The sequence below is a fragment of the Cytobacillus sp. FSL K6-0265 genome, from assembly GCF_038003465.1.
In the GTDB taxonomy this organism is placed as follows: Bacteria; Bacillota; Bacilli; order Bacillales; family Cytobacillaceae; genus Cytobacillus; species Cytobacillus stercorigallinarum.
Map to the genome: position 1 here is coordinate 1,438,405 of NZ_JBBOPE010000001.1, position 57,127 is coordinate 1,495,531.

Here is a 57,127-nt window from a genome sequence, read left to right on the forward strand (position 1 = left end):
AGCGCCCACTAGCCTATGTGGTATTACATGAACAGTATAAAGGGAAAGTAACAGTTGAAGAAGTGCTCCAGCCATTAAGCGCACAATTTGCAAAATGGTGGATTCCCGATGATGTCATCTTCATTAATGAAATTCCAAAAACATCTGTAGGGAAATTTTTAAAACGCGATTTACGAGAAAAATATCAAATGGATAAAATTAATCAGTAATTATTTTTAATATGAGGCGACATTCATTTTTCTATTAAAAAACTTAATTATATTTGGAAAATAAAAAATATTTTATTTATAATAGAGGTATCCAAACTTAAGGAGGAAAATGAATGACGCTTGATTTTGATACAAAGACCGTTAATTATTCGATTGAGGGAAGAGTAGCACAAGTGGAAATGAACCGCCCAGAGTCATTAAATGCACTTAATGTGGAAATGATTCATGAACTTGGTGCTGTAATGAAAGAGTTAAGTAATTTAGAGGAAATAGATATCGTTGTTTTGAAAGGGGCGGGTAGAGCATTCTCTTCAGGTGGTGACATTAAAACGATGCTGATGGAAGCGAATGAAAGCGATTTCCCTGCTGTAATGGATGCGATTAATGAGTTAGTTGTTACATTATATAGTATGCCTAAAATCACCATTAGCGCAATAAAAGGTGCAGCTGCAGGACTCGGGTTGAGTTTAGCTTTAGCTACGGATTTCATTTATGCTCATAAGGATAGTAAATTAGCGATGAACTTTATTGGCATAGGGTTAATCCCGGATGGTGGTTCCCACTTTTTCCTTGAAAGTAAGTTAGGACCCGACCAAGCTAAGCATCTCATTTGGGAGGGGAAACCGATGAACGCTGAAGAAGCATTGAAGAGAAGACTTGTTCATGAAGTCGTAGGTGATGATCTTGATGAAGCAATTAATAAAAAAGTGTACCATCTGAGTCATCTTCCAATCCTTGCAATGATTAAAACAAAAAAAATACTGACAGATAAGAATCGCCCATTACTATTAAAATTATTAGAGCTCGAAAAAAGTGGTCAAGCACAAATGAGGAAAACTGCTGATCATAAAGAAGGCATAAACGCTTTTATTGAGAAAAGACAGCCTCGATTCACAGGGAAATAAAAGGAATGAAAGACACGCATGTTTTTATCAGAAACATGCGTGTCTTTATTTGACTTCGTGGTGTATAGTAAAAGTCTAGCGGTGAAATAATATAAGCTTTCCTGCTGGTGATGAACAACGATGGGTTTTCTCTTCTAATCCTTTTTCTTTCAGCAGGTTTTCACCCGCCACCTTTGCTTCTTGATCATTCGCTGATTCGAATGATTCATCAAGAATTTTTTCACCGGTTGGTTCGAAAGCCGTTAATTTATAAGTTTTCATTATAATGACTCCTTGTAATGTAGTTGAATATTCCGATATTTAATTATATTTTGGCATAATTCCATCAATCTTGCAAAAAGAAACATACTTATTTGATGAAACTTTTATAGTTTTAGACCGTAAATGAATGAAAGGGAGGGACAAAGTTATATGTCTTTAAAATTAGAAAATGTAACGAAGAAGTTTGGCCAATTTACGGCAGTAGACGATATATCTATCGAAATACCTGAAAAGGAAATGTTCGGTTTTTTAGGAGCGAATGGTGCTGGAAAGACGACTACTTTTCGAATGATTTTAGGATTAATTGATGCAACGAAAGGAAACATCACTTGGCAAGGCAAACCCATTAATTATTCAGTGAGTGGTCAAATTGGTTATTTACCTGAAGAGCGAGGATTATATCCTAAATTACAAGTGAAAGAGCAACTTGTTTACTTAGCACGGTTAAGAGGGATGGATAAACAAGCTGCCTTGAAGGAATTAGACAACTGGCTTGAGCGCTTTAAAGTACCTGATTACAAAACAAAGAAAGTAGAGGAACTATCAAAAGGGAATCAACAAAAGATTCAATTTATATCTAGTATTTTACATAAACCTAAACTATTGATTCTTGATGAACCGTTTAGCGGATTAGATCCAGTAAATGTAGAACTGCTAAAAGAAGCGGTTGTAGACTTAAAAAATAGTGGGACTTCAATCGTATTTTCTTCTCACCGCATGGAACATGTCGAAGAGTTATGTGAGCATCTTTGTATCATGCAAAAAGGTAAGCCTGTTGTCCATGGTGAGTTGAAGGAAATTAAGCGTTCTTATGGAAAGAAATCATTAATCATTCATGGTGATTTTTCTATGAGTTTTTTGCAAGACCATCCTGCTGTGAAGAAATTTAAAATGACAACAGAAGGGGTGCATCTGCAAATTGAAAATGAATGGGCAGCGGACGATATTTTAAAGGATATCGTTGGCAAAGGGTTTATTCGTAAATTTATGCTTGAAGAACCATCTTTAAATGATATTTTTATTGAAAAGGCAGGTGCTTCTTATGAATAATTTTTGGACAATTCTATGGCATACGTATTGGACCAAAATAAAAACAAGGTCTTTTCTAATCACAACAATCATTACGGCACTTTTATTCGTGCTGTTAGCCAATATTACAACTATTATTGATACTTTTTCTAATGAAGAAACACCAAAAGTGGCAGTGATAGATGAAACAAACAGCTCCATCGATGCAATAGAACGTATAGAGGCATATACATCGGAGGAAGTTATCTTAGAAAGTGTACAACAGTCAGAAGCTGAAGTGGAAGAGAAGGTAATATCGGGGGAATTTATAGGTGCACTTTACTTAACTTCTAACGGTGATGATCCCATTAGCGGTGAATATAAATCTTTGAGTATAGCTGACACCACTATTTCTAGCTTATTGCAAACAGCTTTGCAGCAAATAAAGACGGAATTAACTGCAGAGAGTATAAATTTATCACCAGAGCAATTGCAGACATTGTATGCGCCTGTATCGTTCGAGACGACTGCGCTTGAGGAAAATGCGAAATCTGAAGAAGAATTAAGTCAGGCAAGAGGTCTTGTTTATGTGGTATTATTCTTAATTTATTTTGCTGTTATCATGTATGCGAGTATGATTGCCAATGAAGTGGCAACTGAGAAATCATCTAGAATCATGGAAATTCTTATTTCAAGTACCCCACCTGTTCAGCAAATGTTTGCTAAGATACTTGGGATTGCTCTATTGAGTGTGACTCAAATGCTTATTCTAGGTTCCATTGGTTTCCTTGCTTTAAGAGAAAGCATGTCTAAGCTTGAAGGTGGCTGGTTCGAAGCATTTGGGTTCAGCAACTTATCTATTGGGATATTGGTGTACGCTGCTATCTTTTTCTTATTAGGTTATTTTTTATATGCGACGTTAGCCGCTTTTCTTGGGTCATTAGTTAGCCGGATTGAAGATGTTCAACAAATGATTATGCCAATGACGATGTTAGTCATTGTCGGCTTTTTACTCTCCATGTATGGTCTATCTGATCCAGATACAACTTTCATTACTATAGCCTCTTATATTCCTTTTTTTACGCCAATGCTGATGTTCTTAAGAGTAGGAATGCTTTCATTGCCAGTATGGGAACCGATATTAGGCATGGTCGTGCTTATTGTGACGACAATTATATTGGCGATATTCGGTGCACGTGTATATCGTGGCGGTGTCTTAATGTATGGTCGTTCCACTTCGTATAAAGATATTAAAAAAGCGATTCAATTAACGAAGAAAGAAAAATAAGTAGTTATTAACATTCGAGCTTCTCATACTTGTGTATGAAGAAGCTTTTTTAGGAAAAAAAGAATCGATGAAAGGTAGTAGCGGCCATATTAAATTTATTAAAATCATGATAAACCTAATCTAAGGGCACTGGTAATGTTTCTTGTTGGTACGTAAGCAACTTTTTTCCCTTTTTAATTGAAAAGTGGCAGAAGTAAAATAAATCAATGACAAATGTAACTATTTGCCTTTGGCCTTTCTTGACATACTTACACTAACAAAGGTGAAAGGGTGTGAGAGGATGATAGCCTCACTAAATGGGATTGTGAAACGTTATGATTCGAAACTCGTGTTGGATTACATTGATTTAGAAATAAATGAGGGCCAAATTATTGGTTTACTTGGTCCTAATGGAGCGGGGAAATCAACCTTAATTAGATGTCTCACAGGAATGGAGACAGTTAATCAAGGGAATGTTACGTTATTTGGGGATGGAAAGAAACCATTTCAAAATAAAAATAAAGAGAAAATTGGTTTAGTTACGCAGGAAATATCAATTTTTCCAGAATTGACAGCAAAGGAGAATGCGAACTTTTTTGCCGGGGTTTACGGCTTAAAGGGGGAGGAAAGAAAAAGAAGGGTCGCAGAAGCATTAGCGTTTGTTGGATTAGCGGAGCAAACAAAGGGAAAGGCACAAAATTTTTCTGGGGGAATGCAAAGGCGACTGAATATCGCATGTTCCCTTGTTCATAATCCTAAGTTATTAATTATGGATGAGCCGACCGTAGGCATTGACACGCAATCTCGAAACCATATTTTGCAGGCTGTAAAGCAATTACAAAGTAAAGGAACGACCATTCTATATACAACGCATTATATGGAAGAGGTTGAAGCGATTGCATCAGAGGTCGTGATATTAGATAAAGGGCAAATCATTACAAAAGGAACCGTTCAAGAGTTGATTCAAAACATTCAGCATGAAGAGAAAATTAAGGTAGAAGTTAGTCATCCTGAAGAGGTCTCTTTAGCGAATATTCAAGCGCTGCCAGATGTAAAACAAGTGATCAAAGATGGGAATCAAATTTTGATTGTAACTTCGGCCAATTCCGGACATCTTGATCGTATTTTAACGATTATAAAAGAAGACTCTGGCGTTGTCGGCATTAATGTAGAAAAACCGAATTTAGAGGATGTTTTTTTAACTTTGACCGGAAGAACTTTGAGGGATGGAGGCAGTGTATGATGCGTGTCTTACGAACAATTCCTTATACATTGATTCGAATGAGCCGAGATTATATTACGCTACTGTTGCTCTTAGTTGTTCCGATTATACTTATTACCATTTTTTATTTCGTATTAGGTGATATGAAAAATCAATACGGTGATCTGGCGTTCTATGATACAGCACAGTTAATGACACTCGTGTTTCAATTGTTCGGCGGTTCAATCGTGATTGCCTATATTCAAGATGATTTATTTTCAGCAAGGCGGCAACGTATATTGGTGGCACCGATGAGTCTACCACTTTATGCTCTCTCAATCTCCTTATGTGGCATGTTTTTCTCCATTTTTCTAGGCTTTTTGTTAGTGCTATTTACAGGAGTGGGGTTAAATGTAGAGTGGGGGAATGTGTTCTGGGTCATGTATATCATTGCCTTATTGGCAGTACTATCAAGCCTTGTAAGTTTAATTCTTATTTTTTCTGTGAAAAATATTAAATTAGCAGAACGTTTAAGTGATGTGTATGGAATTGGTTGCGTCGTGCTGGCAGGGTTGTTTTTTCCAATTCCTGATTATCCGGTTATTACATTCATTAATGAGTACCTTAATCCATTATTGTTAGCTGCTAATGCCATTAGCTATGCGCAAAGTAATTTGTTTTCTGATGCTTATATTTATATGTTTCGATTAGGAATCGGAATTGTCATTACTTTTATAATCGTGTATGTCCTAGGTAGGAGGAAGATTTAAATGACTGTTTTTCATTATGTACTGAAGAGAAGTATAGCGAATAAAACAAGTTTGCTGATTCTATTTCTCTTCCCAGTTGTTGCGATCTTTCTACCATCAGGCGAATATTGGCCACATCTTCCATACGGATATCAATATTTTGGTATTTTTATTTTATTTATTAGTTTGAAGCTCTCCGGATTAATTTTAGAAGATAGGATGAGAGGAATTGCCAAAAAGTTATCAATTGCCCCCATCAGTCATTTTAGTTATCTAGCACAAAATTTGCTAGCCTATTTTCTAATTTTAGTCTTACAATGTCTTATTTTAGTCTATGGTGGCGTATTTTTTGGGAAAGAACTTTATCAGCCTTTTTGGTTGCTCATTTTATTTTTGACATTTAGTATGGCATCGATTGCTTTTGCGCTAATGTGGATTTCTTTTTTTCGTAATAAAGAAATATCCATGTTAATTTTTATGTCGATGATCAGTGTAATTGCTTTAATCGGTGGGGTCTTGATTCCCATTGAATTATTACCAGAAGTTTTACAAAAAGTAGCGATTACATTGCCGACTTTTTGGCTAGCTTGGGGAATAGATTGGATTATTTTTGGTGGCGAAGTGAAGGAGTTTCTGCTTGTGAATGGAATGCTTATTTTATATATGTTTTTATTTTTAATAATTGGAAGTGTGAAAAAATTGCATTGATAGGTGAGGAGAGATGTGCATATGAGAGTGTACGAGCGATATTTTAGATTTGTGATATTTTGGCGAATAGCACAATTACTTATCTTAGCACATCTTTGGCTCCTAAGTACTACTGACTTTGAGGGAATTGTTTTTATCCTGCTTTTGCTAATAGTTATGAGCATACGTATAAGGTTTTCCATAACTAAATGGAGTTTTCTTATTGAATTAATCCTCTGTATAGCTTTTATTCCGTACTTTCCGTTTGCCTTATACGGTTTAGCCATTGCTATTTTCGAAGCAGCAATAGTGGGGAAATGGTGGTTGTTTTTCCCAATAACGATTTTAATGATTGTTTCTCATCCCCTTGATCTCACTTTGATTTGGTATAGTTTTCTCACAGTAATAGTGGGAAACTTCACTTATCATTCAATGAAAGAACGTAAGCAACTAGAAAAGACATTAGACATGGAAAGAAAGGAAAAGTATGAGCTTGAACGGATCAAAATGGAGCTTTTAGACGCTTATTTTGAGGTGGAAAAGGCAGCGGAACTGAAGGAAAGAAATCGGATTTCAAGAGAACTCCATGACCACCTAGGACATGATTTAACAGGTGCACTTCTAGCTATTCAAGCATATGAACAAGTAGATAATGAAAAACAAGCACACGGCCTCCTGGAACAGGTGAAAATCAGGCTTTCGAGGAGTACTACGAGATTAAGAAATACAGTGCATAATCTTACACCTGTTACTTATATAGGTGTAGAGAGGTTGCAAAGAATCGTAGCAGATGCAGAGCCATTGTTTGTAGAATTTAAATATAATGGAAATGTTGATAATGTATCGTCGCAATCTTGGATGATGTTGGAAGCCTGTCTTAAGGAAGCTATTACAAATGTAAGTAAATATAGTAATGCGACGAAAACGGAAGTTGAACTTGATGTTACTGAAACACTTGTAAGGTTAAAAATTCATGATAACGGCACCGTTACAAAAAAATCAGTGAATGGCAGTGGAATAAGAAGTTTACAATTAAGGGCAAGAACGTTAAAAGGAAGCTTAACAATTGATCGTCAAAATGGGTATTTGCTTGTATGTGTCTTACCTTTACAGAGAAGGAGGGAGTAGCTATGGATATATTAATTGTGGATGATGATTGCTTAATCTGTCAGAGCTTACAATTACTTCTCGATAAAGAGGAAGATATTACAGTTGTTGGTGTGGTTGAAAATGGACGTGAAGCGATTTCTTTTTGTGAGAAAATTCAACCAGACCTTATTCTAATGGATATTCAAATGCCAGTATTGAATGGAATTGAAAGTACAAAGATGATAAAAAGAAACTGGCCACATATTAAAATAATGATGCTGACAACCTTTCAAGATAAAATGAATATTCGACTGGCTTTAAAAGCAGGTGCTGAGGGCTACATCATAAAATCTAGTGCGATCAAAGATATGGCCAAACAAATCCGTGCAATCGAATCCAATTCGATGGTCCTTACTCCGGAAGTGCTTGATAAACTTGTACATCAAAATCAGTCGGCTGAGTTCTTGGAGTTAACCGAACGGGAAAAAGACGTGATGGAACTTGTGGTGGAAGGGTTATCAAATAAAGAAATAGCGAAGCAGCTTTATTTAAGTGAAGGGACCGTGCGTAATGTTCTTTCGATTGTCCTTGATAAATTGGAGCTGCGCGATCGTACACAACTCGCCATTTACTATTGGCAACGGCAAAAATAAGTTGTTTAAAGCAATTAGAGGAAGTATCTAAACATAAACCAGGAGATTGAACTGCACCCCAATTGTTAGACACAATTTAACAACTGGAGGTGCAGTTTTTCTTATGTAATTAAGAGCCGAATATTTTTATTTAAGCATTAAGTTACTATATAGCAATTTATAAATGAGTAAACAAGAGATTGCGCTCATTCGTCTGTTCCTTGTGCGTATTTTGAATTTTACCCATCGATTGGTAAGAACGTGCATTCGTATTTGTTTTGCGTTAAAATAAAAGAAAAATGTAAGAGGGATCAAAATGGAGCCTATCAAATTTATTCATGCTGCAGATTTACATTTAGACAGCCCAATGGTTGGATTAAAAGATTTACCTGACTTCATATTTGAGCGGTTAAAGGAAAGTACATTCCGTTCATTTATGAAGCTTATTGATGTTGCAATAAGTGAGAAAGTTGATTTTGTGATTATAGCGGGAGATTTATACGATGCAAGTGATCGGAGTATAAAGGCACAAAACATCTTGCGAGAACAAATGTTACGGTTACATAAGGCTGGAATTCGTGCATTTATCGTACATGGTAACCATGATCATCTAGGTGGAGAGTGGATTAAATTAACGATGCCAGAGAATGTATTTATGTTTGGCGAAACACCAGAAGTAACTAGATTTCAAAAAAAGGATACGATTATTCATCTTTATGGCTTTAGTTATCCAGAACGACATGTCCATGAAAGAATCGTTCGGCTTTATCAAAAAGAAGAAGCAGCTGGTTATCATATTGGCATTTTACATGGGAACTTGGAGGGGTTAACAGAACATGGCAACTATGCACCGTTTACCATTTCTGACTTAATAGAAAAACAATTTGATTATTGGGCCCTTGGTCACATACATAAAAGAGCAGAAATCAATACAGTACCACCAATTATTTACCCAGGGAATATACAAGGACGACATAAAAAGGAAACAGGTATAAAAGGTTGTTATTTAATCGAATTACAGGAGCATATTTGCGAAAAGCAATTTATTGAGACAAATGACGTGATTTGGGAGGAAGTGATCCTTGATTGTCGTCCATTCAATTCTTTCGAGGTTTTATTATCAAATTGTACCAAATTGTTAGAATCAAAAAGAAGAGAAGGCAAAGCCATTATACTTAAATTAGAATTACAACACTTAACTATGAGTGAAATGGAAGAAAAGGCCATTCGGTCAGGTGAATTAATAGAATTTCTCCAAGAAACGGAACGAATGCACCAATCCTTCGTTTGGGTAAATGAGTTAAAAGTGAAAAAGGAGTTAGTGTGGGATGAGGAAAGTTTACGAAATCAGTCACCTTTTTATAAAGAAATGTTCGATCTTGCAAATGAAGAAATAGTACTGAAAGCATTATCCCCATTGTATAGACATAAGCAAGCAAGTCGATGGATCGATGAATTATCAGCAACAGATCAGAATGAAATTGTTGCAGATGCAAAACAATTGTTACTTGAACTATTAGTGGAGGGGGTGAATGAATGAAGCTTAAAGGGATGGAGATCTATGGGTACGGAAAATGGGAAAATATCAAAATTGAAAAGTTAAACGATTTTCATTGTTTTTACGGGCAAAACGAAGCGGGTAAATCAACACTAATGTCTTTTATTCATAGTATGTTATTTGGTTTTCCTTCTAAAAAAGGAAATGAAAGAAATTATAAACCTAAGAATAGTAGTCAATATGGTGGCAAACTGATTGTCACTTTACCAGATGGTCAAGAAGCCACGATTGAGAGAGTAAAGGAAAGAACGCCTGATGAAGTGAATGTCGTGCTCAGTTCTGGAAGAAGCGGAGGTTACGCTTTATTAGAGGAATTGCTTCAAGGAATGGATCAATCATTATACCGAGCGATCTTTTCTTTTGATCTGTTTGATATTCAAAATGTGCAATCTTTTAGTAAAGAAGATTTAGGGCATTTTTTATTTTCTTCTGCAGTAGTTGGTACAGATGGCATCTTAAAGGCGGAACAATATTTGCAAAAGCAACTAGATCTGCGCTTTAAGCCATCTGGAACAAAGCCGGTTTTAAACAACGGTTTAAAAGAACTAAAAAAAGCATATGAAGATCTAAAGAAAGCAGAAAAAACGAATAGCCTTTATAAAGAACGAACAGAGAAAAAAGAAGAATTAATTAGTAGCAACGAACAACTTGAAGAAGAAGTCGAACAGTTAGAAGAGTTGCTCAGTTCTTTAAAGAAGTGGTTAACAGTTGAGGAAGTATATATTCATTATTTAAGTTTACTAACTGAAGAAAGGCAATTAGACGTAGATGATTTTCCAATAGATGGGTTAAAGCGATTAGATACTCTTCAACAGAAAAAGGAAGTATTAGAAGACCAAAGAAATGAACTAATCACGAAAAGAAATAACCTTGAGAAAAAATTACTAAATGCAGACTTACAGAAGGAAATACTTGAAAATAGAGCGGAAATCGAAGCGGTTTGCGAACGGAATACTGTTAGAGAAAATCAAGTACAAACGAAGAAAGAATTGCAACTCGAAATAAAAGCTTTGGAAGAAGAATTGCAGCATATGTCAGATAAGCTACATATGCACATATCAGAAGAAGAGATTTTATCTTTTGATACGAGTATGTTTCAAAAAGAGCTTATCACAAATGTAACGAAGAAGAAGTCGAGGTTGACGGATAAAAAAGTGCAGTTGGATGAGGAGTCGGAGACTGTAAGAACTGAATTATCTAATTTAGAAAATAAAATAAATGAAAAAAGAAAGCAGTTACTATCAAAGGAAGAGAGAACAAACATTGTTAACAAAATCACTACATTTGAGCAAAAGGAAAGTCATCATCAGAGATTAAATGAAATCGATGTCAAAATACAATTGCTCACAGAGAAATTTAAACAAGCAATAGCTAAGGATAAGAAATCCAAAAAAATAGAATATATGAAGCTGAGTTCACTATTCTTATTATTCATTTTCATCGGTTTATGGGGGTTTTTAGAAGATTCATTCCTTACTCAAGCGTTAGCGATTGGGGGGATTTGTCTCACCTTTATTAGTTCATTTTTCAAACAGAAGGCAGGCTATTCCGATGGAATAAAAGAAGAATTAGATTATTTAAGTCAACAGAAGGTGGAATTAGAAAGGAAAGAGCCCATCGCTGCTAAAGAGCAGGTAGATAATTGGAAGCAGCAAATTGAAAGAAATAAGCAACAAGAAGCAGAAGTTGCCGAATACGCTCATCGATTAGATTATGTTAATAGTCAGTATGAAAAAATCATTGCCGCATATGAAGTGTGGGAAGATGAGATGAGGGAAGTAAATAGTAAGATAGATCGCATAGCAGAGCCATATAAATTAAATAAAGCAACTATGAAAAATCAATTACTTGATGCCTTTTTATTGATTGAAGAGATGAAGAGCACAATCAGAAAAAAGAAGGTAAAGAAAACGAAATTAGATACCTTGAGCCAATCTATTATTAATATAGAGGAGAAACTCACTCATTATTTCTCCTTATTAACTATAGAACCACGCTCATATGCTGATGGCGTGATTCAGCTAAAAGAGGTGATCGATAAAGAAAGAAACAAACTTGCAAACTTTGAAAAAAATAAGGAAATAAAAGAATCGATTCAATCAGATATAACAATTATAGAGGAGAAAATAGCAAATAGAGATAATGATATTCAATCGTTACTAAAAGAAGCAGATGTGCCTTCAATCGTTTCTTTTAAAGAAAAAGGGATGGCGGCTCAAAGAAAGCAAGCCATTAAAGAAGAGCTACGTACGGAAAAATTAAAATTAAATATGACAAACTTATCTAAAGAGAAGTTAAATAAATATGTTGAATCAAGACCGACAGAAGAACAAATAAAAGAATACCAAATAAGCATTGATACGAAGAAAGAAAAAATAACTAAGCAACAAGAAATATTACATCATCTTTCTTATGAAATTAAACAATTAGAAGAAGGCGGGATTTATGCTGACTTATTGCACAAATACAAACAATTAAAAGCCGAGTGGAATGAGCTTGCTAAGGAATGGGCTGTGTATGCAACCGCAAAAAGCTTGTTATCTGAAACGGTGAACACCTTTAAAGAAGAAGAATTCCCAAAAATATTAAAAAAAGCTGAGGGGTATTTTTCTGATTTAACCTTAGGGCAATATAAGCGGATTCTTTATGATAGTGACAAAAACCAATTATTATTAGAGCATAAGGAAGGGATGTTTTTTGAGCCGAGATCATTAAGTCAATCAACCGCTGAGCAACTTTATATTAGTTTACGATTGAGCTTGGCAGAAATTGTGTTCTCTCGTTATCAGCTCCCTTTTATCATTGATGATGGATTTGTGAACTTTGATCATAAAAGGGTGGAAGAAGTGATGCGAGTATTAAGAGGTAAAGAACAGCAGGTTATTTTCTTTACTTGCCATAAAGGGATGTTGCAAAGCTTTAACCGGGATGAAGTAATTGATTTAAGTGAACTACAAACAGCAACAAGTTTTTAAAAATGAAGGCGGTAAGTGAGATATGGTATACTTTTACTTAAAGGTAAGACGTAGAGGAGGCAGGTATAACGATGACCAAAGGGATCGCGTATTATGATATTGGGGAACAGGTTGAATTGTTCTTATTAATAAAAAATGCTACAAAAGGGATGGCAAGTAACGGCAAACCTTTTTTAACTATTATTTTTCAAGATAAAAGCGGGGATATCGAAGCAAAACTTTGGGATGTTTCCGAACAGGATGAAAATAATTATGTGCCAGAAACGATTGTCAAAGTGGCGGGAGATATCTTAAATTATCGTGGACGACAGCAGCTGCGGATAAGACAAATTCGTCCTTCAAACGACAATGATACGGTAAAGTTAGCGGACTTTTTAGAGACAGCTCCTATTGACGCTGAAGAAATGATGGGGAAAGTCACACAATACATTTTTGAAATGAAAAACCCTAATATCCAAAGAATCACTAGACATTTATTAAAGAAATATCAAGCTGAGTTTCTGGAATATCCTGCAGCCACTAAAAATCATCATGAATTTGTCTCAGGATTAGCTTATCATGTTGTTTCAATGTTAGACCTTGCTAAAGCGATTGCAAATCTTTACCCTAGTTTGGATAAGGATTTATTATATGCGGGCATCATTCTCCATGATTTAGGTAAAGTAACAGAGCTATCTGGTCCTATATCCACAACTTATACAGTAAAGGGAAACTTACTCGGTCATATTTCCATCATGGTTAGTGAGATTGAAACAGCGGCTGAGGAGCTATCAATTCAAGGAGAAGAGGTCGTTATTTTACAGCATATTGTTCTGTCTCACCATGGTAAGGCAGAATGGGGAAGTCCGAAACCGCCTTTAATTAAAGAAGCGGAAATCATTCATTATATTGATAATTTAGATGCGAAAATGAATATGCTTGACCGGTCATTAGCTAGAGTCAAACCAGGTGAATACACTGAAAGAGTCTTTGCGTTAGATAATCGGGCATTTTATAAGCCGACCTTTCATGAATAAATGAGAAATAGCAAGTATGTGAAGTGTAAGAATGTCACATAACTTGCTTTTTTTTGTAGTTTAAATATTCGGTTGTATATGTATTAATCAAGCCAATGGAAATGAGAGTAAGGTGAGCAAAATTGTATGTTTGTTTAGTCTAGTTTTTTTAATTTTTTTGCATATTTTAGGACAAGCAGACATATTTTCTACTAAGAGAGTAAGGAGGAGTCCAATGGTACCTATATGGCTATACTTTGTGATTGCCGGTATTTTCATTAGCGCATTTATGGCGATTAAGACAGGTAGGGATGAAAGAAAGGCAGAAAATGTTCAAATTGAGCAAGAAGGTGAAGTTTATATGCAAAGGCTAGAATCCGCAAGGGATGAAAAACGAGAACAATATGAAAGACAAGGCTAACAAAGATCGAACTATAAATATAAAAAGAATAAACATATGCATGTTCTAATGGATTTTAAGACCAAAGAAAAGACCTGGTATGTCAAATAACCAGGTCTTTTGTGTTATTTTTCATCTTTTGCTTCGGAATCATCTGTTTCTGCTTCAGGTGCTTTGAATAACTCTTTAAAATCACTATCTTTTACTTCCACACCTGAATTCTCTAATTCCCTTTGCATTGCGTCTTGAATAATCGTACTATCGACTTTCGCTACTTTAACTTGGTATTCAATTTCTTCTTTCATATCTTCATATGATTCTTTTTCTTTTTTGTCAGTTACTTGAATGATATGGAAACCATGTTGTGATTCAACAGGGTCACTAATTTCATCTACTTTTAATGCATAGGCAGCTTCTTCAAATTCTGCAACCATCTGTCCAGCTCCAAACCAACCTAAATCGCCACCATTGGCAGCAGATGCTGTATCAGTTGAATATTCTTCTGCCACTTTAGAAAAGTCTTCGCCATCATCTAATTTCTTTTTCGCTTCTTCAGCTGTTTCTTTATCCGCTACAAGAATATGACGCGCTTGAATTTCTGGCTTATAATTCTCATAATATTCCTTCATTTCTTCTTCGGTAGCTTCAACATCTTTAATTGCCGCTTTTTCTTGCATTAGACCTGTTCTTAGCATTTCTTTTAGGTCTTCTTCACTTTCCATACCGTATTGGGCAAGTGCTAATTGGAAGTTAGAGCCTAATTGTTCTTTCATTGTATCTACTTGTTCATTAAGTTCGTCCTCGGAAACCTCATAATTTTCAGAAAGGACTTTCTCATAAACGAGTTCTTGCAGAACTTGTTCACCATATTGCTCTTTCAAGGCTTGATAAAAGTCTTCTTGTGTAATATTTCCGTTTCCTGTTTCGACTACTACTTCAGAATCTCCTGAACTACAAGCGCTTAAAACTAATACACCTGTGGCAACAGAAAGGGATAAAATCCATTTTTTCATGTTGAACACTCCCACGTTTATTGTTGTATATACACAGTAAATACTATAACACAAATCATTTCCTTAACAAAAATATTTACTACAAAAATAGGTTTATTTAAGAAAATTTTGGGTATTAGACTAACCATTCTGGAGAGTACAACATAGGATATAAAGAAATTGAAAATGATATTTCGTCCAGAGAAGTTTTTAGAAAATATAAAAAGACGAGATACGCGCCTATTCGCACGACAGAGTGTTTGAATAGTATGTGGTAACAACCTAATAAGGGAGGTGTTATCATGGGTGGAGGATTTGGATACGGCGGAGGCTTCGCTTTAATTGTTGTTCTTTTCATTCTATTAGTCATCGTAGGTGCTGCTTGGTTATAAAAAATAGCGTTATAAGACAATAAAAAAAGACCTTATAACGTACGATAGAAGGGAGGAAGATCCATGTCACACGGCGGTGGAGGATTTGGATACGGTGGAGGTTTCGCTTTACTCGTTGTCCTTTTCATTTTATTAGTTATTATTGGAGCTTCTTGGGTTTACTAATTCATACCTCAAGCTTTTCCATACAGAGAAAAAAGCGGCGAAAATCGGCCGCTTTTTTTACATTTATTTTAAGTAAATGCAATTTCAACAAAGGAAGAAATAAGCAATATCGTAATTAAAACATTAATTGTTCGATATACTTTAGGTTGTTTCTCCTCTGGAATTTCCTTTTGTAAACATAAGGAAAAAGTAAGTCTGTTAATATTATATAGGATAAATACAGCAAAAATAATGAAAATGGAGATCATCGATGATTCCCTCCCCTTGTCAATCGTAGTCTATTGTTTTACAATATCAAAAATAATCATAAAAAGATAGTATAAAAGGTTGGAAGAATAGATTTTATCTAGTTTCCTCGATTTGTATTAATATATTGAGTCCATCTTCATTCTCTTCAATATATGAATATTTTGGTGTATTCATTACGATTTTTATATAGATTAGATCTCTGCATGATAATCCGATATGCAAAGATAAAAGAATAATGAAAAACGCTCCATATTGTTGAAATGATAACATGAATAAAAACAGTGTTATATTAATAAATAAAATTGGTGCGATCAAAGCAGTTAGATACATAGATTTAGGTACGGGTTCATTGACTTTTAATTGGATCATAGGTACCCATTTTCCTCGTAATTCCAATGATTTCTTTATATTTTTATTTACCGGCATTAATGGAATATAATGAATTAATTTATGGATAGGATACAACCCAATTAGAATGAGGGTAAAGATACTTAAACTTTCTGTATTAATTACTGTATCAGGAAACAAATAATTCATTGGTAAATAGGTGATAATAAAGACAGTAAATGCCAGTATAGCAGACATGAAGTCTAACCATAATTGTCCATACTGCTTGTTAACATTTATCTCCTTTACACAGCTCATAAACAAAATAATCCCTCGCAGTTCAGCGCTCATGTTTTAAATTCAAACACTACTTTACTCTCCTCTTTAAGAAAAATCAATACCATTTTTTCGATAAAAAAATGATTTGTGTATTTCAACATCAAAGGGAAGAGATGTAAGGGTTTTCATTATTATTACACAATGAACAATAAATAATTTCCTTTTATGCCAAAATAAAAAAGCGGAGAAGTTTGTTAATAATTCCGCTTTTATCTTACAAGATTAAACTAATTCTTTTGTGTATTCTTTTTTCTTTGATAGTTTACCATCTTTTTCCTCGAATTCGTTATCAATATTAGAAAATGACTTTTCGAATATTTCCATAAAATCATCTCCGTAAATGTTGCGGATAATGGCCATCACTTCAATGATTTCTGGGAATTTTCCATATAACTCTTTTAAAGGCATCGCTCCTGAATAAATAGAATTTTTATCTGGATGATATGTTTCCATTAATTCTAGAAAAACGCTTTCACCTTTATCAGTTAATTTAATGTAAGTGTTCCTTTTATCACTTTCTCTTTTTGAAAATTCAAGATACCCTCTTTCTTCAAGCTTTTTAGAAAAATTAAATGCGGTAGATACATGCATTACGCCAAACTTCGCAACATCAGATATGGATGCGCCATTTAAATGATAAGCAATCCATAAAATATGGTGTTCATTGATATTTAAGTCATATGGTTTAATCCATTGTTGCCAGTCTTTTTCAATAGATTTCCATAATGCTTTACTCAATTGAGCAACCCTTTGGCTGAAAAGCATGGCTTCCTTGATTGAGAAATTCGTTTCTGACATTTCGCTTCACCTACTTTTTTATTATTGTATATTTATTATGCCAATAAAGCAAAAATTAATAAAGATATAAATTTGCATAATTTTTAGATTTTGTTTCTTGTTTTTAGAGAGTAATACTTCTGTTAGCATTTGGCATAATCGTAAGCAAACCATTTTTATAACATAATATATTAGATTTCTTTTTTAAAATAAGAAATCCTTCTTTTTTTCTAAAATAAATAGAAAAAAGAAGGATTGTAAAATAGAAGGGGAATTACTCTTTGTTCATTGGTTTGGCATCTTTTAATGTTTGTTCTAATTCAGCAATAGATTTTTCAATATTTGCGATTTCTTGTTGTAAGTTTTGTTGATGAGGAAGAATTTCACTTTTCCATTGTTTAATGGAAGATGATACGTCTTCGGTTAAGGTGGAAAGAGCTATTTTTCCTTCTTCACCTACATGGACGATCTGATTCTTAATATCAGTCAATTGTTTACCTAATTCTTTTATTTGAATAGAAGCTGATTTTGATTGTACAGTAATATATTTTCGGGTATCTTTACCGGAAGCAGGTGCAGTAAAGAGTGTAGCTGCAGCAGCTGCTACCCCGCCAACGACAAAACCTAAAAAAAGTGATTTCGCTTTCAATCTAAACTCTCCTTTCCATAATAATGTCTACGTCTATCATACATGAATCCAGTAAAAAGAGCATCTTTTAATCCTTATATACCACGCTTTCAAGCTTTATTAAACATAAAAAAACCACCTGCAATTACAAGCAGGTGGGGAAGCTCTATAAATGAATCGTACGTTCATTTAATTTAGTACGTTTATTAATAGATTTTGTTATTGGGAATAGAATCGCCATTAAAATTGCATTTAATATTACGGCTGGTAAGACGCTTGCTGCAAATAGCGCGATAAACGCACCTGGTAGACCAACAATGATATAAGCAGATGTTAAAAATATAAATCCGGATACAAGTGTGCCAATCGCTGTTAAGACAATAGCGACAATTGATTTAGCGCTGATATTTTTTAACAGTGACAGCAGACCATAAAATATAAAGGCAGTGATCAGCTTATCAATAATATTAGGAATTTGTCCTCCTGGAAACCCTGTGGTTAAGGCTGAAAGAATACCACTTACAAGTCCAATAAGAGCAACGCTTTTGATGTCAGTAAATAATAAAATGCCTAAGAACATCATGACTAACATCATGTCAGGCTTTACACCCATAATAATTGGCGGAGTTATGGCATGTAGTACAACACCCATTCCTGCCAATAGGGCAAGGGCCACAATATTTTTACTCTTCATTTTCTCATCTCTCCTCAAGGCTCATCTCTTTTAAGCTATATTCTCCTACAATGCACTCATTGCTTGCAGCGAGAACTTTTGTATATTATAACATCACAAATATCATATGAACATATCTATTTTATGGTTAATATTTTTCTTTGAAGTTCTTCATAAATGATACTAAAGCTTCTACATGTTCTAATGGAACAGCATTATAAATAGAAGCTCTACAACCACCAACAGAGCGATGCCCATTTAATCCAACAAATCCTGCTTGACTCGCTTCTTCAAGGAATTTTGCAGAAAGATCTTCGCTTTTTAAGTTAAAAGTCACATTCATATGAGAACGGCTATTCTCATCGGCATGCCCTATATAAAAACCATTACTATTATCAATCATATTGTATAAAAGGGAAGACTTCTCTTCATTTCTCTTACGAATGGCTTCGATCCCACCATTTTCTTCTACCCATTCTAAAACTAGAGAGAGAAGGTAAATGGCTAGTGTTGGAGGTGTGTTGTATAAAGAGTTGTTTTTTGCATACGTGTCATAGCTTAACATCGTAGGTAGTGCAGGTTGACTTTGAATGAGTTCTTTACGAATAATAACTACTGTTACCCCAGAAGGTCCTAAATTTTTCTGCGCTCCTGCATAGATTAGATCGAATTGCTCTATTTGCAGTGGGCGGGACAAAATATCGCTTGACATATCTGCAATAAGCGGGACTTGTGTATTTGGAAATTGGTGCCACTGTGTGCCAAAGATCGTATTATTGCTCGTTAGATGGAGATAAGCAGCATCATCTGACAAATTGATTTCCTCTAGCTCAGGAATGCGATGATAGCCCGTTTCCTTCGTTGAAGCAGCAATATGGGTTGAACCCAACTTTTTGGCTTCTTTTAATGCTTTATCTGACCATGAACCAGTAAGGATATAGTTTGCGGTCTGATCTTGTTTTAATAAATTCATCGGAATCATAGAAAATTGTAAACTCGCTCCACCTTGTAGAAAAAGAACTTCATAATCATCTGGGATGGATAGGATGTTTCTTAATGAGGCAATAGCTTTGTTATGTACTTTTTCATAGTCTTTACTTCTATGGCTTAACTCCATTAAAGCCATACCTGTTCCATTAAAATCTAGCCAAGATTCTTTTGCTTTTTCTAGGACAGCAAATGGCAAAGTCGCTGGCCCTGCATTAAAGTTAAATGCTCGTTTCATGCTTTTCCCTCCATCATTCACAATGTTGTACTATATCGCTGTAGCGAAATAAAGATATCATTATGTTATCAAAAAAAACATATTTGTACAGGCTTAATTAAAAAGATTGCGAATTTTTTTAGAAATAGTTTAAGTCAGGATTCTTTCGCGAAGAGGAGGGTTACAAAGGAAAATGAGATTGAGAGGGGAAAAAGAAATATTTATTGGTGTAGAAACATCTATATGGAAGGTTAGCAGGAATACTTGTAAATGGGTTGTATCAGACACAGATTTTTCTGTGCCTGATACAACCTTTATGATAAATGACTGTGGATTTGCTGTGACATCTTTTGTAGGTCTTCAGGCGTATATTCTGAAGTATGTGTTTTCCAGACGACACCTAAACCATCACCTTGACCATATCTAGGAATAAGGTGCATATGATAATGAAAAACCGTTTGGCCAGCAATTTCACCATTGTTATTAATCGTGTTTAATCCATCAGGCTGGAACTCTTCTTTAAGCGCCCGGCTAATGGCTGGAACTGCTTCAAATACGTGGCGGGCTGTTTCTTCATCTAATTCAAAAATATTTTCTTTATGTACCTTTGGAATGATCAATGTATGTCCTTTTGTTACTTGACTGATATCTAGAAATGCAACGACATGCTCATTTTCATACACTTTCGCTGAGGGAATTTCCCCGGCTACAATTTTACAAAAGATGCAATCACTCATATCTTTTCATCTCCCTTATGTTCGAATTGACCATATTTTATCATAAATTAAGAAAAATCATAAATAAAAGAAGCAGGATTCAATAAGAATCCTGCCGAAATTGAAGGGGAATGCTTCTTGGGCTTCTACTCTTGGAAATACTCTTTAACAAACACCTCATTTGAAAGTTTTGTTAAAATGCATTGAAGAACTACCATCACAAATTACGTGTAATTGGTATCTTTAATAAACACCTCATTTAAAATGATGATTTAAACCACTTTCGGTAAAGCGATTTAAATGTTTAAAAAAAGCTCAATGCGTTTTCATTACATTTGTGCAATAAAAACATCTCCTTTAATAGTTGCATTTGAAGCTACAATCGATTTGAAAGATAATTGTCTGCCGTAGACACCTCATTCAATTTCATTCATTGAAATAATGAATGTTGATTTGTGTTCCCCTTCATAAATTATAATCCCCGTAAAACGAATAGATATGCATCACCTGAAAAAATAGTTGTTTTCTTTACAATATGGTTTTAATTTACTTACAATAAGAATAACTTTTTACAAGGAAGGTCGATCAAATGACGTTATTAAATATTCAAGAGGTAACAGGTGGTTATACGAGAAATCCCGTTTTAAAGGGTATTTCCTTTGATGTCAAACCAAATGAAATCGTGGGATTAATCGGCTTAAATGGTGCAGGTAAAAGCACAACAATAAAGCATGTTATTGGACTAATGGAGCCACAAAAAGGCGAGATAACGATTAATGGAAAATCATTCTTAAGTAACAAAGATGCTTATCGTAGACAATATACATTTATTCCAGAAACACCGATTTTGTATGATGAATTAACTTTAGATGAACATTTAGAAATGACGGCAATGGCTTATGGACTTGAACGTGAAATCTTAAAGGAAAGAAAAGCACAGTTACTAAAAGAATTTAGAATGGAAAAGCGCTTAAAGTGGTTTCCTGCTCATTTCTCTAAAGGAATGAAACAAAAAGTAATGATTATGTGTGCTTTCCTTGTACAACCTTCCTTATATATTGTAGATGAACCTTTTGTTGGGCTTGATCCACTCGGTATACAATCATTATTGGATTTAATGGAGAAAATGAAAAATAGCGGTGCAGGTATCCTTATGTCCACGCACATATTAGCAACGGCAGAAAGGTATTGTGATCGCTTTGTGATCATTCATGAAGGTGAAATTAGAGCGAAGGGCACATTAGAAGAGCTAAGGGTACAATTTAAAATGCCCGGTGCTACATTAGATGATTTATATATCCAGTTAACAAAGGAAGAAAATTATGAATGATATACAAAGTATTTGGAAGAACCGTTTAGCGAAAAGAGCGAAGGAACTAAGTCGCTACTTAAAATATATTTTTAATGGGCACATCGTTATTGTTATGGTATTTCTTATTGGTACAGTAGCCTATTCGTATCAAGAATGGCTAAAAACGCTCCCTTCGGATTTTCCAGTGGCTGAAATTATGGCCATTCTACTTGGTCTTATCGTTACATATAGCCCTATTTATACTTTTTTAGAAGAAGCAGATCGTGTGTTTTTACTTCCTTTAGAGAACAAACTAGGTATGTATTTCAAGAAAGCAATATTAACTAGCTTTTTATTATCGTCCTATTTAATTCTTATCGGCTTGGCAGTATTAATGCCGATGTATGCAAGTGTAAATCAAGGGGATTTCAGTTCGTTTTTACCGTTTTTAATTATTTTGTTGTTAGTAAAAGGTGTGAATATGCTTATTCGTTGGCGAGTCCAATATGAAATGGATCATACGACGCATCTTTTTGACTCATTTGTTAGATTCGTAATCAATGTTGCTTTGTTATTTTTCATATTCAGCTCAGCACATATTGGGTTCACGATTGCTACAATAGGTATTCTTTTACTCCTTTATTTGTATTTCTATCAGAAAACAAAAGGAAAAGGATTAAAATGGGAATTCCTCATTCAGTCTGAAGAGAGAAAAATGGCTAAGTTTTATCGAGTGGCAAATATGTTTACAGATGTACCGCATTTACGTGATCAAATTAAGCGGAGAAAATGGTTGGACTGGTTGTTACAATGGGTTTCCTATCAGCAGGAAAACACCTATCATTATTTATACTTAAGAACTTTTCTCCGAACGGGAGATTATTTAGGTATCTTTTTCCGTTTAACAGCCATTGGCGGTGTGTTGTTATATTTTATTCATAATGGGATCGCGCAAGTTGTTATTGCCATGCTTTTTATCTATCTGACAGGATTTCAACTCATACCATTATGGAAGCAACACCAGAATAAGTTATGGATAGACCTTTACCCAGTTGATATAAAAATCCGCGAAAACTCTTTTAAATGGTTAATTGCTCGTATACTTATCATTCAAGCCATCATTTATGCGCTCATTCTTATGATAAAAGGGAGTTTCTTTGTAGGCTTTGCTGTCCTCGTTTTAAGTGGGTTAGTAGCTGTCGGTTATGCATATCTTTATATGATGAAAACATTGCGTTCTCAATCGTAGGGTGATAAAAGTAATTGATAATGGAGTGTGTGATATTATGGGGAGTTATGAGGATGTTGTATCAAGAGAAGTAAAAGATTGGCTCTATCAAATGCGGAAAAAGTCAAGATTATGGAAAAGAACATCCAAGCAGGCACAGGATAAATTCAATGGATTGATACCAGAAAAAGCTCATCACTTGATAACAGATGCTATAAAGCATATGGTAAAAGCCACATTATGGGGGAGTGAATATACATCAAAGAGACCTTCTCATATAGCGCTTACCTTACAGGAGCAGGATGAGAAGTTAACAGAGACGCTGATTAAATACCGAAATACCGCTTCTGTTGAAGGAGCAGGAACAGGTGCTGTTGGTTTTTTAGGTGGGTTAGCAGATTTTCCACTGCTTCTAAGTATAAAAATGAAGTTTCTATTTGATGCAGCAATGATCTATGGCTATGATACATCAGAATATGAAGAAAGATTATTTATACTTCACATTTTCCAATTAGCTTTTTCCAGCGATGATAAACGTAGAGAAACAATGGATATCGTAGAAGATTGGGAAAATAAAAAAGCAGAACTTTTAGATATGGACTGGCAGGTGTTTCAACAAGAATACAGGGACCATATTGACTTAATTAAGATGTTACAAATGATTCCTGGAATTGGTGCGGTAGTTGGTGCATATGCAAATTTTCATTTGTTGGAGCAATTAGGGACGGCAGCTAAAAATGCTTATCGGCTAAGAAGAATCCAACTAAATAACTGAAATTTTAATGCCACAGATGTTCATTCTGTGGCTTTTTTGTTATTAAACATATTTCCCGGGGAATTCCGACAAAAAAATTAGTCATGTCGAATGGTGATACACACAACTTTTACTCCCAAACATATTTTAAAGTAATCCATTAGGCCATATGCCTAATAAATGGATGAGGGGGGAGAGTGACGAACATGGGCATCGAATTAACAGCCATTCATTGGATTTATGTAGTGTTTATCTTATTAATTATTGGATTTATGGTTGCGAGAAGAGATACCACCTTTATTTGTATAGTTGGGATATTCTTAATTGCAATCACAGCAACGAATTCGATTAATTCTTCGATTAGTGGAATTTTTAACAGTTTTATTTTTGCTATTACGGAATTACTACCTACAATATTGGTCATCTCAATTATTGTAGGTATGAGTAAAACATTAACATCAACCGGCATTAATGATGTCATGATTTCACCATTTACTAAACTGATTAAAACACCAACATTAGCTTATTGGATAATTGGTATTTTAATGATGGGCATTTCATGGTTCTTTTGGCCATCCCCAGCAGTTGCTTTAATTGGTGCAGTGTTATTACCAGTCGCTCTAAGAGCAGGTCTACCAGCATTAGCGGTAGCGATGTCAATGAACTTATTTGGTCATGGGATAGCATTATCAGGAGATTTTGTTATTCAAGCTGCCCCCAAACTGACAGCAGATGCAGCCGGGTTACCAGTTAGTGATGTGATCTCGGCTAGTATTCCTCTTGTTATTGTTATGGGGGTTGTCACCACCTTAACAGCGTTTTTCTTTATAAAGAGGGATATGAATTCAGGTAAGCTAAATATGTCAACTGCTGTCACGGAAAGTACGGATTTACCTACTGATTTACCGCAAGCAAACTTACTTACCCCTATACAAAAAAGAGTTTTTGCTATTCTTATTCCCATTTTATTTGCCTTTGATGTGGTAGTTATGTTTTTATTTGACCTCCAAGGAGGAGATGCAACCGCTTTAATTGGGGGTACAGCCATACTCATTTTACTCACAATCACATTATTTTCTCATAAACATAAAGGTCTCGAAAAAATAACCACTTATTTAGTAGAAGGATTTCAATTCGGATTTAAAGTATTTGGACCAGTGATACCCATTGCTGCGTTCTTTTATTTGGGAGATGCTGGGTTTCAGGCCATCATTGGAGAGCAGCTTCCTGAACATTCACATGGAATCGTCAACGACTTAGGTGTTGCACTTGCATCTGTTGTACCATTAACTGCACAAGTTGGTGCGATTACATTAATGGTAGTAGGTGCAATAACTGGTTTGGATGGCTCAGGTTTTTCAGGAATATCTTTGGCTGGATCTATTGGCAGTTTGTTTGGTACAGCGATTGGTGGTGGAGCAGCAACATTAACGGCATTAGGTCAAATTGCAGGAATTTGGGTAGGTGGCGGAGCGTTAATTCCATGGGCGATGATTCCTGTTGCCGCTATATGTAAAGTGGATGTATTTGAGTTAGCGAGGCGTAATTTTCTTCCTGTCGTCATTGGTTTAATTGTAACGACAATTGTAGCGATGTTTTTAATATAGTGATAGAAAATGAATAGGCTGAGGCGAAGGAAAGTAGCCTCAGCTTCTTCTAGTAAGGTTTTTTTATTTTACGTTCATTGACCTTTTACCTATGTTTTTTCAATGAGAAAGCTTTTATTTATCTGTTGTTTGTATATAATAAAAACTGGTATAGGCAGGATCTGTCAGTAATTCTTTCTTACTACTTTGTTCTTTCTGTATTTTTTTTGCTATAGGACTGGCGCTTTCCCAATTTTTATATGAAGATTCGGAGTCCCAGGCTGTAATAATTACATAAGTATTCCCTTTCATTGGGGTTAAAACCCTAGCTGCTTGGAAACCATTTGTATTTGTAAAGCTTGAAGAGAATTGCTGATAGTTGAATTCGAAAATGGGCTTTCTTTCATCAGTTACGGGGATATATTGAATAGCGATAAATTTACTTCTGTGAAGGTCTCCGGTTGAATCATGGATCTGATATGATTTTGGTTGTTGAAATTTACTTTTTTTACTTTCTGTTTCATGTACTAACAGGGTATTCTGACTATTTTGCATAAGAACGATATTCTCTTTACTTAATTTTTCCATGAGTGGAAGTAGAAAATTTCTAGTGCCACTTGTCATGTGAAGATTCATTACTATTTCACCTCGTTTTTGATGATAAAAACGTCAAATTTTCGACATTTGGTGCGGGTACTGTACAATAAACACCGAAAAAAGTTATAGTTAATGTGAACATTTACTAAATAAGAATAATTCTAAGCTTATTTGTATTGTAAATACATAAGGCAATTGAAAGGTGGACGTTATTTAATGACTATAAATGATACATTCCTTAAGGCGGCTCGAGGAGAGAAGACTGATTATGTGCCTGTATGGTATATGAGACAAGCAGGCAGGTCACAGCCGGAATATCGCGCAATAAAGGAAAAATACTCTTTGTTCGAAATTACCCATCAACCTGAATTATGCGCATATGTAACAAGACTTCCTGTAGAACAGTATAACAATGATGCCGCTATTTTGTACAAGGATATCATGTCACCGCTTCCAAGTCTCGGTGTAAAGGTAGAAATAAAATCTGGAGTAGGCCCAGTCATTGATAATCCAATTCGTTCGATGCAAGATGTAGAGAAGTTAGGCGAGATACATCCTGAAGAAGATGTCCCATATATTCTAGATACGATTAAGTTATTAACTAAAGAACAATTATCTGTACCGTTAATTGGATTTACCGGTGCACCATTCACATTAGCCAGTTACATGATCGAAGGTGGACCTTCTAAAAATTATTATAAGACAAAAGCGTTTATGTATTCAGAACCAAAAGCCTGGTTTGCACTAATGGATAAATTAGGTGAAATGGCCATCACATATGTAAAGGCACAAATTAAAGCGGGTGCTAGTGCCATTCAAATTTTTGATTCGTGGGTCGGTGCATTAAACGTAGAAGATTATCGTATTTATATTAAACCTGTCATGGAAAAAATCTTTACTGGCTTGAAAGATGAAGGGGTACCACTTATTATGTTCGGTGTTGGTGCGAGTCATTTAGCGAATGAATGGAATGACCTTCCATTAGATGTTGTAGGGCTTGATTGGAGGTTGCCAATTAGTGAAGCAAGGTCAAGAGGTATTTCAAAGACAGTGATGGGGAACCTAGAGCCAGCTATGTTACTTGCTCCGTGGGAAGTAATTGAGAAAAAGGTCCGTGCTATTCTTGATGAGGGTATGAGTCAATCTGGATATATTTTTAACTTAGGACATGGTGTCTTCCCAGAAGTAAACCCTGAGACATTAAAAAAACTCACATCATTTATCCATAGTTATTCTAAGGAACAATTAGGGAAATAATAAAAGAAAAAGTAATCATTTTTAAAGAGGTGTAAGAATGAATAAAGAAAAAATTGGTTTATTAGTCATGGCTTATGGAACACCTTACAAAGAAGAAGATATTGAACGGTACTACACACATATTAGACATGGTAGAACGCCATCGGAAGAAATGTTAGAAGATTTAAAGAGTCGCTATAAAGCGATTGGAGGAATATCGCCATTAGCAAAAATAACTGAGAATCAAGCGCGATCACTGCAAGAACAATTAAATAAGATTCAAGACCAATATGAATTTAAAGCTTATATCGGGTTAAAGCATATAGAGCCATTCGTTGAAGATGCAGTACAACAAATGCATGATGATGGGATCACAAAAGCTGTTAGTCTTGTTCTGGCACCCCATTATTCTACTTTTAGCATTAAATCTTATAATGGTCGGGCAGAAGATAAAGCTCAGACGCTTGGTGGACCAACAATTTACTCAGTCGATAGTTGGTATAAGGAACCGAAATTTATACAATTTTGGGCAGATGGTGTGAAGAAGCAAATTGCTAAAATGTCAGCTGAGGAAAGAGATCAATATATATTAATTGTCTCAGCGCATAGCTTACCAGAAAAGATTAAAGAATATGGTGATCCATACCCTGATCAACTACAAGAAACAGCTGAGTTGATTGCTAAAGAAGCTGGTGTTCGTGAATTTGCTGTCGGTTGGCAAAGTGAAGGAAATACACCTGATCCATGGCTAGGACCTGATGTACAGGATTTAACGAGAGATTTATATGCAAAAAAAGGCTATAAAGCATTTATTTATGCACCAGTTGGTTTTGTCGCTGACCATTTAGAAGTGTTATATGATAATGACTATGAATGTAAGGTAGTTACTGATGAAATAGGAGCTGCCTACTATCGTCCTGAAATGCCAAATAGTCATCCGGCGTTTATTGATGCTTTAGCAACAGTTGTCCTGTACAGATTGAAAAATAAGTAATGAAATGGATTGCAACCGCTTTTTTTATTTTCATAAAGGAGCGGTTACTTTTTTAAGGGTTTTTTGACAATGTGAACAGTTTGGTCATAGAGAGGGGAGAAATAGATGGCCATTGACCGGAAACAATTAATTATTCAAGCTGCTACAAAATCATTTTCTCTGTTTGGCTATAAAGCCACAACAATGGAGCAAGTAGCCAAAATCGCTAATGTAGGGAAAGGGACCATTTACACTTTCTTTAAAAATAAAGAAGAATTATTCGATGAAATAATTACGGCCCTTATTAGAGAAATGAAAATAGAGGCAGAACAGGTTTTGTCAACGGATTTATCTTTACAAGAGAATTTACATTTAGCTCTTTATCGCATTTTGGAATACAGACTAGAGCATCAATTAACAATTAAGCTGTTCCAAGAGGGAAAAGAAATGGGAACCACTGCAGTTATAGAGATGACGAACAAAATGGAAAGAGAAATCATTTCTTACATAGGGGAAAAAGTAAAAACATTAGGTATTGATAAAGGGGAAATCGAACCGTGCGATCCGGAATTGACTGCCTTTATTATGTTAAAGTTATACATATCACTCATTTTTGATTGGGAAAGGCAGCATGCCCCACTTTCGAAAAGTGAAATTGCTGAGCTAATGGAAAGGTATGTGTTTCAAGGGCTTTTAAAATCATAAATGAATCATAATCAGATCAGTTCGCATATACAGTGTGGACTGGTTTTTTGCTGTTTCTAATAAAGTAATTTAGATGAACAGTTTTTGTGTCGATTTTAAAATCCAAGTAAAAGTCACTCAAATCAAAACTTCAAACAAAAATCTGAGCAAAAGCATTTTTTATGTCATTTAGATCAAAAATCGGAAAGAAAAGCTAAGCTGTTTTTTAACGTAATTTCAGTATTTATTCTTTATACTTTGATTTGTTAGTCAATCCCTGCTAGATGGATTGCTGAACTCGGAGCGTGCTCGTTACTATTATTCAATTTGCCAGTAATATAGGTCTCCCTTATAAACTTTGAACATAACATTTTGTTTGCCATGAAAATGGAGGAAGGCATGCTAAGGGGAGCACGCCTTCTTCTTTTAATTATCATGAGATTTATATAATAATGGATGGGGAAACTAGTATTCTACATATCTGAGACACCTAAACAATGGTCACACTTATTACCGTAACATTCATGTTGCTCTTCGATGGATTTCCCGCATTCAGCACATTGCTTTTGGGGGAGATTCCTAAAGAATTCTAAAATGTTTTGAACCATGGTTGAAGCCTCCTATTGTTAATTGAATTGTTTTAATATTTATATTGTATTATAACAGATTTATTTAGTCAATAACTGTTTCAATACAAATTTGAAAAAATGAAAAAATGGGCATGATTTAGTATAGTTAAAGATGAATCAAAAGGAGGGAAATGTATGAAGTTGACGGTTATAGGTGCATGTGGAGGTTATCCAAAAGTAGGAGAAGCAAGTGCTGGTTATCTTTTAGAACATAATGGTTTCACATTATTAATTGACTGTGGAAGTGCTGTATTATCAAAAATGCAAGAAATTAAACAGCCAGAGGAGTTAGACGCAGTCATTATTTCCCATTATCACCCAGATCATCATGCTGATATAGGTGTACTACAACACGCTCGATTAATTCAAGGATTCTTAGGAAACAAGACAAGTATTCTCCCTATTTATGGGCATGATGAAAATGAATATGAATTTCAAAAGTTAAATTATAAAAATATATCAGAAGGTGTACCCATTAATGGAAGTCTTCCTTTAGAAGTTGGCCCGTTCACGATTACCTTTCAACAAACCAATCATCCCGTATTGTGCTATGCCATGCGCATAAAAGTTGATGATAAAGTAATTGTCTACACAGGTGATACCTCATATAAAGAAGAGTTAGAAACTTTCGCTCACGAAGCGGATCTTCTTCTATGTGAGTGTAATTTTTATGGACATCAAGATGGTCAAAATGCGGGACATATGAATAGCTTCGATGCAGGTCGGTTAGCACAAATAGCCAAAGTGAAGCATCTGCTATTAACCCATTTGCCCCATTATGGTAATATAGAATCGTTAAAGGATGAAGCTTTAACAGAGTACAAAGGACCGATTAGTCTGGCCGCTTTTGGCATGACTTTTGAAATTTAAAGGAGTGGAAACATGAAATTTATAGATAATCAAGGAATTACAGATCCTCGCATTAACTTAGCTATTGAAGAGTATGCGTTGAAAAATTTAGATATTAATGAATCATATCTATTGTTCTACATAAATAAACCATCAATCATAATTGGTAAAAACCAAAATACGATTGAAGAAATCAATACAGAATACGTTGAGAAAAATGGACTGCATGTAGTACGCCGCTTATCTGGTGGTGGTGCTGTATACCATGATCTTGGTAATTTAAACTTTAGTTTCATTACAAAGGATGATGGTGAAAGCTTTCATAATTTCTTGAAATTCACTGAACCAGTGATTACTGCTCTAAAAAAGTTAGGTGTAAATGCAGAATTAAGTGGAAGAAATGATTTGACAGTAGACGGGAGAAAGGTTTCTGGAAATGCACAGTTCTCTACAAAAGGGAGAATGTTTAGTCATGGAACATTAATGCTTGATTCAGAAATTGAAAACGTTGTCTCTGCACTTAAAGTGAAAAAGGATAAGATTGAATCAAAAGGAATCAAATCTATTCGCAGCCGGGTAGCAAACATCTCTGAATTTTTAACTGAGAAAATTTCTATCGAAGAATTTAGACAATTGCTTTTGCAACATATATTTGAAGGTAGTGAAGTAAGTGAATATCGTCTAACCGAAAAAGACTGGGAAGAAATCCACAAAATCTCAGAACAAAGATATCAAAAATGGGATTGGAACTATGGCAAGTCACCAAAATTTGATTATGAGCATTCTAAAAGGTTTCCAGTAGGTTCTATTGACATTAGATTGAATGTAACAAAAGGGCAAATTATTGAATGTAAAATTTACGGTGATTTCTTTGGTGTCGGAGATGTAACTGATATTGAAGAAAAGTTAGAAGGCATCCGCTATGAAAAAAGTGAAATTGAAAAGGCGCTAGCTGATGTAAATATAAAACATTATTTCGGTAATATCACTTTAGAAGACTTTATTAACTTAGTGTACTAGAGCTGTATCAGTCTGTGATTATTAAGGCATGAAAGTATTTTCACCGTTTGGGGGATGAAAAGCTTTTATGCTTTTTTGTTTGATTAATAAAGAAAAAAACAAAGTAGATCTCACTAGACTACTTGAATCCTGAAATTTCTTTTAATATAATAAATTTAGAAAATTTATATTATAAAAATGAATGATTATTCATTCAGAAAAGAGGGAGAAACTTGAATTTAACAAGTCAGCTTCACAAGATTGCCTTAGAAAATGGAGAAAAGAATGCGTATTATTTTATGGATCAAGCAAGTACATATGCTGAGCTTGATGAACAAGTAACTAGGTTTGCTTCTGGACTTTCGTCATTAGGTATTAAAGAAGGTGATCATATTGCCTTGCTACTGGGTAATTCGCCGTATTTTGTTATTAGTTTATATGGTGCGTTAAAGCTAGGGGCAAAGGTAATACCGGTAAACCCTATCTATACGCCTGAAGAAATTGGCTATATTTTAAAAGATGGCGATGTAAAAGCGGTGATTATGCTTGAGCAATTATTACCATTAGCAGAAAAAATGCATCATTTATTAACAGATATTAAGCATTATATTGTCTGCGAAACCGGTCAATCAAACGGACTGTCAACATTGGAAGATAAGTCGGTGTACTCTAAATTGAAATCGTTTTCAGAGGTTGTTGCCAAAGGAAATGTTACATTTGCTGATGCAGATGTTACTCCTGATGATGTTGCGATCATACTCTATACCTCAGGAACAACTGGTAAACCTAAAGGAGCGATGTTAACTCATCGTAATCTGTATAGTAATGCAAGTGATGTCGCGGACTATTTGCAGATTAATGAACGTGACACAGTAATTACAACATTGCCTATGTTTCACGTGTTTTGCTTAACGGTTGCTTTGAATGCCCCACTTATAAGTGGAGCAACGATCTTAATAGACCCTAAATTTAGTCCAAAAGAAATTTTCCGTTTAGTGGAAAAATACAAGCCAACTGTGTTTGCCGGCGTTCCTACAATGTATAATTTTCTTTATCAATATCCTGAAGGCAATCCTGAAGTCTTCCAATCTATGAGATTATGTATTTCTGGAGGTGCTTCACTTCCTGTTGCGTTGTTAGAAAATTTCGAGAAGAAATTCAATGTGGTTATTTCTGAAGGCTATGGCTTATCAGAAGCTTCTCCAGTCACATGCTTTAATCCACTAGATCGTCCACGAAAACCGGGGTCGATTGGCACATCTATTATTCATGTTGAAAATAAAGTAGTTAATGAATTAGGTGAAGAAGTTGCTGTAGGTGAAGTAGGGGAGCTTGTTGTGAAAGGGCCAAATGTTATGAAAGGATATTACAAAATGCCTGAAGAAACAGCTGCTTGCTTAAAGGAAGGTTGGTTATATACAGGTGACCTTGCTAAAAAGGACGAAGAAGGGTACTTCTACATTGTTGACCGTAAGAAAGATATGATCATTGTTGGCGGCTATAATGTGTATCCAAGAGAAGTAGAAGAGGTTTTTTATGACCACCCTGACATTGTAGAAGCGGCTGTATTAGGTGTACCTGATCAAAATACTGGAGAAAAAGTTTTAGCCTATATTGTACCTAAAAATGCAGATTTGACGGAGGCAGATTTATTGGCTTATTGTAAAGAAAAATTAGCCAAATACAAAATTCCTTCTTCTATAGAATTTTTAGAAGAATTGCCGAAGAATACAACTGGAAAGATACTGCGTCGTGCCCTAAAGAAAAAGGTCTTGGAAAATCAAGAAGTATAAGCAAAAAAATATGTTGACAAAAGATTCTAAATATTTTAGAGTTACTATATCAATTAAATAACCACTATCTAGAGAGGTGGAGGGACTGGCCCTACGAAGCCTCGGCAACAGACTTAGCATTGAAGTACTGTGCCAATTCCAGCAAGCTAGCATGTTAGCTTGAAAGATAGGAAGAGAATGAAATATTTATGAGCGTACGTTACCTCTTCCTTTTTGGGAAGAGGTTTTTTTATGGCTGATTGGACGACCAAAAGCGATAAACATTCTTAGCACAATTGATAAATACATTATTATGCTTCTTTTGTAGAAGCGTTATAGGAGGTAATGGCAGTATGAGCCATAAACAAATAATATTGAATGCATTTGAAATGACGAGTGCAATGCACAATTCTCATGGGCTATGGAAGCATAAAGATTCCAAAAGACATCGTGCCTATAAAGATATTCATTATTGGATGGAATTAGCCAAAACTCTCGAGAAGGGGAAATTCGATGCTGTCTTCTTTGCTGATGTATTAGGTGTTTATGATACGTATAAAGAGAGTAAAGAACCTTCAATTAATGATGGATTACAGTTTCCTGTTAATGATGGAGCGTTTGTTATTCCCGCCATGGCAGCAGTGACAGAGCATCTGTCATTTGCATTAACGGTGAGTACAACATATGAGCCACCTTTTGGGCAGGCAAGAAGGTTTTCTACATTAGATCATTTGACAAAAGGAAGAGTGGCATGGAACATTGTTACTTCTTACCTTCCTAATGCGGCAAGAAACTTTGGTTTCAAAGATATGATTAAACATGATAAGCGGTATGAAATTGCTGATGAATATATGGATGTCGTTTATAAACTGTGGGAATCAAGCTGGGAAGATGGAGCGGTGATCGAAGATACAGAAAAAGGGGTATTAATCGACCGTAAGAAAATCCATGAAATTCACCATAAGGGAGAATATTTTGATGTCGAAGGACCGCATTTATCAGAGCCGTCACAACAAAGAACACCTGTTTTATATCAAGCAGGTACGTCTCCTAAAGGGCGTGCTTTTGCAGCAAAGCATGCGGAATGTGTATTTGTAGGTGGACCCACTCCTGAAAGAGTAAGACATTATACAGAGGACATTCGAAAACAAGCGGCTGAATATGGCAGAAATCCGGAAGATATTAAAATATTTACTTTTCTAACAGTCATTGTAGGTAAAACAACTGAAGAAGCGGAAGAAAAATTTGCTGAATACAACCGATTATGGAGTGCGGATGCAGCGAAAGCACAGTTTGGGGGCGCAAGCGGTTATAATGTTGCACAATATACACAGGATGAGTTAGATAACCCATTTGAATTTAAAGCTACAGAGCATGGGCATTATAAAGCGGCTTCATTAACGAAAGATGCAAAGAAAAAGCTATCGATTAAAGAAGCGATTTCTAAATTAGAAGGATTAGATAGAGACAACATAATTATCGGCAATCCAACAGAAGTAGCAGACCAGATTCAATATCAGTTTGAAGCCTCTGGTGTTGATGGTTTTAATTTAAATCATTTAGTAACACCATCAGATTTGGAGGATTTTATTGAGCTTGTTATTCCGGTTCTACAACAACGTGGTTTATATAAAAAGGAATATAAAGAGGGCACGTTAAGAGAGAAGCTTTTTCCTCATGGCTCGCCTCTTTTACCAAGTGGTCATCCAGGAAGTAAATATCGCAAAGGTGAAAAAATAAACAATTAAAATAAGAGGTGAAGATATTGAAAAAAGTTTGGTTACTATACTTTGTTCTGACTTGTTGCGCTGTTTTAAGTGCATGTGGGGCTTCAGGTTCATCTGGGGAAGAAAAGAAAGAGTTGGTCTTAGGGGCGACAGTTCCTTATAGTGATATGCTTGAGCAAGGTGTAGCACCACTGCTTGAGGAAAAAGGGTACAAAGTAGAAGTGAAGGAATTTAATGATTATGTTCAACCGAATATTGCTTTAGATAGTGGGGATTTAGATGGTAATTTATTTCAGCATAAAGTGTACTTAGAGAATTTTAATACCGAAAAAGGGATGGATTTAGTAGATATTATTTCTGTTCCTACAGCGCCAATTGGTATTTATTCAGAAAAATTCAGCTCCCTTGAAGAAGTGAAGGATGGCAGCACGATGGCTATTGCTAATGATCCTACAAACTTAGCAAGGGGTTTAACTGTTGCGCGTGATGCTGGTTTAATAGAATTGAAAGAGGAAATAAACCCTGTCAATGCAACAGTAAATGATGTCTTATCTAACCCGAAAAAATTAAAATTTCATGAAGTAGATGCAGCCCAACTGCCACGATCTCTTGAATCAGTTGATCTTGCTGCTGTTAATGGTAATTTTGCAGTTGCTGCAGGATTAGATTTAACAACGGCAATTTATCGTGATCAAATCCCTGAGGAAATCCAAAATAGGATTGTTGTACGAAAAGAAGATAAAGACTCTCAAATGGCAAAGGATATTATTGAAGCCATAGAGTCTGAAGAATTTGCAAAAGTAATTGAAGAAAACTTTAAAGGTTTTCATCAGCCAAAATGGATGGGGGAATGAGTAAATCATCTTAATTTTTAAAAAAGTAATTGACAAATATTGATAGATATTATAGAGTGAATGATATAAAATTTAATATGATTTTTCTTATCCAGAGAGGTGGAGGGACTGGCCCTTTGAAGCCTCGGCAACAGGCAATTTATTGCACTGTGCCAATTCCAGCAAGCTGTAGCTTGAAAGATAAGGAGAGATAAAGAACGGAACTTTAACCTCTTCTTGTCGGAAGAGGTTTTTTATATTGCATGATTTAATCACCAAGGGATGATCTCCTCTATACAAATGTTGCTTTTAAACTGATTAAACCTATTTGTTAAGTTGGAATTAATGTTGCTGATTGGACCTCCAAAGGCAGTAGTGCAGCTAGATAAACATCAACGGGAAAATCGGCAATGGTAGTCAACCATTGTCCACCAAAATATTGCGATATAAAGGAGGACGAAACAATGAAGAGAGTAGAATCAACTGTTATACCAGGTGCAGATTCTTTTTATTATGAAGGTGGGGACATTGGAATTCTTCTCATCCATGGCTTTGTTGGCACACCACAGAGCATAGAATACTTGGGTGCGGAACTTGCAGATAGGGGCTTTACTGTTCATGCGCCAAGGCTCACGGGTCATGGAACAAAAAGCAGAGATTTAGAGTTATTTGGTTATGAGGATTGGTTCAATGATGTTGTTACTGCTTATAAGCAATTGAAAGAGACGTGCAAACAAGTCTATTGTTTAGGTCAATCTATGGGCGGTGCATTAGCGTTGTTGTTAGCTAAGAAATATGGCGAGTTGGATGGACTGATCCTGATTAATACTGCTTTGACATTACCAGATTACGAGCATTTAAGATATTACGATGAGAAACTCTATATTGAAGAAGGTAGCCCAGATATCAAAAATCCGACTATACATGAAATTACTTACGATAATATTCCAGTAAAAGCAGTCCATTCTTTACAAAAGGTAATGAGTGATGCAAGAAAAAGTTTATCTCATGTTCATTGCCCAATATTATGCTTTAAATCTATTCATGATCATGTTGTACCTCCAGAGAATACAGATCGTATTTTTATAGAAATCCAAACAGATCATAAATGGCTTCGCGTTCTTTACAACTCATACCATGTAGCATCCATGGATTTTGATCAATCCAAAATTATCGAGGATACAACCGAATTTCTAGATACGATGAATAAAGAAAAAAAGAACACGGAATGGGGGGGCAAAGAGGTTGGCTAAGTTTTTACAAAAAGCGATAGCAAAGAGAAAACAAACCTTAATCAACCTTATGCTCACTATGGATGAGATAAACTTCAAGCGACATGAATTGGAACAGTTAACACTTTCAGAAATAGAAGAGATTGTAAAAAGACTAAAATAAGTCTCGTAAAGGAGAATTTTATGGAAAAACAAATTGATAAAGATAAAATTCATACCATTCTCACAACATTAAAGGACCTCGAATATGGTTGTGTCACCATCACTGTTCATGAAGGAGATATTACCCAAATTGACATTACCGAGAAGAAACGATTTGCTTTGAAAAAGAAACAACAAAATAAAAAATAATGGAATAGAAAAAGGAGTGAGTTACATGCAGTTAAAAATTAGTAATCGAACACCGAATGTAGCTAAAAACCTATCGGGCTGCATGTACTTGAATCTACCTGATTTTCATTTTATTAGATGGTGTTGTCAATCTTTTAATATTAATAAAGGAATCTTCCATACGGTTGAACAGTCTCTTTATGAAAAAGGGTTACACTCAATTATTGTTAGGAGGCTGTTCATAATCGCGTTTTTAGATTTTGCCTCGAATCAAATTGAAAATCGAAACAATCAAACGAGAATCAAATTTGGCAAGGGTGGTTTAAGTAAAGCACTTGATGAGTTTTTTATAAAATATCATAACTAAAGGAGAATGAAAAAATGACGTCAAACAGAATGTACCTCAATGCTTTTGATATGAACTGCGCTGGACATCAATCACCAGGATTATGGACACATAAGGATGATCAATCTTCTACTTATAAAGACATATCTTATTGGACACATTTGGCTCAAGTATTAGAAAAGGGACGTTTTGATGCCATTTTCCTAGCAGATGTGCTTGGGACATATGATGTTTATCAAAATTCAAGAGATGCGGCGGTTAAACAAGGAGTTCAAGTGCCAGTTAATGATCCTGCTTTCGTTGTCCCTATAATGGCGCAAGTAACAAAACATTTAGGGTTTGGTCTAACGGTTTCAACTAGTTTCGAACATCCCTATGTATTTGCAAGGAGGATGTCTACGCTCGATCATTTAACTAAAGGAAGAATAGGCTGGAATATTGTCACTTCTTATTTAAATAGTGCTGCACTAAATATTGGACTAGATCAGCAAATCAGCCATGATGAACGTTATGAGATAGCTGATGAATATTTAGATGTTACATATAAACTGTGGGAACAAAGCTGGGAAGACGACGCAGTGGTTTTAGACAAGGAAAAAGGGCTCTTTACAGATCCAAGCAAAGTTCATGATATTAACCATGAAGGGAAATATTTCAAGGTGCCAGGTGCACATCTATGTGAACCTTCTCCCCAAAGGACACCAGTTATTTTTCAAGCGGGTGCATCTACAAGAGGGAGAAAGTTTGCTGCCAAGCACGCAGAGTTGGTCTTTATAAGTGTGCCTACGAAAGAAGCCGGTAAAGTATTAGTCAATAAAATTAGGGAAGCAGTAAGAGCGGAGGGGAGAGACCCAAGTGAGGTAAAGATCCTTTCTCTCGTCACGCCTATTATCGGTGAAACAGCGGAAGATGCTAGAGCGAAGTATGAAGACTATCAAAACCATGCGAGTTATGAAGGGGCATTAGCGTTATTTGGGGGTTGGAGTGGTATCGACTTCTCTGAGTATAAAGCAAATCAACCGATTGAGTATGTTAAAAATGACGCCATTCAGTCAATCGTTGAAACATTTACGAATATTGATTCTACAAAGAATTGGACCGTCGATGACATTGCTAAATTTGTTGGTGTTGGCGGGATGGGCCAAGTGGCTGTTGGTACAGCCCAATCTGTTGCTGATCAATTAGAAGGGTGGAAAGAAGAGACAGGAGTTGACGGGTTTAATGTTGCATATGCTGTCACTCCAGGTACATTCGAAGAGTTTGTTGAGCATGTGATTCCAATCCTACAAGATAGAGGGCTCGTAAGGAGAGAGTATGAAGAAGGTACTTTTAGAAAGAATTTATTTGGGTATGATCATTTGCCAGCACATCATTATGGTAAAAAATTTAGTAAGTTGACAGTGACAAAATAGGAGGCGTCAGAAGATGACAAATGTAGTAATAATATCAGGAAGCACATCAAATAACTCCCGTTTAAACGGATTAGAGCAAGAAGCGATAGCGTTTTTAAATAAAAAGGGCGTGTCATATGAGCAAATTAGAGTAAGGGAGTTACCTGCTGAGGATTTAATTCATGCAAAATTTGATAGCCCAGCAATTATCGAAGCGAATGAAAAAGTAGAAAAAGCAGATGCTGTTATTATTTTAACACCTGTATTTAAAGCGTCTTATACCGGTGTACTAAAAGCCTATTTGGATTTATTACCTCAAAAAGGCTTCATTGAAAAATCTGTCCTACCGCTTGTGATAGGAGGATCGTTCGGACATTTACTAATGATTGATTATGCATTGAAACCAGTTATATCCAGTTTAGGAGCAGAAACAATCCTTCAGGGTGTATATGTTTTAGATAAAGAGATTGAAAGAACAGAAGATCATCAATTTTTTGTCGAAAATCATGTAAAGGAAAGATTAGATAAAGAATTAAAGCGTCTGTATTCATTATTGTCTATGAAGGAATTACAACTAAAATAACTAGAAAATACTCATTGAGGTTGGGACATAAGTATTCTAGTTAATGATTTATCCGAATGATTAGGAGTATCCATCTAATCATTCGGTTTTTTTTGTGTGATTTGAACCCTTATATGAAAAGAATAGTGAAAGGAGCGGAAGACACTCGACTCCTGCGAGAAATAGAGGGAAAGCGAGAGTACGTGAGCGCATTGGAACGGACTTTTTTTGCAAATGATGTTTTAAGATCATCATTGTTATTGTTCTTTTTTGAGGTTAGCTCATTTTGTTATATCCCAGTCTCTCTTTTAATTATTTGAAAAAACTAAAAAAACTGTAATTTGATTCGTTATCAATTGTTTTTTTATAGATAGAGTTGCATAATGGCTTCAAAGACGATAAATTTCAGCGATTGTTTTACCACTACTTTTATGGGTAAAGGCATAGATTATATTAATCAATTGTAATTTTTTATAACCAAAATGGGGGTTGATGATGTGACAACAATGAAATTAAGTGACGGTACAAGTCTTTATTTTGAAGATGTAGGTAATGGTGAAGCGGTCATTTTTATTCATGGTGTATGGATGAGTGGGCGATTCTTTGAGAAGCAGATAGAATACTTCAAGAGTGATTATCGTGTGTTAATCCCAGATTTAAGAGGACATGGGCAATCAGAGAAAGTCCATCATGGTCATACCATTGCACAATATGCCGAAGATATTAGACAATTTATTACCTATTTACAACTAGAGAATGTTACCCTTGTTGGCTGGTCGATGGGGGCATTTGTCATATGGGAGTACTTAAAGCAATTTGGTGATAAACATATTAAATCGACAGTAATTGTAGACGAACTTGCCTCCGATTTTAAATGGCCTGATTTCCCAATAGGTGCCTTTGATATGGAGACTTTAACTAGTTTTATGAGAGAAGTGCAAAGAGACCAAAAAAACTTTTTAAAAGGATTTATTCCACTCATGTTTAAAAAAGAATTAAGTCCGAGCGAGTTAGATTGGATGCTTGAAGAAACGACAAGATTACCTGCTTCCGTAGCAAGTGCCATTCTGTTTGATCAATCAGTCGTTGATTATCGCAGCACCTTACCCGATTACGACATTCCCACACTTCTTTGCTTTGGTAAGGAGGAAAAGTTGATACCAGTAGCGGCAGGCAAGCATCTTTTAAATGCTTTACCAAATGCAAAGTTGCATATATTTGATAATAGTTGCCATTGCCCTTTTCTAGAGGAAACCGATGCCTTTAACAAAGTCGTAGATAACTATATAAAAAGTTTATAAAGATGATAACTAGCTTTCCCTCACAGGAAGGCTAGTTTATTCTTATAAAATTTTATAGGTGAATGTCTTTGTTTTATATTTGAAAGGGTTTTCATGCTTTAGTGGCGAATATTGTTATGAACATTTTATAAGAGAAAAGGAGTCAGAGGATGGAACATATTCAATTAGATATCACTGATTATATTGCTACAATAAAATTAAATCGTCCTGATGCGTTAAACGCATTTAATTACGAAACGTTAATTGCATTACAACAGCAAGTAGAAAATGTTCGAGCAAATCCAGAGGTGAGAGTGGTTATTTTAACTGGGACAGGCAATCGTGCATTTAGTGTGGGTGCAGATCTTAAAGAAAGAAGAAATCTTACCGATGAGGAAGTACGGCGAAACCTTTATAAAATGGGTGATGTTTTTAATATGATTGCAGAGTTACCTCAGCCGACGATTGCAGCTATTAATGGCTTTGCGTTTGGTGGCGGCTTAGAGCTTGCGCTATGTTGTGATTTTAGGTTTGCGGCGGATGCAGCTAAAGTAGGCTTAACAGAAACCGGTCTAGCGATAATTCCTGGAGCAGGAGGAACGCAAAGGCTTCCTCGATTAATTGGTGAAACAAAAGCAATGGAATTAATACTCACAGCGAAGAGGTTAACAGCGATAGAAGCAGAGCAATACGGTATCGTAAATGAGGTGTGTAATAAAGATACATTGTTAGATACAGTCATACAATTTGCACGTAAAATGCTTAATAACGGTCCAATTGCACTTAAACAAGCAAAGTTTGCTGTAAAACAAGGAATGAATACCGACTTACATACAGGATTACATATAGAAAGAAAAGCTTATGAAGTGTTACTACCTACAAAAGATAGAGTGGAAGCATTACAGGCCTTTGCAGAGAAAAGAAAGCCGAATTTCCAAGGAAACTAATTGTTTTAAAAACCCTTTAACAACAATTTATTCGTTAGTTGTTAAAGGGTTTTCTTGTGGAGATAATAGCGGTTGAAAAAACGAAATCTATTTACTTCAGTATCAGACATAGAAGCAGGAAAACCTAGCATACACCCTATAAAACAATATTTTCATTTGAGCAATAAGGTGATAGTAATAGATCCTTGCTTTGGATGGTGAGGTTATTTTCTCTTTTATCATATCCTTTGAGGTTACCATTTTATAATCAGTCCATTGGTTAAGGGTGAAAGGATGATGAGTAGGTTTGCGTTTAAATTCAATGTAAATGTCTTCATTAGGGGAAACAATCATTGGCTTATGGACTTTCCTTTTCCTCTTAACAATGGTCTAACCCTTGTTGTATCTACTCTGCATTCGGGTTCCATTTAACTATAATAATGGGGATTTCTTAGACAAACAATTTCATTTAAGATATGCGTTTTGATTATCCTATGTATCAGAAAATGCATAAAAGTCAAGTCTTGTAAAAGAACGTGTGTTCCCTTATGTTTGTATCAAAAGTTTTTATAAATGGATTATATATTCGTTTGAAAGTAGGTAGATATACAATGAAGCTTGACACACCAAAAATCCCTGAAGATTTAAAGGAAAAGAGATTTACAGATATTTTTTACGAAGAAGATCCGGAATTTGAAATGTGTATGGTTACCGATTCAGAATTTGCCAACGAAGTACTTGATCGAGTCCGACTATATAAAACAGTGATTAGGAATTGTAATTTCTCAAATACGGATTTCAGGCGAATGGATCTTACTGATGTACGCTTTGAGAATTGTAATTTATCCAATGCTAATTTGGGTAATGCCTCTATGAATCGAGTCGAGTTTATTAATTGTAAGTTACTTGGGAGCAGATTAACAGAGTCTTATATCGGTAATACAAGATTTAGGGAATCAACTCTTAATATGGTTACGTTCGGTGACTCAAAACTTGAAAAAGTGATTTTTGATAATGCTGCGTTAAAAAGCGCTGACATTTTTGCCTGTAAACTGAAAAAAGTAGAATTTCTTTCATGCAATCTTAATGGCGCGATCTTTGGAGAGACACCATTAAAAGGAATTGATATAAGCTCATCCAATTTTGATTCTCTAACTGTTTCAATAGACAACTTAAAAGGGTGTATAGTATCAACGTCTCAAGCGATACAATTTGCTTCGTTATTAGGTCTAAAAATCCGACAGTATTGAGCCCTTTTAACTTCGTCCTGTGATTTTAAGTCACTTAAAATCACTTATGAAGGCTTTAGTTATCATAAAAGGCAAAATAAATTTTGATGATAACTAAGCAAAGTTTCTGTTTTGCCAACATGTAGTAATCTTTTAAATGAGAGGTTGAAATAGATGTCAAATTATCAAGTCATTGATTTAGAAAGTTTTCCAAGAAGAAATTATTATGAGTATTTTATAGCGACAGACACAATATTTGAAATGACAGTAAAAATTGATGTTGCGCGAGCAGTTAAAAAATGCAGAGAAGAATCTATAAGTTTTTATGCTTACTCCATTTTTAATTTGACTAAATCGGTTAACAAGATTCCGAATTTGAGGTATGCCCACAAAGATCAGCAATTAGTAGAATGGCAAGAATTAGTGCCAACGTTTACGAACTTTAATCAAGAAACAGAGTTATTTTATACTTTATGGTTGGAAGGATTAACAGATTATAAATCAGTTGACTGCGAGTACAAAAAGCTTATAAAAGACTATGCAAACACAACAGATATCGCACCAATGGAAGATGTCCCACCAAATGTGGTGAACATTTCATCGATTCCTTGGATGCATTTTGAACATTTTTCATCTCACGCAGGAGCTATTAAAAATAATCTAACACCAATGATTACCATTGGAAAGTATGAAAAAGTGGGTTCACAGTTGCTACTGCCGGTGAATATTAAGGTTCATCATGCAACAGTAGATGGGTATCATGTATCGCTTTTTTTTGAAATACTGCAACGTGAAATGAACCGTTAACTTTTAGCACTCTCATTTTAATCTTTTTTGCCATTGTTTCTAAGAATAGAAACTTTAAATATTCATTTTGAGGGTATTCGTTTTTTCTTAGCTTGATGGCTATGGGGTAGAATCCCATAAAAACTTCTAAAATACGATCGAGGCGCAATTATGGAAGATCAACATTAGAAAATGGCCAAACTTTTTTATAATAATAAACAACGTTCAATATTTCACATAGAAAGTTGAAGAAGAATTTGAGGAAGAAAAAACTCTTTTGGAGATGAGTGACATTATAATAGTTGAAAGGATATAAAAAAGGTTGGGACATAAGTATGCTAACTAATGATTTATCCGAATGATTAGGAGTTCTATCATCTAATTATTCGGTTTTTTGTGTGATTTGAACGCTTATATGAAAAGGATAGGGAAATGGAGCGGAAGACACTCGACTCCTGCGGGAAATAGAGGGAAAGCTAAGACCAGGCAATGCCTTAGGAGGCTCAGCCCCTCTCCGCGGAAAGCGAGTGACTGTAGCGCAATGGAACGGACCTTTTTTCCAAATGATGTTTTAAGATCAATTTGTTATTGTTCTTTTTTGAGGTTAGCTAAAGGAGATCTAAGGAGGAAAAAACATGAAAAAATTATGCAATTTATTGGCAATTAGTTTATTATGAGTATGTAAGGTATTTGAGCCTGTACCAAAAGAATTAGTAATAGCGGCTCAAACGGCGGGAAGAACTTTACCTTATATGTACCATCATCTTATGAAGGGAGTGATTAAGTTTTGTTAATGGTGATGTTGCATGGCTGCACGCAGGATGTTAGTCAATTTGCAACAGGCACAAAATGAATGCGCTTTCATAACGCGTTTTGTATTCTGAACAAAAAGTTTTTGTTAATAATAATGGTTGGAATTGGTTTGAAGTCGGGAGTCTAGATCATTGCAGATATGGTAAGAAAAATGTGCTGCAGATGATTGTAACTGAAAAAGTACAATTTCGCTTAAAAGCGAACACAACTGCAGGATTCAATGCTATTTATGTAGAATTGTATGGTGGGGAAAAGGATATCCATAAGCCGATCCATTTTAACTAATAATGGAAGTGGAATATCCTCAATTAATTGAAAATTTTAAATAATTAATTATGTTTAGTGTTAGTTCCAATTTCATGGAATACATTCTATTTTTTAGTGTCAGATAACATAAATTTTTGGAAAATAATAAAAAGTTCTTGTCTCCTTAGTATTATATGTATATAATTTAATGAACCAAAGCACAAAAGCATAAAAGCGATAAAGTAAAGGGGATGAATGAATAGTGAAAAAGAAAAAAATGTGGAAATCATTATCGACAGTTGGATTATTAAGTGCATTGATATTGGCAGGGTGCGGAAACTCTGAAGAAACAACGAATGAAGCAAGTGGAGAAAGCGGTGAGAAAAGCTATCAAGTCGGTATTACGCAAATCGCTGAACATCCAAGTTTAGATGCAGCATCTGTTGGCTTTCAACAAGCATTGAAGGATGAGGGATTAGAAGTAGAATTTGATACACAAATTGCCCAAGGGGATCAAAATAATAATCAATCGATTGCGAACAACTTTGTAAGTGATCAGGTGGACTTAATCTTTGCCAACTCTACACCAAGTGCACTAGGTGCATTAAATGCAACAAAGGATATCCCAATTGTGTTTACTTCAGTAACAGATGCGGTTGGGGGTGGACTTGTTGATTCCATGGAAGCACCTGGCGGAAATATTACAGGCACATTAGATAATCACCCAGACGCTATACCGAACACAGTAGAATTCATAGACAAATATTTTGATATAGAAACAATTGGTGTTGTTTATAATTCTGGTGAAGCCAACTCTGTATCGCAAATTGAGACAGTGAAAGAAGTAATAGAAGGAACGGGATTGAAATTAGCTGAAGCAACTGTTTCAACATCAGCTGAAGTAAAACAAGCGACAGAATCATTAGTTGGTAAAGCAGATGTCCTTTATATCATTACAGATAATACAGTAGTTACAGCTCTAGAGTCAGTCGTTCAAGTGGCAACAGATAAGAAAATTCCACTTTTTGTTGGTGAATTAGATTCTGTCGCTCGTGGCGGATTTGCTGCATACGGGTTTGATTATAATGATATCGGTTATGAAGCAGGTGTGATGGCAGCAGAAATATTAAAAGGTGAGAAAGAAGCAGGCGAAATGGATGTACAATATCCACAAAACTTAAAGCTTGTTATAAATAAAAAAGCGGGTGAAGCAATGGGTGTTGAACTAAATCCTGAATGGGAAGAATCTGCGGAATTTATTGAATAATGACAGCTATCTTAATCAGCACGACAGATGAAAGGGAGAGAGCATAATGCCTTCAGCAATATTTGGCTCCATTGAAGCAGGTGCAATTTATGCATTAATGGCGTTAGGTGTATATTTATCTTTTAGAGTATTAGATTTTCCTGATTTAACTGTTGATGGTAGTTTTGTGACTGGTGGAGCAGTTGCTGCCGTTTTAATTGTAGGTGGAACGAATCCATTCTTAGCAACTATTTTAGCTTTCGTTGCTGGTTTCCTAGCTGGCAGCGTGACAGGGTTACTTCATACAAAAGGAAAGATCAATCCTTTATTATCAGGGATTATCATGATGATTGCTTTGTACTCTATTAATCTACGCATTATGGGTAAGTCGAATATCCCGCTATTATCAGAGGAAACCGTCATTACAAAACTAACTGATTTTTGGCAAGGATTAGGTTTAGATAGTGCTTTATCTTTCATTGGCTTTGTGCCAAAAACATGGGCAATCTTAATTCTTATGCTCATATTGGCTCTTTTTGTCAAAGTCATTATTGATTGGTTCTTGAAAACAGATATTGGTCTGGCCATTCGAGCAACAGGTAATAATGAAACAATGATTCGTAGCTTTTCAGCGAATACAGATACATTGAAAATATTAGGTCTAGGTTTATCGAACGGTTTGGTAGCTTTATCAGGTGGGTTAGTGGCACAATACAATGGTTTCAGTGATGTTGGGATGGGTATAGGGATGATTGTTATCGGACTAGCCTCTGTTATTATCGGTGAAGCGATTTTTGGCGCAAAAACAATTTTTCGAGCAACGTTAGCTGTTATCGGTGGGGCGATTCTGTATCGTATTATAGTTACATTAGCGCTACGCGTGGAGTTCTTAGAAACGGGAGATATGAAATTAATTACGGCATTGATTGTCGTCTTCGCGCTTGTACTACCGAAGATTCTTGAGAAGCAAAAAGAGAGACAACGAAAGAAAAAGCGAATGCTTCAAGCAGGAATGGAATAAGTAGAAGAGAGGGGTGACGACATGCTTGAATTAAATCAGATTCATAAAATCTTCAATGAAGGCACACCAGATGAGAAGATTGCGCTAACACAGATGAATCTCGATCTTCATCAAGGCGATTTTATGACGGTCATTGGTAGTAATGGGGCAGGAAAATCGACTTTAATGAACATTATATCAGGGAAGTTAATACCGGATATCGGTCGAGTAATTATTGATGGAAAAAATGTATCGAATGTAAAGGAAAATAAACGGGCACGTCTAATAGGGCGTGTATTCCAAGACCCCATGGCAGGGACTGCACCGGCGATGACAATCGAAGAGAACTTAGCCATTGCCTACACAAGAACGAGATCACGCGGCTTGCATATAGGCGTTTCGAAAAAAAGAAAAGCGTTTTTTCAAGAAAAACTAGAGATGCTTCATTTAGGTTTGGAAAACAGGCTGCAAGCAAAAGTGGGTTTGTTATCAGGTGGTGAGAGGCAGGCATTGTCTCTTTTAATGGCAACCTTCACAGAACCTAAAATCCTTTTATTGGATGAGCATACGGCTGCTTTAGATCCATCCCGGGCAGAATTAATTACGAATTTAACGAAAGAAATTGTTGCTAAATATCAATTAACGACATTAATGGTAACTCATAATATGCAGCAAGCGATTGACCTAGGCAATCGGTTAATTATGATGGATAAAGGACAGATTATTTTCTCTGCGGATGAGAAGCAAAAATCGCAGCTTACAGTTGAGAAATTATTACATGAGTTTCAACAAATTCGTGGTGAAAAAATGAACAGTGACCGTGCAATCCTTGCATAAATGAAGATTCTAGTGTGAGAAAGAGTCCGTTAGTGGACTCTTTTTTGTGTTGCGGGACTTGGATTTTATGTTTCTTCAATAGAATGTTAATCAATCCGATACCACGGTGGCTTTTATTTAATGATTTTGCCTTGGTGAAGGAATGTTGTGGTTGATCAAATCTTGTAATGACACTTGATCTAAGATGAAGGCAATTTCTTCACGCAGAAGTGCCCATAATGGCTGAAGGACGCACCCTTGATCTTCTAATGGACAGTATTCATAAGCAGTGATACTGACACAACTCATTGGTGCAAGTGGGCCTTCTAGCTGACGAATGACTTCTCCTATATTAATCTCATGACTTTCTTTCTTTAACATATAGCCCCCATAGACACCTCGTTTACTTTTTACATAACCATGGCTTTTTAAAAGAAGCAGAATTTGTTCTAAATATTGAATAGGTACTAATGTTTTTGCTGAAATGTCTTTGATGGTTATAAGATCTCCTTCATTTTTCCCAAGAACAATTAATGAGCGCAGCGCATATTCCCCTTTACTCGATATTTTCAAAGTACAGCCTCCTGTCAAACATCTTATAAAAGGTTATTAGTGCTTCTATAGAAATATAACCTAGGCTTCTACTCATTTTCTGGCATTTTACTCACGAAAGTACAAGCCTGTCATATTGTATTTTAGAAAGTTGATAAAATCGATCAACTATTCATGGATTGCATACAAAGGAGCGATTGACACCGTGACAATTCAAGAAAAGATTCGCCAAGCTTTACAAGGGAAAGAAGTGCCTTTCGATAAGGCGATTCGTTCATTAAATATTCGTTCAAAAGAGTTGGAGCCTTATATTAAACAACCACAAGGGAGGTTAGAGTATGGAAGAAACGTCATTTATCGCAATCAGGAGGTTGAGGTCATTGTCGTGTATCTTCCGCCATTTGCTAAAACGCTTGTCCATGATCATGGTTTTTCAAAAGGAGAAGTGCATGTTGTTCAGGGAAGCTTGCTTAATCTCATTTATAATAAAGATTTATCGGTTAATAAAATCGAGTCATATCAGGCAGAGGAGTTTTTTCATGTAGAGGGGGACACCATTCATCTCATGTTTAATCCTACGCCATTTGAGGTCATTAGTTTTCATGTTTATTCACCGCCATTAGCGCATAACCAGACTTATCCTGCTGAAGGGAGAGGGTAAGCTTGTTTATTGAAAGTTTGAAGGATGGCAGAAATGTTTGGTTGAATGGTAACAGAATTGATATTACCGAAGATGTAAATTTTAGAGGTACGTTGACGACGATTGAATCATTGTTTTCACAATTAACGAACCCAAAGTTACAGCAATTAATCGGATATTTTGATGATGATTTACAGCAATGGGTGCATAAGGCTTTTTATTTACCGAGAGATGTCACTGAATTACAGCAAAGGCGCACGGCTTTTGAGGCATGGGCGAAAGATACGAACGGCATGATGAGTCGACTTTCCGATTATGCCCGTTCGCGAGTGACCGGCTGGTATGCAAATAGAGGAGTATATCGTGAATTAGATCCGCATTTCCCAGGAAAAATAGAGGCTTATTATCATACTGCCAAAAGAGAAAATCGTTTCATTGCCATTGTTCAAAGAGATCCTCAAATCAACCGAAGTGCTAATGAGCATTTAAATACGGATAAGTTAGGTTTATTGAGAATTACAAAGAAGACAAAAGAAGGCGTATATATTAGTGGGGCTAAGATGATTGGCACTTCCGCACCTTATGCCCATGATATTATTGTTTATCCCTTAGCACCTTTAGATGAAGCGAAGAAAGATTTAGCCCATATGCTGATTGTGCCCGCAAATGCTAAGGGTTTGCATATGGTTTGTCGTGAGTCTTTTGCAGAAGCGTCGCAAGTTGAACATTTCCTTAGTGCACAATACGATGAAATGGATGCTGTACTGATTTTTGATGATGTCTTTGTGCCGTGGGAGAGAGTTTTACTGCATGATAACCCTAGTGCTTTAGCACAAATAAAAGTTGATTCTATTTCTAATAGCTTAGCGTATCATCAAGCCATTGTTCGCCTGCAAACGAAGTTATCTTTTATGGCAGCAGTGGCAAATGCCATGGCCCATGTGATCGGAGCAGATGGCTATTTACATGTACAAGAAAAGCTAGGGGAACTTATTATCCAAATGCGCACAATTGAAGGGTTAATCATTGCTGCTGAACAAAATGGAAAGTTAGAGAAAGACATTTATATTCCTGATTTTAATTATATTCAAACAGCGAGAGTACTTGGTACAAAATACTATCCAAATGCAGTTGAAATCATACAATTAATAGGTGCTGGCGGATTGATACAATTACCTTCGTCCATGGCGGATTTATCGGGTGAAATCAGTCAGTTGACACAAAAATATTATAAAGGGAAGAATGCTACTGCAGAAGAACGGACGAAGCTATTTAAATTAGCTTGGGATTTAATAGGCTCACCTTTTGGTTCTCGTCATGAATTATACGAGCGCTTTTATTCTGGGGATCCGATGCTGCAAACAGCAGATATGTGGCGGAAATATGATAAGAGGGAGTGGGCGAGACAGCTAGCCCCATTTTGGAAAAACAGTTGATAGAAGAAGAGTAAACGATAAAAATAGCCACCTGATTAAAGGTGACTATGGCAAATCATCTCACAACCTAATTCTTTAACAATAATTTCATGAATTTTCTTTTACCTACTGAAACAATCATATTATGCTTAATCGCAATTGTTTCCATATCAGCGGTAATTTTTTCACCTTCTATTCTAATTGCGCCACCAACAATCATTCTTTTAGCCTCGGATTTTGAAGAAAGTAAGCCTGTATCCACTAACAATTGCACAAGAGTGATAGAAGTTGGGCCAGACCATGTCATTGTCGGCAGATCTTCTGGTAATGCTCCTTTTTGAAAAATCGTAATAAATTGTTGTTCTGCTTTTTCAGCTGCCTCTTCATCATGGTACATTTGGACAATTCGCTTTGCCAATTGCATTTTTACATCTCGCGGATGAAGGGTTTTCTTATCTAGCCCTTCTTCTATCTCAATTATTTCTTCCGGTGTGAGAGTGGTAATAAGTGTAAAGTACTTCTTCATGAGTTCATCCGGAATAGACATCGCTTTCCCGTACATTTCGTTTGCTGGTTCATTAATGCCGATATAATTATTCTTGGACTTTGACATTTTCTCCACACCATCTAAACCTTCAAGTAGCGGCATCAGTAGCGCAATTTGCTTCGGTTTCCCAAATTTCTCTTGAAAATGTCTACCCATTAGGACATTAAAGTGTTGATCAGTACCTCCTAATTCAATATCGCATTCAAGCACAACAGAATCGTAGCCTTGCATGACTGGGTAGAAGAATTCATGTAAGGAAATCGGTTTCCCGTAAGCGATTCTTTCTTCAAAATCATCACGTTCCATTAAACGGGCAATGGTAATTTTCCCTGCTAATTGAATGACATCATCAAACTTGAGCTGAGAGAGCCATGTTGAATTATAATGTAATTCGACTTTTTCCATATCGAGTACTTTACCGAATTGCTCAAAGTAAGTTTGGGCGTTATGCTTCACTTCTTCATCGGTTAACGGTTTTCTGGCGATGGACTTACCTGTCGGATCACCAATCTTACCAGTAAAATCCCCAATTAATAATTGAATCGTATGACCATTGTCTTGAAATTGCTTTAACTTTTTTAATACAACCGTATGACCTAAATGAACGTCAGGAGCTGAAGGGTCTAAGCCAAGTTTAATCTTTAACGGTTTATTTAATAAAATCGACTTTGCTAACTTCTCTTCTAATTCTTCGGTAGGTATAATTTCTTGTACACCTTGTTTGTATAACTTTAATTGTCTTTGTACTTCGTTTAATTGCTTGCTTGATAATTTTTCTTTCACGATTATTCACATCCTTAAAAAATAATAAAAAAACCACATCCCTCATAAAAAGGGACGTGGATTACACGCGTTACCACCCTAATTGAGAAGTAAAATACTTCTCCACCTCAACAGTTAACGAACGTAGCCGTCCATTGCAAGCAGCAATGAAAGTTCAAGAAGTTGTACTTCGCTTCATCCTATATACCGACTCTCAGCTATTCGTCAGCTCTCTGTGATAGGGAGGAGGTTGCTACTAAGACTTCTATCATCACATTTTCTTTATTAAAATTTATTGTCTTTAATAAGCTTGTAAAGAGTTGCTGCTAATTGCTTTTGATCGTCCGTTTTTAAACCTTTAACAATGGCGATTTCTCCCTCATGAAATTCGGGGTATAACTCTTCAATGACCTCTTTACCCTTAGGTGTAATCACAACAAAGGTGTTTCTTCGGTCTCTTGGGTCGGTTTCCCTTCTGCATAATGACTTATTTTCTAATGTGCGCATAATATTACTGATTGTTGCTTTTGATACACCTGCAGAAAGGGCAAGCTCTTTTGTTTCCATTTTTCCATATATCCATAAATCATATAGAATCGAAAAGGATGTCCAAGAAATTTTATGCTTGGCTAACACTTCTTGCTCTAGCTTATTTTTAATGCCTTGGCCAATGCGATAGAGGCTAGTGACTACGGCGATTGCATTCGGCTCTATCGTTGTTTTTTTACTTATCTTTTGAATGATTGTTGACTCTTCAGTGTGCAAATAGCCATCTTCGTCTAATTGATGAATAGGATCAACCCCTTTATTTTCAGAATCATTAGCTATGAAACGATTCTACAAAAAAAGAAACAGGATTGCAACCCTAAAAATTAAGGGTAATACAAAACTGTTTGATAAATAATCATATCTTCGCCAATATTGCGATATGTATGAGCCTTGTTGGCGGAGAAGCGGATGGAATTACCAGGTTGAATGGTGTATTGTTGGTCATTAATTTCAAGTTGCAGTGTACCAGTAATCACCGTTACATACTCTTCCACCCCTTCATTATGTTTTTCTGATAGATGTTCATAACCTGTCTCGATCTCGACAGTGAAAATTTCAAACTTTTTTCGTGGGTCAAATGGGAAGACCGGGTATACGCGATATTTCCCACTATACTCCATAATGGGACTGATATCATGGCGATTGACCACATGAATAGGAGACTGCTGTTCCTGAATTAAAGATGAGAAGGAAACTTGTAATCCTGTGGCAATTTTCCATAGTGTTGTGACTGTCGGGTTGGATTCTCCTCGTTCTATTTGCCCGAGCATGGCTTTACTTACATGAGTTAAGTTTGCAGTAGTATCTAGACTTAAACCTCTTGCTTTACGTAGATTTTTTAAGTTAACGCCGATATTTTTTTGAATATTATCCATAATTCCTCCAAAAACAATTGTTTAATATAACGTACGAATGTATAATATATTGTACAACTAACTAATCAGATTATTTATTCAATATTATACTATTTTTTGGGATGAAGGGTAGGGAGAAATATTGGCGGAGCTATTGTTACAATCAAGAGAAGTACCATTTCGAAAAGGGCTGCAGGCTGGTGTAAGTATTGCGATTGGTTATGCACCCGTTGCACTTACTTTTGGCTTATTAGCAAAGACGACAGGGTTAACTTTTATAGAGACTGTCCTTATGAGTATGGTGGTTTTTGCAGGTGCATCACAATATATGGCACTTAGCTTAATTAGTTTAGGAACGAGTATTTTCGAAATTATTTTTACAACTTTTATTGTTAATATTCGCCATTTTCTGATGAGTACAGCGCTTAATGAAAAAGCAGAAGATGACAGCTTAATAAAAAAGGCACTTTATTCATTCGGCATTACAGATGAATCTTTTTCGGTTATCGCCACAAAAGACGGCGTTCAAAAAACTGGCTTTATCTTAGGTGTGAATATCATTGGTTATATGAGCTGGGTTACCTTTACCGCTCTTGGCTTCGTCGTTGGTGCAAGCTTGCCACACGTGTTACAAGAAAGTATGGCAGTTGCGCTTTATGCGATGTTTATTGGTCTACTTGTTCCTTCGATGAAAGGGAGTCTTAAAGTTGTTTATCTTGCTGCTGTTGCTGCCGCTTTAAACACTATCTTTACCTTTACAGGTGCACTCTCAACAGGCTGGTCAATTGTTATAGCAACTTTAATGTCTTCCGTTCTTATTGAGGTTATAGAAGGAATAAAGAGGGGGAATAGACAAAATGAGCAATGAAGTACTTTGGTTAATTATTGGCATGGGTCTAGTTACATATCTTCCAAGGGTTGCGCCATTTTTACTTTTTAAAGGAAAAGAGCTGCCTGTCTTTGTGCAATCAGTTTTAAAAAATGTTCCTTATGCGACACTTGGTGCCCTTATTTTCCCTGGGATTTTGCTTATTGGAGAAAGCATCTGGTACGGCTTACTTGGTGCGGCAATTGCGTTTATCGTTGCTTATATTGGCGCGAATGTAGTCTTTGTTGTCCTTAGTGCGATTATTGTTTTGTCAGGTTATTCCTTATTCATCAGTTAGTTCTTTCTTTCCTCCTTTTTGCAGTTCTAAATATGGAAAAGTATACTAAACTAAGTATGAAGGGTTGTACTTTTTCCATTGAGATTAAAGGAGGGAACAAATTGACAAGAAAAATTGGTCTTTATGGCATTCTTGGCTACTTTTTATATGGTTTATTCTTTTATTGGTATTTATTCCATTTTGCAAATACAGATTTACCGTTCGAATATCAAGGGACAGTTGCTGATCCTGCCACTTTTTTAAATGGTAGAGAACTTGTATTAACTGAGGAATATTCAAAAATACGTAATCTTTTATTTTTCTTGTCTACACCATTTGAATGGATATTTTATTTATCAATTCTTTTATTGGGGTTATCTGGAGCCTTTAAAAAATGGGCCGAGCAATCTTCTAAATACAAATTTGTGCAAACGTCGATTTATGTTGCTTGGTTATCACTATTCGCTTTTATCGCTACGACACCACTCAGCTATATTAGTTATCATTTTTCGAAGCAGTACAATATTTCTACGCAAAGCTTTGCTAGCTGGATGAAAGATGAACTTATTGATTTTTGGGTGAACTTTGGCATGATGGTGCTAATCGTTTATGTATTATATCTGCTTATTAATAAAAGCAGGAAGCGGTGGTGGCTATATGCTTGGATGTTAACCGTTCCCTTTTCTTTGTTTTTAATGTTCCTTCAACCAGTGGTCATTGATCCGTTATATAATGATTTTTATCCTTTAAAAAATAAGGAATTAGAGAGTAAAATATTGACGCTTGCTCATGAAGCAAACATCCCGGCTGACCATGTGTTTGAAGTCGATATGGCGGAGAAAACTAATGCTTTGAACGCTTATGTGACTGGTATTGGATCAAATTCCCGGATTGTTCTCTGGGACACAACTTTAAATAGATTAGATGATGACGGTATTTTATTTATTATGGCACATGAAATGGCGCACTATGTTGAGAAGCATATTTATATTGGCATAGGTGGATATTTATTATTATCCTTAGTTGGATTGTATTTAACTTATCGCATAATGGAGTGGGCGGTAACGAAGTATGGAGATGCTTTGAAGATTCCAGCAGTAAATGATATCCGTTCCTTACCATTATTTCTGATGATTATTTCCATGCTTCTGTTCATTTCAAGTCCATTGTCCAATTTGGTTTCACGTTATCAAGAAACAAGAGCGGACCATTATGCGGTTGAATTAACAAAAGATCCAGAAGCGGGGATTGAAACTTTTCAAGAGCTTACCCGAGCTGGCCTTAGTCAAGTGAATCCACCATTGCTTGTGAAGGTATTTCGCTATGGGCATCCGACAATGCTGGATCGAATCATTGACTTAGAAGAATATCAAATAAAACATCGCGATGATGAATAGATAAAAATGGGGTACCCTATGCACACAACTTGTTGCAATTTGCGACGCGTTGTGTGCATATTTATTTGCTTTTAATCGCTTACCTTGACTCTTAGTATAATTTTTTTTAATAAAAAAATCCTCCATTGGTCGTGGAGGATGATAAGTTATGAGCCATATTCTTTTTGCAGTTGAATATATTCATTTGATAGTGTAATGAACATTTTTTTATTTTTGCAGTCTAATGCTTCATCTAATTTTGCTTTTATGGTTTGCAATTTCCTGGTTAGGATAGCGTCGCTAATGACCATGTCGACATATAAGTCTAAAACAAATGCTTCTTTCATTCTTTTGCGTTTCATGGCGCTTGCTTTCATTAATTCGGCGTATGATTTTTCTTTCATAAAAATCACCCCAATGGCTTTTTATTAGTATATGTAAAGAATTGTATTTATTCAACTTATTTTTTGAATTTTTAAAATATATGTAAACGTCATTTGTTTTATTTTCAAATAAATTGTCATTTTAATAGGAAAAAAGACTGGTTATCATCATCTCTTTCTGGTAAAATAGAGCTAATTTTATAAATATTTAGTTTATTTTCCGAAAAAAGAAGGGGTGTACTGTTTATGGCCGACAAGGAAACAATGATTGAAGAGTATGAAATTAATACAGAAACAATGATGATTATGCCAATTGAATATGGTAGTAAGATTTATTCGTATATTTATGAAATCGAAGGTGAAGCGGTTTCGCCTTTTAAACCGCTTGAAATTATTAAGAAAAGTTGTCGTTTCTTTGGTGCTAGCTACGAAGGGAGAAAAGAGGGGACAAGACAACTGACGGGTATTACACATAAAGCACCTATTACGATTGATCCCACTAACCTGATTTATTTTTTCCCCACAGCTTCTGCAACAAACCCCAATTGTATTTGGATATCTAATGAGCATGTACTCCATTATGGTCCGCATGAGGGAGGACAAACAGAAGTGATTTTTAGAAATAGGCAAACGCATATTATCCCTGTTTCACATAACATATTTCAAAATCAGATTTTAAGAACCATTCTGTTAAAAGATACGTTATCGAGCAGAATTGAAGAAACGGAACGGAAATCGCTTTATTTTCTAAAAAGGAAAAAAGCAGAGAAGGTTTCAGAAAATATTCACTTCCTTCGCAGATTATGAATGGATATTATTTGCTAATTTGCGATGAAGTATAACGTTTGAATAAATAAAACTCCAGTAATTCATGGACTTTATTTCGTATACGAGGGTTAAAATAATTATGCTGCTCTTCATATCCTTTATAAAGAAACATGAACATTGTAAATGCTTCATCGCGCTTAATTTCTTGCACACTCAATTTTTCTTTATTCATATAGTGCTTCACGCTTTTTAATTCCTTCTGGATTACCCTCATAGTTTCATCAACTAAATTCACATAAGGTTGCTTTAACTTAAACGGACTGGCATCAATCACTTTTAAATCCCTATTAAGTATCGTAAGCACCATTGGCAAATAA

Annotated in this window: 64 protein-coding genes, 2 riboswitches and 1 other annotated feature (2 of these 67 running past the window's edge); of the genes, 47 read left to right on the forward strand and 17 right to left on the reverse strand. The window is 35.6% G+C overall.

The window, feature by feature from the left end; all coding sequences use genetic code 11:
* Positions 1-209 carry the 3' end of a long-chain fatty acid--CoA ligase gene (locus MHH73_RS07440; protein ID WP_191814691.1) on the forward strand. Its footprint begins 1,411 nt before the window's first position, so the window shows 209 of its 1,620 coding nt (coding positions 1,412-1,620); its start codon lies beyond the left edge, outside the window; its stop codon occupies positions 207-209.
* 113 nt (positions 210-322) lie between these two features.
* Complete coding sequence (locus tag MHH73_RS07445; protein ID WP_191814693.1) at positions 323-1,114, forward strand: enoyl-CoA hydratase; 792 nt, start codon at positions 323-325, stop codon at positions 1,112-1,114.
* 75 nt (positions 1,115-1,189) lie between these two features.
* Here the strand turns inward: MHH73_RS07445 and MHH73_RS07450 are convergent, their stop codons facing one another.
* Positions 1,190-1,375: a YhzD family protein gene (locus MHH73_RS07450; protein ID WP_191814695.1), complete on the reverse strand. Its 186-nt coding sequence runs from the start codon at positions 1,373-1,375 to the stop codon at positions 1,190-1,192.
* A 150-nt stretch (positions 1,376-1,525) separates the two neighbouring features.
* On the opposite strand from MHH73_RS07450, the gene MHH73_RS07455 reads away from it, so the two are divergent.
* From MHH73_RS07455 to MHH73_RS07505, 11 genes are all read left to right on the forward strand, one after another.
* The gene (locus tag MHH73_RS07455; protein ID WP_191814697.1) at positions 1,526-2,425 is read left to right on the forward strand and encodes an ABC transporter ATP-binding protein; all 900 of its coding nucleotides are present in this window, start codon (positions 1,526-1,528) and stop codon (positions 2,423-2,425) included.
* Positions 2,418-3,671: an ABC transporter permease gene (locus MHH73_RS07460; protein WP_191814699.1), complete on the forward strand. Its 1,254-nt coding sequence runs from the start codon at positions 2,418-2,420 to the stop codon at positions 3,669-3,671. The genes MHH73_RS07455 and MHH73_RS07460 overlap by 8 nt, the downstream gene beginning before the upstream one ends.
* A 280-nt stretch (positions 3,672-3,951) precedes the next feature.
* Positions 3,952-4,893 carry an ABC transporter ATP-binding protein gene (locus tag MHH73_RS07465; protein WP_191814700.1) on the forward strand — a complete coding sequence of 314 codons (942 nt, stop codon included), beginning with the start codon at positions 3,952-3,954 and terminating at the stop codon, positions 4,891-4,893.
* Entirely contained in the window at positions 4,890-5,621 is a 732-nt protein-coding gene (locus tag MHH73_RS07470) for an ABC transporter permease (protein ID WP_225230630.1), read from the forward strand. The genes MHH73_RS07465 and MHH73_RS07470 overlap by 4 nt, the downstream gene beginning before the upstream one ends.
* Entirely contained in the window at positions 5,622-6,308 is a 687-nt protein-coding gene (locus tag MHH73_RS07475) for an ABC transporter permease (protein WP_191814702.1), read from the forward strand.
* A gap of 21 nt (positions 6,309-6,329) precedes the next feature.
* Positions 6,330-7,415: a histidine kinase gene (locus MHH73_RS07480; RefSeq protein WP_191814704.1), complete on the forward strand. Its 1,086-nt coding sequence runs from the start codon at positions 6,330-6,332 to the stop codon at positions 7,413-7,415.
* Between the two features lie 2 nt (positions 7,416-7,417).
* On the forward strand, positions 7,418-8,029 hold the full coding sequence (locus MHH73_RS07485) for a response regulator transcription factor (RefSeq protein ID WP_191814706.1): 612 nt from the start codon (positions 7,418-7,420) through the stop codon (positions 8,027-8,029).
* A gap of 295 nt (positions 8,030-8,324) precedes the next feature.
* Positions 8,325-9,548, forward strand: coding sequence for a metallophosphoesterase family protein (locus MHH73_RS07490; RefSeq protein WP_191814708.1), 1,224 nt, complete (start codon positions 8,325-8,327; stop codon positions 9,546-9,548).
* The gene (locus tag MHH73_RS07495) at positions 9,545-12,541 is read left to right on the forward strand and encodes an ATP-binding protein (protein ID WP_191814710.1); all 2,997 of its coding nucleotides are present in this window, start codon (positions 9,545-9,547) and stop codon (positions 12,539-12,541) included. Before MHH73_RS07490 ends, MHH73_RS07495 begins: the two co-directional genes overlap by 4 nt.
* Positions 12,542-12,612: 71 nt before the next feature.
* Positions 12,613-13,557: a 3'-5' exoribonuclease YhaM gene (yhaM, locus tag MHH73_RS07500; RefSeq protein WP_191814712.1), complete on the forward strand. Its 945-nt coding sequence runs from the start codon at positions 12,613-12,615 to the stop codon at positions 13,555-13,557.
* A 214-nt stretch (positions 13,558-13,771) separates the two neighbouring features.
* The gene (locus MHH73_RS07505; protein WP_191814713.1) at positions 13,772-13,957 is read left to right on the forward strand and encodes a sporulation YhaL family protein; all 186 of its coding nucleotides are present in this window, start codon (positions 13,772-13,774) and stop codon (positions 13,955-13,957) included.
* A 104-nt stretch (positions 13,958-14,061) separates the two neighbouring features.
* On the opposite strand, the gene MHH73_RS07510 is transcribed toward MHH73_RS07505, so the two are convergent.
* A complete protein-coding gene (locus MHH73_RS07510; RefSeq protein ID WP_191814716.1) occupies positions 14,062-14,949 on the reverse strand; it encodes a peptidylprolyl isomerase in 888 nt (295 codons plus the stop codon).
* Between the two features lie 281 nt (positions 14,950-15,230).
* Here MHH73_RS07510 and MHH73_RS07515 point away from each other — a divergent pair, with 281 nt between their 5' ends.
* Positions 15,231-15,320, forward strand: coding sequence for a YjcZ family sporulation protein (locus tag MHH73_RS07515; protein ID WP_095369913.1), 90 nt, complete (start codon positions 15,231-15,233; stop codon positions 15,318-15,320).
* 63 nt (positions 15,321-15,383) lie between these two features.
* On the forward strand, positions 15,384-15,485 hold the full coding sequence (locus MHH73_RS07520) for a YjcZ family sporulation protein (RefSeq protein WP_191814718.1): 102 nt from the start codon (positions 15,384-15,386) through the stop codon (positions 15,483-15,485).
* 68 nt (positions 15,486-15,553) lie between these two features.
* On the opposite strand, the gene MHH73_RS07525 is transcribed toward MHH73_RS07520, so the two are convergent.
* From MHH73_RS07525 to MHH73_RS07555, 7 genes are all read right to left on the reverse strand, one after another.
* On the reverse strand, positions 15,554-15,733 hold the full coding sequence (locus MHH73_RS07525; RefSeq protein WP_095369911.1) for a hypothetical protein: 180 nt from the start codon (positions 15,731-15,733) through the stop codon (positions 15,554-15,556).
* Between the two features lie 94 nt (positions 15,734-15,827).
* Positions 15,828-16,379, reverse strand: coding sequence for a metalloprotease family protein (locus MHH73_RS07530; protein WP_191814720.1), 552 nt, complete (start codon positions 16,377-16,379; stop codon positions 15,828-15,830).
* A 243-nt stretch (positions 16,380-16,622) separates the two neighbouring features.
* Positions 16,623-17,198, reverse strand: coding sequence for an HTH-type transcriptional regulator Hpr (locus tag MHH73_RS07535; RefSeq protein WP_191814722.1), 576 nt, complete (start codon positions 17,196-17,198; stop codon positions 16,623-16,625).
* Between the two features lie 253 nt (positions 17,199-17,451).
* Positions 17,452-17,826, reverse strand: coding sequence for a YtxH domain-containing protein (locus MHH73_RS07540; RefSeq protein ID WP_191814724.1), 375 nt, complete (start codon positions 17,824-17,826; stop codon positions 17,452-17,454).
* Positions 17,827-17,971: 145 nt separating this feature from the next.
* A complete protein-coding gene (locus tag MHH73_RS07545) occupies positions 17,972-18,499 on the reverse strand; it encodes a tryptophan transporter (RefSeq protein WP_191814726.1) in 528 nt (175 codons plus the stop codon).
* Positions 18,500-18,626: 127 nt separating this feature from the next.
* Positions 18,627-19,703, reverse strand: a complete 1,077-nt coding sequence (gene serC / locus MHH73_RS07550; RefSeq protein WP_191814728.1) for a 3-phosphoserine/phosphohydroxythreonine transaminase — start codon at positions 19,701-19,703, stop codon at positions 18,627-18,629.
* Between the two features lie 293 nt (positions 19,704-19,996).
* Positions 19,997-20,419 carry an HIT family protein gene (locus MHH73_RS07555; protein WP_191814730.1) on the reverse strand — a complete coding sequence of 141 codons (423 nt, stop codon included), beginning with the start codon at positions 20,417-20,419 and terminating at the stop codon, positions 19,997-19,999.
* A gap of 568 nt (positions 20,420-20,987) precedes the next feature.
* Between MHH73_RS07555 and MHH73_RS07560 the strand changes: the two genes are divergently transcribed.
* From MHH73_RS07560 to MHH73_RS07575, 4 genes are all read left to right on the forward strand, one after another.
* Complete coding sequence (locus tag MHH73_RS07560; RefSeq protein WP_191814732.1) at positions 20,988-21,728, forward strand: ABC transporter ATP-binding protein; 741 nt, start codon at positions 20,988-20,990, stop codon at positions 21,726-21,728.
* Positions 21,721-22,938, forward strand: coding sequence for an ABC transporter permease (locus tag MHH73_RS07565; protein ID WP_191814734.1), 1,218 nt, complete (start codon positions 21,721-21,723; stop codon positions 22,936-22,938). Before MHH73_RS07560 ends, MHH73_RS07565 begins: the two co-directional genes overlap by 8 nt.
* A gap of 37 nt (positions 22,939-22,975) precedes the next feature.
* Positions 22,976-23,692: an EcsC family protein gene (locus tag MHH73_RS07570; RefSeq protein WP_191814736.1), complete on the forward strand. Its 717-nt coding sequence runs from the start codon at positions 22,976-22,978 to the stop codon at positions 23,690-23,692.
* 185 nt (positions 23,693-23,877) lie between these two features.
* Entirely contained in the window at positions 23,878-25,278 is a 1,401-nt protein-coding gene (locus MHH73_RS07575) for a hypothetical protein (protein ID WP_341065924.1), read from the forward strand.
* A gap of 114 nt (positions 25,279-25,392) precedes the next feature.
* On the opposite strand, the gene MHH73_RS07580 is transcribed toward MHH73_RS07575, so the two are convergent.
* Positions 25,393-25,893: an antibiotic biosynthesis monooxygenase family protein gene (locus MHH73_RS07580; RefSeq protein ID WP_191814740.1), complete on the reverse strand. Its 501-nt coding sequence runs from the start codon at positions 25,891-25,893 to the stop codon at positions 25,393-25,395.
* Positions 25,894-26,070: 177 nt separating this feature from the next.
* Here MHH73_RS07580 and hemE point away from each other — a divergent pair, with 177 nt between their 5' ends.
* From hemE to MHH73_RS07595, 3 genes are all read left to right on the forward strand, one after another.
* Complete coding sequence (gene hemE, locus MHH73_RS07585; protein WP_191814742.1) at positions 26,071-27,111, forward strand: uroporphyrinogen decarboxylase; 1,041 nt, start codon at positions 26,071-26,073, stop codon at positions 27,109-27,111.
* A gap of 37 nt (positions 27,112-27,148) precedes the next feature.
* Entirely contained in the window at positions 27,149-28,084 is a 936-nt protein-coding gene (gene hemH / locus MHH73_RS07590) for a ferrochelatase (RefSeq protein WP_191814744.1), read from the forward strand.
* A 105-nt stretch (positions 28,085-28,189) separates the two neighbouring features.
* Positions 28,190-28,768, forward strand: coding sequence for a TetR/AcrR family transcriptional regulator (locus MHH73_RS07595; RefSeq protein ID WP_191814746.1), 579 nt, complete (start codon positions 28,190-28,192; stop codon positions 28,766-28,768).
* 452 nt (positions 28,769-29,220) lie between these two features.
* On the opposite strand, the gene yhfH is transcribed toward MHH73_RS07595, so the two are convergent.
* Complete coding sequence (yhfH, locus tag MHH73_RS07600) at positions 29,221-29,355, reverse strand: protein YhfH (protein ID WP_191814748.1); 135 nt, start codon at positions 29,353-29,355, stop codon at positions 29,221-29,223.
* 156 nt (positions 29,356-29,511) lie between these two features.
* On the opposite strand from yhfH, the gene MHH73_RS07605 reads away from it, so the two are divergent.
* The 19 genes from MHH73_RS07605 (at position 29,512) to MHH73_RS07700 (ending at position 47,780) form a co-directional block, all read left to right on the forward strand.
* Positions 29,512-30,246, forward strand: a complete 735-nt coding sequence (locus tag MHH73_RS07605) for an MBL fold metallo-hydrolase (protein WP_191814751.1) — start codon at positions 29,512-29,514, stop codon at positions 30,244-30,246.
* 12 nt (positions 30,247-30,258) lie between these two features.
* On the forward strand, positions 30,259-31,245 hold the full coding sequence (locus tag MHH73_RS07610) for a lipoate--protein ligase (RefSeq protein WP_191814753.1): 987 nt from the start codon (positions 30,259-30,261) through the stop codon (positions 31,243-31,245).
* Between the two features lie 212 nt (positions 31,246-31,457).
* The gene (locus MHH73_RS07615; protein WP_191814755.1) at positions 31,458-33,017 is read left to right on the forward strand and encodes a fatty acid--CoA ligase family protein; all 1,560 of its coding nucleotides are present in this window, start codon (positions 31,458-31,460) and stop codon (positions 33,015-33,017) included.
* A 61-nt stretch (positions 33,018-33,078) separates the two neighbouring features.
* Positions 33,079-33,190, forward strand: a riboswitch (SAM riboswitch).
* A 159-nt stretch (positions 33,191-33,349) separates the two neighbouring features.
* A complete protein-coding gene (locus MHH73_RS07620; protein ID WP_191814757.1) occupies positions 33,350-34,744 on the forward strand; it encodes an LLM class flavin-dependent oxidoreductase in 1,395 nt (464 codons plus the stop codon).
* A gap of 8 nt (positions 34,745-34,752) precedes the next feature.
* On the forward strand, positions 34,753-35,577 hold the full coding sequence (locus tag MHH73_RS07625; RefSeq protein ID WP_404826097.1) for a MetQ/NlpA family ABC transporter substrate-binding protein: 825 nt from the start codon (positions 34,753-34,755) through the stop codon (positions 35,575-35,577).
* Between the two features lie 84 nt (positions 35,578-35,661).
* Positions 35,662-35,764, forward strand: a riboswitch (SAM riboswitch).
* Positions 35,765-36,020: 256 nt separating this feature from the next.
* Positions 36,021-36,809 (forward strand): alpha/beta hydrolase, encoded by a 789-nt coding sequence (locus MHH73_RS07630; protein ID WP_191814761.1) that lies wholly within the window; start codon positions 36,021-36,023, stop codon positions 36,807-36,809.
* On the forward strand, positions 36,802-36,951 hold the full coding sequence (locus tag MHH73_RS07635) for a hypothetical protein (protein ID WP_191814763.1): 150 nt from the start codon (positions 36,802-36,804) through the stop codon (positions 36,949-36,951). Before MHH73_RS07630 ends, MHH73_RS07635 begins: the two co-directional genes overlap by 8 nt.
* Positions 36,952-36,971: 20 nt before the next feature.
* On the forward strand, positions 36,972-37,139 hold the full coding sequence (locus MHH73_RS07640; protein ID WP_191814765.1) for a YezD family protein: 168 nt from the start codon (positions 36,972-36,974) through the stop codon (positions 37,137-37,139).
* Positions 37,140-37,164: 25 nt separating this feature from the next.
* The gene (locus MHH73_RS07645) at positions 37,165-37,485 is read left to right on the forward strand and encodes a hypothetical protein (protein ID WP_191814767.1); all 321 of its coding nucleotides are present in this window, start codon (positions 37,165-37,167) and stop codon (positions 37,483-37,485) included.
* A gap of 14 nt (positions 37,486-37,499) precedes the next feature.
* Positions 37,500-38,876, forward strand: a complete 1,377-nt coding sequence (locus MHH73_RS07650; RefSeq protein WP_191814770.1) for an LLM class flavin-dependent oxidoreductase — start codon at positions 37,500-37,502, stop codon at positions 38,874-38,876.
* Positions 38,877-38,889: 13 nt separating this feature from the next.
* Positions 38,890-39,438: an NADPH-dependent FMN reductase gene (gene ssuE, locus MHH73_RS07655; protein WP_191814772.1), complete on the forward strand. Its 549-nt coding sequence runs from the start codon at positions 38,890-38,892 to the stop codon at positions 39,436-39,438.
* Between the two features lie 476 nt (positions 39,439-39,914).
* Entirely contained in the window at positions 39,915-40,718 is an 804-nt protein-coding gene (locus MHH73_RS07660) for an alpha/beta fold hydrolase (RefSeq protein ID WP_191814774.1), read from the forward strand.
* 149 nt (positions 40,719-40,867) lie between these two features.
* Entirely contained in the window at positions 40,868-41,644 is a 777-nt protein-coding gene (locus tag MHH73_RS07665; protein ID WP_341065942.1) for an enoyl-CoA hydratase-related protein, read from the forward strand.
* A 590-nt stretch (positions 41,645-42,234) separates the two neighbouring features.
* A complete protein-coding gene (locus MHH73_RS07670; protein WP_191815034.1) occupies positions 42,235-42,873 on the forward strand; it encodes a pentapeptide repeat-containing protein in 639 nt (212 codons plus the stop codon).
* 153 nt (positions 42,874-43,026) lie between these two features.
* Positions 43,027-43,659 (forward strand): CatA-like O-acetyltransferase, encoded by a 633-nt coding sequence (locus tag MHH73_RS07675; protein ID WP_341065943.1) that lies wholly within the window; start codon positions 43,027-43,029, stop codon positions 43,657-43,659.
* Between the two features lie 852 nt (positions 43,660-44,511).
* Entirely contained in the window at positions 44,512-44,736 is a 225-nt protein-coding gene (locus MHH73_RS07685) for a hypothetical protein (protein WP_341065945.1), read from the forward strand.
* 238 nt (positions 44,737-44,974) lie between these two features.
* Positions 44,975-45,964 (forward strand): ABC transporter substrate-binding protein, encoded by a 990-nt coding sequence (locus tag MHH73_RS07690; RefSeq protein WP_341069708.1) that lies wholly within the window; start codon positions 44,975-44,977, stop codon positions 45,962-45,964.
* Positions 45,965-46,010: 46 nt separating this feature from the next.
* On the forward strand, positions 46,011-46,964 hold the full coding sequence (locus MHH73_RS07695) for an ABC transporter permease (protein ID WP_191814782.1): 954 nt from the start codon (positions 46,011-46,013) through the stop codon (positions 46,962-46,964).
* 21 nt (positions 46,965-46,985) lie between these two features.
* On the forward strand, positions 46,986-47,780 hold the full coding sequence (locus MHH73_RS07700) for an ABC transporter ATP-binding protein (RefSeq protein WP_341065950.1): 795 nt from the start codon (positions 46,986-46,988) through the stop codon (positions 47,778-47,780).
* Positions 47,781-47,897: 117 nt separating this feature from the next.
* Here MHH73_RS07700 and MHH73_RS07705 read toward each other — a convergent pair whose 3' ends face one another.
* Positions 47,898-48,332, reverse strand: a complete 435-nt coding sequence (locus MHH73_RS07705) for an RrF2 family transcriptional regulator (RefSeq protein ID WP_341065952.1) — start codon at positions 48,330-48,332, stop codon at positions 47,898-47,900.
* A 184-nt stretch (positions 48,333-48,516) separates the two neighbouring features.
* Here MHH73_RS07705 and MHH73_RS07710 point away from each other — a divergent pair, with 184 nt between their 5' ends.
* Both MHH73_RS07710 and MHH73_RS07715 read left to right on the forward strand, forming a co-directional pair.
* A complete protein-coding gene (locus MHH73_RS07710; protein WP_341065955.1) occupies positions 48,517-48,972 on the forward strand; it encodes a cysteine dioxygenase in 456 nt (151 codons plus the stop codon).
* 2 nt (positions 48,973-48,974) lie between these two features.
* Positions 48,975-50,387, forward strand: a complete 1,413-nt coding sequence (locus MHH73_RS07715; RefSeq protein ID WP_341065957.1) for a 4-hydroxyphenylacetate 3-hydroxylase family protein — start codon at positions 48,975-48,977, stop codon at positions 50,385-50,387.
* A 67-nt stretch (positions 50,388-50,454) separates the two neighbouring features.
* Here the strand turns inward: MHH73_RS07715 and tyrS are convergent, their stop codons facing one another.
* The 3 genes from tyrS to MHH73_RS07730 all read right to left on the reverse strand — a co-directional run bounded on the left by tyrS (position 50,455) and on the right by MHH73_RS07730 (position 53,099).
* Positions 50,455-51,696, reverse strand: coding sequence for a tyrosine--tRNA ligase (gene tyrS / locus MHH73_RS07720; protein ID WP_445662517.1), 1,242 nt, complete (start codon positions 51,694-51,696; stop codon positions 50,455-50,457).
* Between the two features lie 47 nt (positions 51,697-51,743).
* Positions 51,744-51,956 (reverse strand) — a binding site (T-box leader).
* Between the two features lie 4 nt (positions 51,957-51,960).
* A complete protein-coding gene (locus tag MHH73_RS07725; RefSeq protein WP_225230634.1) occupies positions 51,961-52,440 on the reverse strand; it encodes a MarR family winged helix-turn-helix transcriptional regulator in 480 nt (159 codons plus the stop codon).
* Positions 52,441-52,547: 107 nt separating this feature from the next.
* Positions 52,548-53,099: a helix-turn-helix domain-containing protein gene (locus tag MHH73_RS07730; RefSeq protein WP_191814791.1), complete on the reverse strand. Its 552-nt coding sequence runs from the start codon at positions 53,097-53,099 to the stop codon at positions 52,548-52,550.
* 121 nt (positions 53,100-53,220) lie between these two features.
* Between MHH73_RS07730 and MHH73_RS07735 the strand changes: the two genes are divergently transcribed.
* From MHH73_RS07735 to MHH73_RS07745, 3 genes are all read left to right on the forward strand, one after another.
* The gene (locus tag MHH73_RS07735) at positions 53,221-53,946 is read left to right on the forward strand and encodes an AzlC family ABC transporter permease (RefSeq protein WP_191814794.1); all 726 of its coding nucleotides are present in this window, start codon (positions 53,221-53,223) and stop codon (positions 53,944-53,946) included.
* On the forward strand, positions 53,936-54,244 hold the full coding sequence (locus MHH73_RS07740; RefSeq protein WP_191814796.1) for an AzlD domain-containing protein: 309 nt from the start codon (positions 53,936-53,938) through the stop codon (positions 54,242-54,244). Before MHH73_RS07735 ends, MHH73_RS07740 begins: the two co-directional genes overlap by 11 nt.
* A gap of 101 nt (positions 54,245-54,345) precedes the next feature.
* The gene (locus MHH73_RS07745) at positions 54,346-55,620 is read left to right on the forward strand and encodes a M48 family metallopeptidase (RefSeq protein ID WP_341065960.1); all 1,275 of its coding nucleotides are present in this window, start codon (positions 54,346-54,348) and stop codon (positions 55,618-55,620) included.
* Positions 55,621-55,766: 146 nt separating this feature from the next.
* Here the strand turns inward: MHH73_RS07745 and MHH73_RS07750 are convergent, their stop codons facing one another.
* Positions 55,767-56,003 carry an IDEAL domain-containing protein gene (locus tag MHH73_RS07750; RefSeq protein WP_191814800.1) on the reverse strand — a complete coding sequence of 79 codons (237 nt, stop codon included), beginning with the start codon at positions 56,001-56,003 and terminating at the stop codon, positions 55,767-55,769.
* A 225-nt stretch (positions 56,004-56,228) separates the two neighbouring features.
* On the opposite strand from MHH73_RS07750, the gene MHH73_RS07755 reads away from it, so the two are divergent.
* Positions 56,229-56,789, forward strand: a complete 561-nt coding sequence (locus MHH73_RS07755; RefSeq protein ID WP_191814802.1) for a competence protein ComK — start codon at positions 56,229-56,231, stop codon at positions 56,787-56,789.
* 7 nt (positions 56,790-56,796) lie between these two features.
* On the opposite strand, the gene MHH73_RS07760 is transcribed toward MHH73_RS07755, so the two are convergent.
* A protein-coding gene (locus tag MHH73_RS07760; protein ID WP_191814803.1) for a hypothetical protein crosses the window boundary here: on the reverse strand, positions 56,797-57,127 show its 3' portion. The gene runs 47 nt beyond the window's last position; the window shows 331 of its 378 coding nt (coding positions 48-378); its start codon lies off the right edge, out of view — the gene reads right to left on this strand; its stop codon occupies positions 56,797-56,799.

Excerpts from the sequence above, each read along its gene's own strand:
- MHH73_RS07445 (WP_191814693.1), top strand. The coding sequence starts at position 323 with ATGACGCTTGATTTTGATACAAAGACCGTTAATTATTCGATTGAGGGA.
- MHH73_RS07450 (WP_191814695.1), bottom strand. The coding sequence starts at position 1,375 with ATGAAAACTTATAAATTAACGGCTTTCGAACCAACCGGTGAAAAAATT.
- MHH73_RS07455 (WP_191814697.1), top strand. The coding sequence starts at position 1,526 with ATGTCTTTAAAATTAGAAAATGTAACGAAGAAGTTTGGCCAATTTACG.
- MHH73_RS07460 (WP_191814699.1), top strand. The coding sequence starts at position 2,418 with ATGAATAATTTTTGGACAATTCTATGGCATACGTATTGGACCAAAATA.
- MHH73_RS07465 (WP_191814700.1), top strand. The coding sequence starts at position 3,952 with ATGATAGCCTCACTAAATGGGATTGTGAAACGTTATGATTCGAAACTC.
- MHH73_RS07470 (WP_225230630.1), top strand. The coding sequence starts at position 4,890 with ATGATGCGTGTCTTACGAACAATTCCTTATACATTGATTCGAATGAGC.
- MHH73_RS07475 (WP_191814702.1), top strand. The coding sequence starts at position 5,622 with ATGACTGTTTTTCATTATGTACTGAAGAGAAGTATAGCGAATAAAACA.
- MHH73_RS07480 (WP_191814704.1), top strand. The coding sequence starts at position 6,330 with ATGAGAGTGTACGAGCGATATTTTAGATTTGTGATATTTTGGCGAATA.
- MHH73_RS07485 (WP_191814706.1), top strand. The coding sequence starts at position 7,418 with ATGGATATATTAATTGTGGATGATGATTGCTTAATCTGTCAGAGCTTA.
- MHH73_RS07490 (WP_191814708.1), top strand. The coding sequence starts at position 8,325 with ATGGAGCCTATCAAATTTATTCATGCTGCAGATTTACATTTAGACAGC.
- MHH73_RS07495 (WP_191814710.1), top strand. The coding sequence starts at position 9,545 with ATGAAGCTTAAAGGGATGGAGATCTATGGGTACGGAAAATGGGAAAAT.
- yhaM (WP_191814712.1), top strand. The coding sequence starts at position 12,613 with ATGACCAAAGGGATCGCGTATTATGATATTGGGGAACAGGTTGAATTG.
- MHH73_RS07505 (WP_191814713.1), top strand. The coding sequence starts at position 13,772 with ATGGTACCTATATGGCTATACTTTGTGATTGCCGGTATTTTCATTAGC.
- MHH73_RS07510 (WP_191814716.1), bottom strand. The coding sequence starts at position 14,949 with ATGAAAAAATGGATTTTATCCCTTTCTGTTGCCACAGGTGTATTAGTT.
- MHH73_RS07515 (WP_095369913.1), top strand. The coding sequence starts at position 15,231 with ATGGGTGGAGGATTTGGATACGGCGGAGGCTTCGCTTTAATTGTTGTT.
- MHH73_RS07520 (WP_191814718.1), top strand. The coding sequence starts at position 15,384 with ATGTCACACGGCGGTGGAGGATTTGGATACGGTGGAGGTTTCGCTTTA.
- MHH73_RS07525 (WP_095369911.1), bottom strand. The coding sequence starts at position 15,733 with ATGATCTCCATTTTCATTATTTTTGCTGTATTTATCCTATATAATATT.
- MHH73_RS07530 (WP_191814720.1), bottom strand. The coding sequence starts at position 16,379 with ATGAGCTGTGTAAAGGAGATAAATGTTAACAAGCAGTATGGACAATTA.
- MHH73_RS07535 (WP_191814722.1), bottom strand. The coding sequence starts at position 17,198 with ATGTCAGAAACGAATTTCTCAATCAAGGAAGCCATGCTTTTCAGCCAA.
- MHH73_RS07545 (WP_191814726.1), bottom strand. The coding sequence starts at position 18,499 with ATGAAGAGTAAAAATATTGTGGCCCTTGCCCTATTGGCAGGAATGGGT.
- serC (WP_191814728.1), bottom strand. The coding sequence starts at position 19,703 with ATGAAACGAGCATTTAACTTTAATGCAGGGCCAGCGACTTTGCCATTT.
- MHH73_RS07555 (WP_191814730.1), bottom strand. The coding sequence starts at position 20,419 with ATGAGTGATTGCATCTTTTGTAAAATTGTAGCCGGGGAAATTCCCTCA.
- MHH73_RS07560 (WP_191814732.1), top strand. The coding sequence starts at position 20,988 with ATGACGTTATTAAATATTCAAGAGGTAACAGGTGGTTATACGAGAAAT.
- MHH73_RS07565 (WP_191814734.1), top strand. The coding sequence starts at position 21,721 with ATGAATGATATACAAAGTATTTGGAAGAACCGTTTAGCGAAAAGAGCG.
- MHH73_RS07570 (WP_191814736.1), top strand. The coding sequence starts at position 22,976 with ATGGGGAGTTATGAGGATGTTGTATCAAGAGAAGTAAAAGATTGGCTC.
- MHH73_RS07575 (WP_341065924.1), top strand. The coding sequence starts at position 23,878 with ATGGGCATCGAATTAACAGCCATTCATTGGATTTATGTAGTGTTTATC.
- MHH73_RS07580 (WP_191814740.1), bottom strand. The coding sequence starts at position 25,893 with ATGAATCTTCACATGACAAGTGGCACTAGAAATTTTCTACTTCCACTC.
- hemE (WP_191814742.1), top strand. The coding sequence starts at position 26,071 with ATGACTATAAATGATACATTCCTTAAGGCGGCTCGAGGAGAGAAGACT.
- hemH (WP_191814744.1), top strand. The coding sequence starts at position 27,149 with ATGAATAAAGAAAAAATTGGTTTATTAGTCATGGCTTATGGAACACCT.
- MHH73_RS07595 (WP_191814746.1), top strand. The coding sequence starts at position 28,190 with ATGGCCATTGACCGGAAACAATTAATTATTCAAGCTGCTACAAAATCA.
- yhfH (WP_191814748.1), bottom strand. The coding sequence starts at position 29,355 with ATGGTTCAAAACATTTTAGAATTCTTTAGGAATCTCCCCCAAAAGCAA.
- MHH73_RS07605 (WP_191814751.1), top strand. The coding sequence starts at position 29,512 with ATGAAGTTGACGGTTATAGGTGCATGTGGAGGTTATCCAAAAGTAGGA.
- MHH73_RS07610 (WP_191814753.1), top strand. The coding sequence starts at position 30,259 with ATGAAATTTATAGATAATCAAGGAATTACAGATCCTCGCATTAACTTA.
- MHH73_RS07620 (WP_191814757.1), top strand. The coding sequence starts at position 33,350 with ATGAGCCATAAACAAATAATATTGAATGCATTTGAAATGACGAGTGCA.
- MHH73_RS07630 (WP_191814761.1), top strand. The coding sequence starts at position 36,021 with ATGAAGAGAGTAGAATCAACTGTTATACCAGGTGCAGATTCTTTTTAT.
- MHH73_RS07640 (WP_191814765.1), top strand. The coding sequence starts at position 36,972 with ATGGAAAAACAAATTGATAAAGATAAAATTCATACCATTCTCACAACA.
- MHH73_RS07645 (WP_191814767.1), top strand. The coding sequence starts at position 37,165 with ATGCAGTTAAAAATTAGTAATCGAACACCGAATGTAGCTAAAAACCTA.
- MHH73_RS07650 (WP_191814770.1), top strand. The coding sequence starts at position 37,500 with ATGACGTCAAACAGAATGTACCTCAATGCTTTTGATATGAACTGCGCT.
- ssuE (WP_191814772.1), top strand. The coding sequence starts at position 38,890 with ATGACAAATGTAGTAATAATATCAGGAAGCACATCAAATAACTCCCGT.
- MHH73_RS07665 (WP_341065942.1), top strand. The coding sequence starts at position 40,868 with ATGGAACATATTCAATTAGATATCACTGATTATATTGCTACAATAAAA.
- MHH73_RS07670 (WP_191815034.1), top strand. The coding sequence starts at position 42,235 with ATGAAGCTTGACACACCAAAAATCCCTGAAGATTTAAAGGAAAAGAGA.
- MHH73_RS07675 (WP_341065943.1), top strand. The coding sequence starts at position 43,027 with ATGTCAAATTATCAAGTCATTGATTTAGAAAGTTTTCCAAGAAGAAAT.
- MHH73_RS07690 (WP_341069708.1), top strand. The coding sequence starts at position 44,975 with ATGTGGAAATCATTATCGACAGTTGGATTATTAAGTGCATTGATATTG.
- MHH73_RS07695 (WP_191814782.1), top strand. The coding sequence starts at position 46,011 with ATGCCTTCAGCAATATTTGGCTCCATTGAAGCAGGTGCAATTTATGCA.
- MHH73_RS07700 (WP_341065950.1), top strand. The coding sequence starts at position 46,986 with ATGCTTGAATTAAATCAGATTCATAAAATCTTCAATGAAGGCACACCA.
- MHH73_RS07730 (WP_191814791.1), bottom strand. The coding sequence starts at position 53,099 with ATGGATAATATTCAAAAAAATATCGGCGTTAACTTAAAAAATCTACGT.
- MHH73_RS07740 (WP_191814796.1), top strand. The coding sequence starts at position 53,936 with ATGAGCAATGAAGTACTTTGGTTAATTATTGGCATGGGTCTAGTTACA.
- MHH73_RS07750 (WP_191814800.1), bottom strand. The coding sequence starts at position 56,003 with ATGAAAGAAAAATCATACGCCGAATTAATGAAAGCAAGCGCCATGAAA.
- MHH73_RS07755 (WP_191814802.1), top strand. The coding sequence starts at position 56,229 with ATGGCCGACAAGGAAACAATGATTGAAGAGTATGAAATTAATACAGAA.